50 protein-coding genes (2 of these 50 cut by a window edge) are annotated in these 57671 nt (G+C 64.5%); 39 read left to right on the forward strand and 11 right to left on the reverse strand.

The features are described from left to right. From CKO40_RS02550 to glmS, 12 genes are all read left to right on the forward strand, one after another. On the forward strand, positions 1-281 hold the end of the coding sequence (locus CKO40_RS02550) for a ParB/RepB/Spo0J family partition protein (RefSeq protein WP_200344450.1). 652 nt of this gene lie to the left of the window's left edge; the window shows 281 of its 933 coding nt (coding positions 653-933); the start codon falls outside the window, past its left edge; its stop codon occupies positions 279-281. A 392-nt stretch (positions 282-673) separates the two neighbouring features. Continuing rightward, a complete protein-coding gene (locus CKO40_RS02555; protein WP_242476745.1) occupies positions 674-1021 on the forward strand; it encodes an ATP synthase subunit I in 348 nt (115 codons plus the stop codon). A 15-nt stretch (positions 1022-1036) separates the two neighbouring features. Beyond that, positions 1037-1903 (forward strand): F0F1 ATP synthase subunit A, encoded by an 867-nt coding sequence (gene atpB, locus CKO40_RS02560; RefSeq protein WP_200344452.1) that lies wholly within the window; start codon positions 1037-1039, stop codon positions 1901-1903. A gap of 39 nt (positions 1904-1942) precedes the next feature. After that, the gene (gene atpE, locus CKO40_RS02565; RefSeq protein ID WP_200344455.1) at positions 1943-2176 is read left to right on the forward strand and encodes a F0F1 ATP synthase subunit C; all 234 of its coding nucleotides are present in this window, start codon (positions 1943-1945) and stop codon (positions 2174-2176) included. A 60-nt stretch (positions 2177-2236) separates the two neighbouring features. After that, the gene (locus CKO40_RS02570; RefSeq protein ID WP_200344457.1) at positions 2237-2707 is read left to right on the forward strand and encodes a F0F1 ATP synthase subunit B; all 471 of its coding nucleotides are present in this window, start codon (positions 2237-2239) and stop codon (positions 2705-2707) included. Between the two features lie 9 nt (positions 2708-2716). Then, positions 2717-3256 (forward strand): F0F1 ATP synthase subunit delta, encoded by a 540-nt coding sequence (locus CKO40_RS02575; protein ID WP_200344459.1) that lies wholly within the window; start codon positions 2717-2719, stop codon positions 3254-3256. 13 nt (positions 3257-3269) lie between these two features. Then, positions 3270-4811 carry a F0F1 ATP synthase subunit alpha gene (atpA, locus tag CKO40_RS02580; RefSeq protein WP_200344461.1) on the forward strand — a complete coding sequence of 514 codons (1542 nt, stop codon included), beginning with the start codon at positions 3270-3272 and terminating at the stop codon, positions 4809-4811. 86 nt (positions 4812-4897) lie between these two features. Further along, positions 4898-5770 (forward strand): F0F1 ATP synthase subunit gamma, encoded by an 873-nt coding sequence (gene atpG / locus CKO40_RS02585; protein ID WP_200344463.1) that lies wholly within the window; start codon positions 4898-4900, stop codon positions 5768-5770. An 85-nt stretch (positions 5771-5855) separates the two neighbouring features. Further along, the gene (gene atpD / locus CKO40_RS02590) at positions 5856-7232 is read left to right on the forward strand and encodes a F0F1 ATP synthase subunit beta (protein WP_200344464.1); all 1377 of its coding nucleotides are present in this window, start codon (positions 5856-5858) and stop codon (positions 7230-7232) included. A gap of 29 nt (positions 7233-7261) precedes the next feature. Then, on the forward strand, positions 7262-7687 hold the full coding sequence (locus CKO40_RS02595; RefSeq protein WP_200344466.1) for a F0F1 ATP synthase subunit epsilon: 426 nt from the start codon (positions 7262-7264) through the stop codon (positions 7685-7687). 441 nt (positions 7688-8128) lie between these two features. Continuing rightward, a complete protein-coding gene (gene glmU / locus CKO40_RS02600) occupies positions 8129-9490 on the forward strand; it encodes a bifunctional UDP-N-acetylglucosamine diphosphorylase/glucosamine-1-phosphate N-acetyltransferase GlmU (RefSeq protein ID WP_200344468.1) in 1362 nt (453 codons plus the stop codon). An 89-nt stretch (positions 9491-9579) separates the two neighbouring features. Beyond that, a complete protein-coding gene (glmS, locus tag CKO40_RS02605) occupies positions 9580-11412 on the forward strand; it encodes a glutamine--fructose-6-phosphate transaminase (isomerizing) (protein ID WP_200344470.1) in 1833 nt (610 codons plus the stop codon). Between the two features lie 431 nt (positions 11413-11843). Here glmS and CKO40_RS02610 read toward each other — a convergent pair whose 3' ends face one another. From CKO40_RS02610 to CKO40_RS02620, 3 genes are read right to left on the reverse strand one after another with little or no spacing between them, the layout of a single operon-like run. Further along, positions 11844-14405 (reverse strand): bifunctional diguanylate cyclase/phosphodiesterase, encoded by a 2562-nt coding sequence (locus CKO40_RS02610; RefSeq protein ID WP_200344472.1) that lies wholly within the window; start codon positions 14403-14405, stop codon positions 11844-11846. Then, positions 14402-14731 (reverse strand): EAL domain-containing protein, encoded by a 330-nt coding sequence (locus tag CKO40_RS02615; RefSeq protein WP_207173343.1) that lies wholly within the window; start codon positions 14729-14731, stop codon positions 14402-14404. The genes CKO40_RS02610 and CKO40_RS02615 overlap by 4 nt, the downstream gene beginning before the upstream one ends. Before the next feature lie 15 nt (positions 14732-14746). Further along, positions 14747-15472 carry a response regulator gene (locus CKO40_RS02620; RefSeq protein ID WP_200344476.1) on the reverse strand — a complete coding sequence of 242 codons (726 nt, stop codon included), beginning with the start codon at positions 15470-15472 and terminating at the stop codon, positions 14747-14749. Between the two features lie 375 nt (positions 15473-15847). Between CKO40_RS02620 and CKO40_RS02625 the strand changes: the two genes are divergently transcribed. Continuing rightward, a complete protein-coding gene (locus CKO40_RS02625; RefSeq protein ID WP_200344477.1) occupies positions 15848-18106 on the forward strand; it encodes a PAS domain S-box protein in 2259 nt (752 codons plus the stop codon). A gap of 88 nt (positions 18107-18194) precedes the next feature. On the opposite strand, the gene hemE is transcribed toward CKO40_RS02625, so the two are convergent. Next, positions 18195-19259, reverse strand: coding sequence for a uroporphyrinogen decarboxylase (gene hemE / locus CKO40_RS02630; protein ID WP_200344478.1), 1065 nt, complete (start codon positions 19257-19259; stop codon positions 18195-18197). A gap of 188 nt (positions 19260-19447) precedes the next feature. On the opposite strand from hemE, the gene uvrD reads away from it, so the two are divergent. From uvrD to hemW, 3 genes are all read left to right on the forward strand, one after another. After that, positions 19448-21643 (forward strand): DNA helicase II, encoded by a 2196-nt coding sequence (gene uvrD / locus CKO40_RS02635; protein WP_200344479.1) that lies wholly within the window; start codon positions 19448-19450, stop codon positions 21641-21643. Between the two features lie 24 nt (positions 21644-21667). Beyond that, positions 21668-22750 (forward strand): TRAP transporter substrate-binding protein, encoded by a 1083-nt coding sequence (locus CKO40_RS02640; protein WP_200344480.1) that lies wholly within the window; start codon positions 21668-21670, stop codon positions 22748-22750. Positions 22751-22892: 142 nt separating this feature from the next. Continuing rightward, positions 22893-24284, forward strand: a complete 1392-nt coding sequence (hemW, locus tag CKO40_RS02645) for a radical SAM family heme chaperone HemW (RefSeq protein WP_276570767.1) — start codon at positions 22893-22895, stop codon at positions 24282-24284. A 197-nt stretch (positions 24285-24481) separates the two neighbouring features. Here hemW and CKO40_RS02650 read toward each other — a convergent pair whose 3' ends face one another. Next, positions 24482-24964 (reverse strand): Hsp20 family protein, encoded by a 483-nt coding sequence (locus CKO40_RS02650; RefSeq protein WP_200344481.1) that lies wholly within the window; start codon positions 24962-24964, stop codon positions 24482-24484. 275 nt (positions 24965-25239) lie between these two features. On the opposite strand from CKO40_RS02650, the gene CKO40_RS02655 reads away from it, so the two are divergent. The 5 genes from CKO40_RS02655 (at position 25240) to CKO40_RS02675 (ending at position 31177) form a co-directional block, all read left to right on the forward strand. Then, positions 25240-27207 (forward strand): NADH-ubiquinone oxidoreductase-F iron-sulfur binding region domain-containing protein, encoded by a 1968-nt coding sequence (locus tag CKO40_RS02655; protein ID WP_242476746.1) that lies wholly within the window; start codon positions 25240-25242, stop codon positions 27205-27207. Positions 27208-27433: 226 nt separating this feature from the next. Continuing rightward, a complete protein-coding gene (locus CKO40_RS02660; RefSeq protein WP_200344482.1) occupies positions 27434-28465 on the forward strand; it encodes a 2Fe-2S iron-sulfur cluster-binding protein in 1032 nt (343 codons plus the stop codon). Next, on the forward strand, positions 28465-29085 hold the full coding sequence (locus tag CKO40_RS02665; protein WP_200344483.1) for an NADH-quinone oxidoreductase subunit B family protein: 621 nt from the start codon (positions 28465-28467) through the stop codon (positions 29083-29085). Before CKO40_RS02660 ends, CKO40_RS02665 begins: the two co-directional genes overlap by 1 nt. A 38-nt stretch (positions 29086-29123) precedes the next feature. Further along, entirely contained in the window at positions 29124-30623 is a 1500-nt protein-coding gene (locus CKO40_RS02670) for a Ni/Fe hydrogenase subunit alpha (protein ID WP_200344485.1), read from the forward strand. Further along, positions 30620-31177 (forward strand): hydrogenase maturation protease, encoded by a 558-nt coding sequence (locus tag CKO40_RS02675; protein WP_200344487.1) that lies wholly within the window; start codon positions 30620-30622, stop codon positions 31175-31177. The genes CKO40_RS02670 and CKO40_RS02675 overlap by 4 nt, the downstream gene beginning before the upstream one ends. Positions 31178-31286: 109 nt before the next feature. On the opposite strand, the gene CKO40_RS02680 is transcribed toward CKO40_RS02675, so the two are convergent. After that, positions 31287-31976 carry a TetR/AcrR family transcriptional regulator gene (locus CKO40_RS02680; protein ID WP_200344489.1) on the reverse strand — a complete coding sequence of 230 codons (690 nt, stop codon included), beginning with the start codon at positions 31974-31976 and terminating at the stop codon, positions 31287-31289. Between the two features lie 459 nt (positions 31977-32435). Between CKO40_RS02680 and CKO40_RS02685 the strand changes: the two genes are divergently transcribed. Further along, positions 32436-34979 (forward strand): penicillin-binding protein 1A, encoded by a 2544-nt coding sequence (locus CKO40_RS02685; RefSeq protein ID WP_242476748.1) that lies wholly within the window; start codon positions 32436-32438, stop codon positions 34977-34979. 252 nt (positions 34980-35231) lie between these two features. On the opposite strand, the gene manA is transcribed toward CKO40_RS02685, so the two are convergent. Both manA and CKO40_RS02695 read right to left on the reverse strand, forming a co-directional pair. Continuing rightward, positions 35232-36542: a mannose-6-phosphate isomerase, class I gene (manA, locus tag CKO40_RS02690; RefSeq protein WP_200344490.1), complete on the reverse strand. Its 1311-nt coding sequence runs from the start codon at positions 36540-36542 to the stop codon at positions 35232-35234. Next, positions 36542-37348: a protein-L-isoaspartate(D-aspartate) O-methyltransferase gene (locus CKO40_RS02695; RefSeq protein ID WP_338074101.1), complete on the reverse strand. Its 807-nt coding sequence runs from the start codon at positions 37346-37348 to the stop codon at positions 36542-36544. Before CKO40_RS02695 ends, manA begins: the two co-directional genes overlap by 1 nt. A 123-nt stretch (positions 37349-37471) precedes the next feature. Between CKO40_RS02695 and CKO40_RS02700 the strand changes: the two genes are divergently transcribed. Continuing rightward, a complete protein-coding gene (locus CKO40_RS02700) occupies positions 37472-38251 on the forward strand; it encodes a competence/damage-inducible protein A (RefSeq protein WP_200344491.1) in 780 nt (259 codons plus the stop codon). 20 nt (positions 38252-38271) lie between these two features. On the opposite strand, the gene CKO40_RS02705 is transcribed toward CKO40_RS02700, so the two are convergent. Both CKO40_RS02705 and CKO40_RS02710 read right to left on the reverse strand, forming a co-directional pair. After that, a complete protein-coding gene (locus CKO40_RS02705; protein WP_200344492.1) occupies positions 38272-38769 on the reverse strand; it encodes a DNA polymerase III subunit chi in 498 nt (165 codons plus the stop codon). Continuing rightward, positions 38770-40269: a leucyl aminopeptidase gene (locus CKO40_RS02710; protein ID WP_200344493.1), complete on the reverse strand. Its 1500-nt coding sequence runs from the start codon at positions 40267-40269 to the stop codon at positions 38770-38772. Between the two features lie 159 nt (positions 40270-40428). Between CKO40_RS02710 and lptG the strand changes: the two genes are divergently transcribed. The 16 genes from lptG (at position 40429) to CKO40_RS02790 (ending at position 57396) form a co-directional block, all read left to right on the forward strand. Beyond that, on the forward strand, positions 40429-41514 hold the full coding sequence (gene lptG, locus CKO40_RS02715) for an LPS export ABC transporter permease LptG (protein ID WP_242476749.1): 1086 nt from the start codon (positions 40429-40431) through the stop codon (positions 41512-41514). A 395-nt stretch (positions 41515-41909) separates the two neighbouring features. Further along, entirely contained in the window at positions 41910-42803 is an 894-nt protein-coding gene (gene cysM / locus CKO40_RS02720; protein ID WP_200344495.1) for a cysteine synthase CysM, read from the forward strand. A gap of 152 nt (positions 42804-42955) precedes the next feature. Further along, entirely contained in the window at positions 42956-43372 is a 417-nt protein-coding gene (locus CKO40_RS02725) for a CCDC90 family protein (RefSeq protein ID WP_200344497.1), read from the forward strand. Between the two features lie 34 nt (positions 43373-43406). Next, a complete protein-coding gene (gene rlmD, locus CKO40_RS02730; RefSeq protein WP_200344499.1) occupies positions 43407-44789 on the forward strand; it encodes a 23S rRNA (uracil(1939)-C(5))-methyltransferase RlmD in 1383 nt (460 codons plus the stop codon). A 20-nt stretch (positions 44790-44809) separates the two neighbouring features. Next, positions 44810-45283, forward strand: a complete 474-nt coding sequence (locus CKO40_RS02735) for a CYTH domain-containing protein (protein WP_200344501.1) — start codon at positions 44810-44812, stop codon at positions 45281-45283. A gap of 545 nt (positions 45284-45828) precedes the next feature. After that, positions 45829-47322, forward strand: coding sequence for an ABC transporter substrate-binding protein (locus CKO40_RS02740; protein WP_242476750.1), 1494 nt, complete (start codon positions 45829-45831; stop codon positions 47320-47322). 152 nt (positions 47323-47474) lie between these two features. Then, positions 47475-47942, forward strand: a complete 468-nt coding sequence (locus CKO40_RS02745) for a C40 family peptidase (RefSeq protein ID WP_242476751.1) — start codon at positions 47475-47477, stop codon at positions 47940-47942. 49 nt (positions 47943-47991) lie between these two features. Beyond that, complete coding sequence (locus tag CKO40_RS25075; protein ID WP_338074108.1) at positions 47992-48690, forward strand: high-potential iron-sulfur protein; 699 nt, start codon at positions 47992-47994, stop codon at positions 48688-48690. A 354-nt stretch (positions 48691-49044) separates the two neighbouring features. Next, entirely contained in the window at positions 49045-49821 is a 777-nt protein-coding gene (locus CKO40_RS02755; RefSeq protein ID WP_200344505.1) for a hypothetical protein, read from the forward strand. A 52-nt stretch (positions 49822-49873) separates the two neighbouring features. Then, the gene (locus tag CKO40_RS02760) at positions 49874-50509 is read left to right on the forward strand and encodes an RlmE family RNA methyltransferase (RefSeq protein ID WP_200344507.1); all 636 of its coding nucleotides are present in this window, start codon (positions 49874-49876) and stop codon (positions 50507-50509) included. A 91-nt stretch (positions 50510-50600) separates the two neighbouring features. Further along, a complete protein-coding gene (gene ftsH / locus CKO40_RS02765) occupies positions 50601-52523 on the forward strand; it encodes an ATP-dependent zinc metalloprotease FtsH (RefSeq protein WP_200344509.1) in 1923 nt (640 codons plus the stop codon). A gap of 369 nt (positions 52524-52892) precedes the next feature. After that, positions 52893-53690, forward strand: a complete 798-nt coding sequence (gene folP, locus CKO40_RS02770) for a dihydropteroate synthase (RefSeq protein ID WP_200344511.1) — start codon at positions 52893-52895, stop codon at positions 53688-53690. A 68-nt stretch (positions 53691-53758) separates the two neighbouring features. Continuing rightward, entirely contained in the window at positions 53759-55099 is a 1341-nt protein-coding gene (glmM, locus tag CKO40_RS02775; RefSeq protein ID WP_200344513.1) for a phosphoglucosamine mutase, read from the forward strand. Between the two features lie 210 nt (positions 55100-55309). Next, complete coding sequence (locus tag CKO40_RS02780) at positions 55310-56677, forward strand: sodium-dependent transporter (RefSeq protein WP_200344515.1); 1368 nt, start codon at positions 55310-55312, stop codon at positions 56675-56677. Position 56678: 1 nt separating this feature from the next. Further along, positions 56679-57113 carry an SRPBCC family protein gene (locus CKO40_RS02785; RefSeq protein ID WP_200344517.1) on the forward strand — a complete coding sequence of 145 codons (435 nt, stop codon included), beginning with the start codon at positions 56679-56681 and terminating at the stop codon, positions 57111-57113. Then, complete coding sequence (locus tag CKO40_RS02790) at positions 57106-57396, forward strand: RnfH family protein (protein WP_338074102.1); 291 nt, start codon at positions 57106-57108, stop codon at positions 57394-57396. Before CKO40_RS02785 ends, CKO40_RS02790 begins: the two co-directional genes overlap by 8 nt. A 208-nt stretch (positions 57397-57604) precedes the next feature. On the opposite strand, the gene CKO40_RS02795 is transcribed toward CKO40_RS02790, so the two are convergent. Then, a protein-coding gene (locus CKO40_RS02795) for an outer membrane protein assembly factor BamE (protein ID WP_338074103.1) crosses the window boundary here: on the reverse strand, positions 57605-57671 show its 3' portion. The gene runs 416 nt beyond the window's last position; only the last 67 of its 483 coding nucleotides appear in the window; its start codon lies beyond the right edge, outside the window; it ends in the stop codon at positions 57605-57607.

Below are 57671 nucleotides of genomic sequence, written 5' to 3' on the forward strand. Positions count from 1 at the left end.
GCCAGGATCAGATCGACGCCGCGAATGAGGTCGTGCGACAGGGCCTCTCGGTACGCGAGACCGAACGTCTGATCCGACGCGTCCAGGCCGATGAGGAAGGGTCGCAAGGGGCCAAGCCGAAGCCCGCGCCGGACCCGAACATCCGTCGTCTCCAGGATGACCTAGCCGAGCGGCTCGGGGCGCGGGTGGCGATTCAGCACGGCGCCAAGGGTACGGGGCGCCTCGTGATCAACTACAACAGTCTCGACGAGCTCGACGGCATCCTCGCCCATATCCAGTAGCGGCGGGCCGCTGCCTGGCTCATAGGCTCGGGTCGGTGTGCCCGTGCTCATAGCCGCTCCGGCCGGTCGGTGCGATGATCTGAGCGTCGGCTCGGGCCTCGGCCGGTCACATAGGTAATCTCGATGCTCAGCATCGATAGCCTGCATCGGTATCGGCTCTGCTGCAGCCAATGAACCTGGAACTAGTTGAATTTTCAATGACTTGATTGGATGTGTGGACGCGGCAAGGGTGATGCCGACGCAGGCATTCCGGGTTTCGGCGCACCTGAATCGGTCTATCGGCGTTGACCGGTATATTCAACGGAACTTATACTTCGTCAGCTTTAGGAGGGCGGCTCATTTCATTCCGATTGGACAGCTTGACCCCGCCGGATCGTGTGCAGCTGAAACGGTTGCTGATCTGGCAGGCTGCGGTGGCAGTCATGGTCAGTGCAGCTGCAGTTCCGTTTGGGATGGACGCGTTGCTCGCCGCGGCGATTGGCGCTGGCGGCTGCCTCCTCGCGAATTGGTACTTCGCATTTCGTGTGTTCCAGCGCTACGCAGCGCAGGAGCCAGGGAGGCTGCTCGCGCGCATCTACGGCGCCGAGCTCGTCAAGATTGTCATTGTCCTTGCCGTTTTCGGCCTGGCGTTCGCCACGCTGGACGAACTGAACCCGTTGGCGCTGTTTGGCGCCTATCTCGCGGTTCAGGTCGTCCCGGCGCTGTTTGCGCAACGTCCGGATGCACGCTCGAATAGCTAAGAAGAGACCTCATCGATGGCCACTGCAGAGCTTACCGCCAGCGACTACATCCAGCACCATCTCACCAACCTGACATTGGGTTGGCTCCCGGACAAGGGGCTGGTCTTCGCCCATAACGCCGAAGAGGCTGCGGCGATGGGCTTCTGGGCGCTCCATGTCGACAGCCTGCTCTGGTCGATCGGTCTCGGTGTCCTGTTCCTGATCGGTTTTCGCAAGGTTGCCGATAGCGTTACGGCAGGCGTGCCCGGGAAGGCGCAGAACTTCATCGAGTGGATCATCGATTTCGTCAACGAAAACGTTCGGGGCTCCTTCAGTGCCAAGAACGATATGGTCGCGCCGCTCGCGCTGACCATCTTCGCCTGGGTCTTCCTGATGAACCTGATGGACCTGGTGCCGGTGGACCTGATCCCTTGGGCCTTCGGTCAGTTCATGGGGCTGTTCGGTGCTGATCCGCATCACGTCTTCATGCGTGTCGTGCCGACCACCGATCCGAACATCACCTTTGGTATGGCGATCGCGGTCTTTTTCCTGGTGCTCTACTACAGCGTCAAGATCAAGGGCGTGGGGGGCTTCGTCGGCGAGCTGACGCTGCACCCGTTCGGAAAGTTCGGCCTGCCGGCCAACCTGATCCTCGAAGGAATCAGTCTGCTATCCAAGCCGCTTTCGCTCTCGCTGCGACTGTTCGGCAACATGTACGCCGGCGAGATGATCTTCATTCTGATTGCGCTGATGTACGGCCATAACATCGTGCTCAGCCTTGGCGGCGGCGCATTGCAGCTGGCCTGGGCGATCTTCCATATCCTGATCATCACGCTGCAGGCATTCATCTTCATGGTGCTGACCATCGTCTATCTCGATATGGCGCATCAGACCGATCACTAAACCATCGCTTCACTCAACGCTCTCCTGAGGGGAAAAACAATGGAAATCGCACAAGCTCTCGTCTATGTCGCAGCCGGCCTGATGCTCGGTCTCGGTGCTATCGGCGCCGGTGTCGGTATCGGTGTCCTCGGTGGCCGTTTCCTCGAAGGCGCGGCGCGTCAGCCCGAGCTGATCCCGATGCTGCGCACCCAGTTCTTCATCGTCATGGGTCTGACCGACGCACTGCCGGTCATCGCCATCGCGATGGGCTTGTACGCGATGTTCGCACTCTGATCTCGTCTCGTCCCGGACGGACAGCACCGCTCACCGCGCGTCCCCCAACGAGGCAATAGGATGAACATCAATCTGACACTGATTAGCCAGATGATCGCATTCGCGGTCTTCGTGGCGTTCTGTATGAAGTACGTCTGGCCGCCGATCATGAAGGCGCTGGACGAGCGGGCGACCAAGATCGCCGAAGGTCTGGCTGCCGCCGAGCGCGGGCAGCAGGAGCAAGAGATCGGCCGTCAAAAGGCGCTCGAAGAGATGAAGGCGGCAAAAGAGAAGGCCGCCGAGATCGTCGCGCAGGCGCAGAAGCGCTACAACGAGGTCATGGACGAGGCCAAGCGTGATGCACAAGGCGAGGCCGATCGCATCCGCAACGCGGCCCATGCCGAGATCGAGCAGGAGACCAATCGGGCGCGCGAGGAGTTGCGTGAGCGCATGGCGACGCTTGCGGTGGCCGCCGCCGAGAAGGTCCTTGAAAAAGAGGTCGACGCCAGTGCCCATAAGGCCCTGCTCGACTCGTTCGCGAAGCAGCTTTAGGACACGCTGATGGCCGGAGACAGCACAACCATCGCGCGCCCCTACGCCGAGGCCGCCTTCGAGGTGGCCCGCGCCAGCAGTGCTCTGAATACTTGGTCCGATGCGCTGAACAGGCTCGCAGCGATCGTCGCCGATCCACAGGTCGCGTCGCAGATCGGTAATCCAAATCTCAGCGACAAGGCCTTGCTCGACCTGATCTTCGGGGTTGCGGGCGAGGGATTGAGTGCTGAGGTCCAAAACCTGGTGCGTCTGCTCGCCGAGAACGAGCGTCTCGCCGTGCTGCCTGATCTCGCGCGTCTGTTCGACGCGCGCAAGACCGCGGCCCAGGGGGTTCGACACATTCAGATTCGCAGCGCCTTCGCGCTCTCGGATGCCGAGCAGGACAGCCTGAAAGGCACGCTGAAAGGGCATTTCGGCGCCGATGTGGAGCTGACGGTGGAGCAGGACCCCTCGTTGATCGGCGGTCTCGAAGTCCGCGCCGACGACGTCGTCATCGACGGCTCGGTGCGCGGCAGGCTGCAGCAGCTGGCTAACGAATTGCAATTCTGAACTGGACACCGCCATGCAACTGAATCCCTCCGAGATCAGTGATCTCATCAAACAGAAGATCGAGCAGTTCGACATCAAGACCGAGGCCCGCGCCGAGGGAACGATCGTCAGCCTGACCGACGGCATCGTGCGCATCTACGGGCTCTCCGATGCCCAGTATTACGAGATGCTGGAGTTCCCCAACAACACCTTCGGGCTGGCGCTGAACCTGGAGCGCGATTCGGTTGGCGCGGTGATCCTGGGCGACTACACGCACCTGTCCGAGGGCGATTGGGCGCGCTGCACTGGCCGCGTGCTCGAGGTGCCGGTTGGCGAAGGATTGCTCGGCCGCGTCATCGACCCGCTCGGCAACGCGCTCGATGGCAAGGGGCCGGTCGAGGCGGCGGCGACCTCATCGATCGAGAAGATCGCTCCCGGCGTCATCGCCCGGCAGTCGGTCGATCAGCCGATGCAGACCGGCCTGAAGGCGATCGATGCGATGGTGCCGGTCGGTCGCGGTCAGCGCGAGCTGATCATCGGTGACCGTCAGACCGGCAAGACCGCGGTTGCGATCGATGCGATCATCAGCCAGAAGGGCACCGGCGTGAAGTGCATCTACGTCGCCGTCGGCCAGAAGAACTCGTCGGTCGCCGCGGTCCAGCGCAAGCTCGAAGAGTTCGGCGCGATGGAGCACACGACCATCGTCCACGCCGGTGCGTCCGATTCGGCCGCGCTGCAGTTCATCGCGCCCTATGCCGGCTGCGCGATGGGCGAGTACTTCCGCGATAAGGGCGAGGACGCGCTGATCGTCTACGACGACCTCACTAAGCAGGCCTGGGCCTACCGTCAGGTCTCGCTGCTGCTCCGCCGCCCGCCGGGCCGGGAGGCCTACCCTGGCGATGTCTTCTATCTGCACTCGCGGCTGCTCGAGCGCGCGGCGCGCATCAACGCCGATGAGGTCGAGAAGCTGACCAACGGCGAGGTCAAGGGCAAGACCGGCTCGCTGACCGCGCTGCCGATCATCGAGACCCAGGCCGGGGACGTCTCCGCCTTCGTGCCGACCAACGTGATCTCGATCACCGACGGGCAGATCTTCCTCGAGAGCGACCTGTTCAATGCCGGTATCCGCCCGGCGATCAACGCCGGTCTCTCGGTCTCGCGTGTCGGCGGCTCGGCGCAGACCAAGATCATCAAGAAGCTTGGCGGTGGTATTCGGCTCGCCCTGGCGCAGTACCGCGAGCTGGCGGCCTTCTCGCAGTTCGCGTCCGATCTCGACGAGGCCACCCGCAAACAGCTCGAGCGCGGTGAACGGGTCACCGAGCTGATGAAACAGCTGCAGTACCACCCGATGAACGTGGCCGAGATGGCGGTGTCGCTGTTCGCGGCCAATGAAGGCTATCTCGACGATGTCGAGGTCAAGAAGGTCGTCGACTTCGAGCGCGCACTGCAGAGCTATATGGCGAGCAGCCACAAGGGCCTGCTCGACGAGGTCAATGCGTCGGGCAAATACGACGATGCGGTCCAGAAGGCGCTCCACGAGGCGCTCAAGGACTTCAAGGCCAATCACACCTGGTGAGCGCTCCGCCCGGGCATGACGGCCCGGGCATGCTCGCCCCGTCGTTCGGCTCAACCGAATAAAGAGGCTCACATACGGAGCACCCCATGGCAGGCGCCAAAGAGATCCGCACCAAGATTTCGAGCATCAAGAGCACCCAGAAGATCACGGGTGCAATGGAGATGGTCGCGACCTCAAAGATGCGTAAGGCGCAGGAGCGTATGCAGGCCTCGCGTCCCTACGCCGAGAAGATGCTCCAGGTCATCCGCCACCTGGCCAAGGCATCTCCTGAATACCGGCACAGCTACATGGCCGAGCAGCGCGAGCTCAAGCGCGTCGGCTACATCATCGTCTCGTCCGACCGCGGTCTCTGCGGCGGCCTGAACAGCAACCTGTTCCGCCGGCTGATCGCGACGATGAAGGAGCAGCAAGCGCAGGGCATCGAGCCGGTCTTCTGCACCATCGGCTCCAAGGCGCTCGGCTTCTTCCGTCGCTTCGGTGGCCAGGTCGAGGCGCAGGTGACCCAACTCGGTGACAAGCCGCATATCGAGGACCTGATCGGCACCGTCAAGGTGATGCTGAACCTGTTCGAGAGCGGCGAGGTCGATGCGATCTACATCGCCTACAACGAGTTCGTCAATACGATGACCCAGCAGCCCAAGATTCGGCAGCTGGTCCCGTTGCAGGCCACCGATGATGAAGACCGGCCGACCGGGCCGATCTGGGATTACATCTACGAGCCCGATGCCCGGGTCGTGCTCGACAATCTGCTGACGCGATACATCGAGTCGCTGGTCTACCAGGCGGTGGTCGAGAATGGCGCCTGCGAGCAAGCGGCGCGTCGGGTCGCGATGAAGGCCGCATCCGACAACGCCGGCGAGCTGATCGACGAATTGCAGCTGGTCTACAACAAGGCGCGCCAGGCCGCGATCACCCAAGAGCTATCCGAGATCGTCGCCGGCGCCGCCGCCGTCGGCTAGGCCGCGCGCCGGGTCCGAACGGCAACCGAATTCAGGTTAAACACGTCCTTGCGAACAACCGCAAGACAGAATAGAGGAATCCGCTATGAGCTCCGGTAAGGTGGTGGAAATCATCGGCGCCGTTGTCGACGTCCAATTCCCGCGCGACGCAATGCCCAAGGTCTACGACGCGCTGCAGATCGACGCGAACGGACTCACCCTCGAGGTGCAACAGCAGCTCGGCGACGGCATCGTGCGCACGATCGCGATGGGCTCGACCGACGGCCTCAAGCGTGGGGTCGACGCGAGCAACACCGGTTCACCGATCTCGGTGCCGGTCGGTACCAAGACCCTCGGCCGCATCATGGACGTGCTCGGCCGCCCGATCGACGAGAAGGGCGAGGTCGGCGCCGACGAGCGCTGGCCGATCCATCGCGAGGCGCCCACGTTCGAGGAGCAGGCCGGGGCGACCGAGATCCTCGAGACCGGCATCAAGGTCATCGACCTGATCATGCCGATCGCCAAGGGCGGCAAGGTCGGGCTGTTCGGCGGCGCCGGCGTCGGTAAGACCGTGACGCTGATGGAGCTGATCCGCAACATCGGTACCGAGCATGCCGGCTATTCGGTGTTCGCCGGCGTCGGCGAGCGCACCCGCGAGGGCAACGACTTCTACCACGAGATGACCGAGTCCAACGTCCTGGACAAGGTCGCGCTGGTCTACGGTCAGATGAACGAGCCGCCCGGCAACCGCCTGCGCGTCGCGCTCACCGGCCTGACCATGGCCGAGTTCTTCCGCGACGAAGGCCGTGACGTGCTGATGTTCATCGACAACATCTACCGCTACACCCTCGCCGGCACCGAGGTCTCGGCGCTGCTCGGGCGTATGCCGTCGGCGGTGGGCTACCAGCCGACCCTGGCCTCCGAGATGGGCGCGCTGCAGGAGCGCATCACCTCGACCCACACCGGCTCGATCACCTCGTTCCAGGCCGTCTACGTGCCCGCCGACGACCTCACCGACCCGTCGCCGGCGACCACCTTCGCGCACTTGGACGCGACCCTGGTGCTCTCGCGGCAGATCGCCGAGCTCGGCATCTACCCGGCCGTGGACCCGCTGGACTCGACCAGCCGTATCCTCGACCCGAACATCGTCGGCCAGGACCACTACGACACCGCCCGCGCGGTACAGGGCACCCTGCAGCGCTACAAGGAGCTCAAGGACATCATCGCCATCCTCGGCATGGACGAGCTCTCCGAGGACGACAAGCTGATCGTCGCCCGAGCGCGCAAGATCCAGCGCTTCCTGTCGCAGCCGTTCTTCGTCGCCGAGGTCTTCACCGGTTCACCGGGCAAGTACGTCAGTCTCAAGGACACCATCGCCGGCTTCAAGGCGATCGTCAACGGCGAGTACGACGGCCTGCCCGAGCAGGCGTTCTACATGGTCGGCTCCATCGATGAGGCCGTCGCCAAAGCCGAGAGCATGTGACCGCAGAGCGGTTGCGGAGGGCCTAAATCATGGCAATGACCGTTCATGTCGACATCGTCAGCGCCGAGGGTGCGATCCACTCCGGGCTTGCATCGATGCTCTACGCTCCGGGGGAGATGGGCGAGCTCGGCATCGCCGCCCGCCACGCCCCGCTGATCACGCGGCTTAAGCCCGGGGATGTCCGGGTCGAGGACGAGCACGGCAAGCAGGAGCATTTCTATGTCTCCGGCGGCATGCTCGAGGTGCAGCCCGATATCATCACCGTGCTCGCCGACACCGCGATCCGGGCCGAGAACATCGATGAGGCCAAGGCGCTGGAGGCCAAGCGCCGTGCCGAGGACGCGCTCGCGGGCCAGACCGCCGAGTTCGAGTACGCAAAGGCCCAATCGGAGCTCGCTGAGGCGATCGCCCAGCTCCGGGCGATCGAGCGGCTGCGCAAGATGCGCTCGTCCTGATCGTTTAGGCGATTGCCGGAAAAGCTCGTACCGAATTGCGCAGGATTTTCGTTTGCCTTCGAGGAGCGTCGCCGGGAGCATAGCCGGGCTATGTGACCGGCGGCGCGACGAAGAAGGCGAGCAAAAAGACCAGCAAGGCGGTATGGGCTTTGACAGAAATCGCCTTAGAAGACCGCCTGGATCAGACCGCGACACCCCCGCCGAAGTGCGGGGGTGTCGCGTTTTGGCCCGGGCGTTCTTGTACCCGCTCCACAGCCAAGTCCAGTCTGGCTTGGCTGGGGTATCATCAGGGCCATGGTGGTTTGGCCGGGTCGGTATTGCTGCGGCTAGCCGGGACGAATCAGCGAACATCAGCCCGGTTAAGGTCTTGCTGTGAACGCCTGACAGGTCCGGCTTGGATGGGTGGTAGTTGGCTTTTCTCTGACTGACGAGGACGCATCGATGAAGCTGGGTGTCGTCATTCTCGCCGCCGGTAAAGGGACACGCATGCGGTCGGCGTTGCCGAAGGTGCTCCATCCGCTGGCGGGGAGGCCCCTGTTGGGGCATGTGCTGGATGCCGCGGCCGCCTTGGGGGCGGCGCGTGTCTGTGTCGTCTATGGGCACGGCGGTGCCCAGGTTCCCGAGGCCTTTCCCCAGAGCAAGGCGCACTGGATCGAACAGGCTGAGCGGCTCGGCACGGGGCATGCGGTGATGCAGGCGATGCCGGGGCTGTCCGAGATGGACCGAGTGCTCGTGCTCTACGGTGATGTGCCGCTGATCGAGCCTGAGACGCTCAACCGGCTCGTCGATGACACGGCGGACACCCAACTCGGTCTGTTGACCATGGAGCTGGATGATCCGACGGGCTATGGCCGCATCGTCCGCGACAAGAGCGGACGGGTGCTGCGCATCGTCGAGCAGAAGGATGCGAGCACGGCCGAACGGGCGATTACCGAGGTCAACACTGGGATCATCGTTGCTGATCGGTCGAGTCTGGACACCTGGCTTGGCCGAATCGATGACAATAATGTCCAACGCGAGTATTACCTTACCGATGTGATCGGTCTTGCAGTGGGTGAGGGCGTCGAGGTCGCGACCACGGCGCCGGAGACCCTCGAAGAGGTTGCCGGCGTCAACGATCGCGCCCAGCTCGCCGCGCTCGAACGCCACTATCAACACGGCCTTGCGACGAAGCTGATGCACGGCGGCACCACCCTGGCCGACCCCGGCCGGCTCGATGTGCGCGGTTCCCTGAGCTGCGACCAGGATGTCTTCCTCGACGTCAACCTCGTCTGCGAAGGGCGGGTGCGCATCGGGGCCAACTGCCGGATCGGACCGAACTGCATCCTCAAGGACTGTACGCTCGGCGCCGGCGTTGAGGTGCTGGCGAATTCGGTCATTGAGGGTGCGTCGGTCGGACCCGGCGCGCGGATCGGCCCGTTCGCGCGGCTGCGGCCGGAGGCGGAGATCGCCGAGGAGTGCCATATCGGCAACTTCGTCGAGGTCAAGAAGGCCCGTATCGCGGCCGGTAGCAAGGTCAATCACCTGAGCTATGTCGGCGATGCCGAGATCGGGGCTGGCGTCAACGTCGGCGCTGGCACCATCACCTGCAACTATGATGGCGCCAACAAGCACCGCACGGTGATCGGCGACGGCGCCTTCATCGGCTCGAACACCGCCTTGGTGGCCCCGGTCGAGGTGGGGGCGGGTGCGACGATCGGCGCCGGCTCGGTCATCAATCGCGATGCGCCAGCCGAGCGCCTGACCCTGACGCGCGCTCGGCAAACGACGATCGACGATTGGCAGCGGCCGAAGAAACGATGACGGGCGCGCCCGGCGTCAGCGCCGCTGGGCTTGACTGCACGTGCCCGGCGTACGTGCGGATCTCAGATTAGACGCAAGGGGGTCACGAGATGTGCGGCATCGTTGGTGCTATTGCCCATCGGCCGGTTGCGCCGATCCTGCTCGAGGGGCTCAAGCGCCTCGAATACCGCGGCTATGATTCGGCCGGACTCGCGGTCATCGGCCCGGAGGGGCCGATCGGTCGGCTGCGTACGCTTGGGAAGGTCTCGAAGCTCAGCGAGGCGGTGGACAGTCACCCGCTTCCCGGCACGCTCGGAATCGCCCATACGCGCTGGGCGACCCACGGCGAGCCATCGACTGCCAACGCGCACCCGCACATGGCGCGTGAACGCTGCGCCATCGTCCACAACGGTATCATCGAGAATCACGAGCCACTGCGGCGCGAGCAGCTCGAGCAGGGCCATCGCTTCACCTCGCAGACCGATACCGAGGTCATCGTCCATGCCATCTACGACGAGCTCGATGCAGGGCATGACCTGACCGAGGCGGTGCGCCGCACTGTCGGTCGGCTCGAGGGCGCCTATGCCCTCGGTGTGATCGACCGCCAGACCCCGGATCGGATGCTCGCGGCGCGCCAAGGCAGCCCGCTGGTGATCGGTGTTGGCTTCCAGGAGCACTTCATCGCCTCCGACGTCTTCGCCCTGCTCCCGGTCACCAACCGTTTCATCTTCCTCGAGGAAGGCGACATCGCCGAGCTGGGGCGCGAACAGCTGACGATCTGGGACGCCCAAGGCGAGATCGTCGAGCGGCCGGTGCGGACCTCGACGGTCGCGGCCGACTCGACCGAGCGCGGTCGTTTCCGGCATTTCATGCAGAAGGAGATCTTTGAGCAGCCGCGGGCGATCACCGACACCCTCGAAGGCCGCCTCAGCGCCGACGGCGTGCTGCCCGAGGCATTCGGTGTCGATGCCGAGGCGGTCTTTGCCGAGACTCGGGCGGTCACCATCGTCGCCTGCGGCACGAGCTTCCACGCCGGTCTGGTCGCCCGCTACTGGATCGAAGCACTCGTGGGCATCCCGTGCAATGTCGAGGTCGCAAGCGAGTACCGCTACCGTCAGCAGGTGGTGCCACCGAGTTCGCTGTTCGTCACCATCTCCCAGTCCGGCGAGACGGCCGATACCTTGGCCGCATTGCGCATCGCCAAGGAGAGCGGCTATGCGACGACACTGGCGATTTGCAACGTCCCCGAGAGCAGCCTGGTGCGGGAATCCGACCTGGTGCTCCTGACCCGCGCCGGTCCGGAGATCGGCGTCGCCTCGACCAAGGCCTTCACGACCCAGCTCGTCGCGCTCCTACTGCTGACGCTGACGCTCGCCCGCCTGCATCGCACGGCGCCGGGCGACGACAGTGCCAGCGTCGCATTGCTGCGCTCGCTGCCTGCGCAGCTCGAGCGCGTGCTCGCGCTCGATGAGACCGTCGCTGTGCTGGCTGAGCGCTTCGTCGAGAAACACCATTGCCTGTTCCTCGGCCGCGGCGAGGCCTATCCGATCGCAATGGAGGGGGCGCTCAAGCTCAAGGAGATCTCCTACATCCACGCCGAGGCCTATCCAGCCGGTGAGCTCAAGCATGGCCCACTGGCGTTGATCGACGAGGACATGCCGGTCGTCGTGGTCGCGCCCAACAACGCGCTGCTCGAGAAGCTCAAGTCCAACCTCGAGGAGGTGCGCGCCCGCGGCGGCGAGCTTTACGTCTTCGCCGACGACCAGGTCCCGTTCCAGGAGGACCCGGACGTCACCATCATCCGCGTCCCCGAGACCGACGACCTGATCGATCCGCTGGTGTTCACGATTCCATTGCAGCTACTGGCCTACCATGTCGCCGTGCTCAAGGGGACCGACGTCGATCAGCCACGCAATCTGGCGAAATCGGTCACGGTCGAGTAGGGTCCGTGATCGCCCCTGCGCGACCGGCTAGCTGACGGCCGAGCCCTGTTCCGCTGAGCGAAAAGGCTCGATCGAAACCGCCGTTTGACGCGCGTTGTGCGGGCTCGTACAAGCCAGCGGAGATCCCGAGACCGATTGTCGCTGTCCCCAATGGTCGTGGGGTAGGAGCCCGCTTGCGGGCGATCTTCGCCGCCGTGAGCGCGGCCTGCTCGCCCGCAGGCGGGCTCCTACAGCGCTGAGAGCCAGATGGCAGGAAAAGGGTCTCGGCCTTTCTGACGCGATGCACTTGCCGGGCATGTTGATAGGGTCTCTAAACCGCGTCCAGAGACAGAAACGTCATTCTTCCGCGGCAGGCGCGGTCAAAATTGCACATCTCAAACTGGACGCAGTGTAGAGGCCAAAGGTCCGGATTCCTGCGCACCGCGATCGTTTCAGTCGGCCCATCCCGCGGTTCCTTTGCGTTGCTGCAGATACCGCTCGAGCGCATCGGCGTCCAGCGGCCTTGAAAAGAGGTAGCCCTGTCCGGTATGGCAGCCTTCGCGGATCAGGAAATCGAGCTGCTCGTCGGTTTCGATGCCTTCCGCGAGCACCTCGAGCGAGAGGCTGCGCGCGAGTCCGATAACGGCCTTGGCGATGGCGACGTCGTTGGGGTCATGGGGGAGGTCCGAGACGAACGATTGGTCGACCTTGAGCTTGGTCAGCGGCAGCGAGCGCAGATAGCTCAGCGATGAATAGCCGGTGCCGAAGTCGTCGACGGCGATCCTGGCCCCGAGCTTGCGCAGTTGCGCCAAGCGCCGGGCGGCCAGCTCGGGCGCCTGCAACATGATGGACTCGGTGATCTCGAGCTCGAGCGATCCAGGGCGCAAGCTGCTGTCTTCGAGCGCGGCATGCACCATCTCGATCATGTCGTCTTGATCGAACTGCTTGACCGAGAGGTTGACGCTGACAATCGCGCTTTCGGTCATCAGGCCGGCCGTCTGCCATCGTTGCATCTGGCGGGTTGCCTCATACAGCACCCACTCCCCGATCCCGAGGATGCTCCCGGATTCCTCGGCGAGCGGGATGAAACGGGCAGGCGAAACCAGGCCCATTTCGGGGTGCTGCCAGCGCACGAGCGCCTCGACCCCGCAAACCCCACCGCTCGCAAGGTCGAACTGCGGCTGATAGTGCAGGATCAGCTCGCCGTGGACGACGGCCTGATGCAGGCTTGCCTCGAGCAGGATGCGCTCGAAGGCCTTGGCCGTGAGATCCTGAGAATAGTATTGATAGGTATTCCGGCCTTCCTCCTTGGCGCGGTGCAGGGCAGCGTCGGCATTGCGGACCAGCTCGTCCACGCTGTCGCCGTGCTCTGGGTAGAGGCTCAGACCGATGCAGGCACCGAGGAAGAGTCTATGGCCCTGCACCTTGAACGACTCCGCGAACAGGCCGAGGATCTTACGCGCGACCAGCGCGGCATCGGAATCCTGCTTCAGCTCGGTGAGGATGATCGCGAACTCGTCGCTGCCCATCCGGGCTAGGGTGTCGTCCTCACGGAAGATCGTTCGAAGTCGCTTGGCAACGGAGCGCAGGACCTCGTCGCCGTAGTTGTGATCGAAGCTGTCGTTGATGTGCTTGAAGCGATCCAGGTCGATGAAGAGCACGGCCAGCTTGGTGCCACGTCTGTGCGCACGACGGATCCCCTGGCTGAGACGGTCCGCGAACAGAAGCCGGTTCGGTAGCCCGGTCAGGGTGTCGTGCTGGACCAGGTGCGCATAACTGAGATCCTTCTCCCGTAGCTGCTCCACGAGTGCGAGCTGCTCGGTGATGTCACGCGAGGACTCGATGATTCCAATGAGCGCACGCCGCTCGTCGCGCAGTGGGGTCGCAACCATCTTGAGCGTCCTTTGCTCACCGTTGCGGCCGTTATGGGTATGGATGACCCGGCAGGTGCGGCCCGTGCTCAGGACCTCCTGCAACGGACAGGGGTGCTCCGTGCCCGAGCAGGGCTGCTCGCTGTGGTGCGAGACCTGGTGGCACTTGAGGCAACTGGTATCGAGCTGAACGACGGCGCTGGCTTGGCGCGCGACGCGATTCATCCGTAAGACCGTGTAGTCTCTCGCGATGACCAGAATCGGGTCATCGATGCCATCCATGACGTTCTGCAGAAACGCCCGCTCGGCCTCCAATGCCTGCCGGGCACGCTTTCGCTCGCTGATGTCGCGCGCGACACCGAGCCCCATCCAGCGCTCGCCTTGGCGCATCGCCGACAGCGACAACTCGATCGGTAGCAGCGTGCCGTTCTTGTGTCTGGCCTCCACCTCCAAGGTCTTGCCGATGGCTGATCCCTCGCCGGTCTGCGCGAATTGGGCGAGCCCGTACCGTGCTGCTCTCTCGTGATGCTCGGGCGCTAGGAGGGCATGGAGCGGCTGTCCGAGTGCCTCCGCGGCGCTGTAGCCGAAGAGCTGCTCGGCAGCGGGGTTCCAGATCCGGATCTCGTCGGTTGCGGCGTCGGTGACGACAAAGGCGTCACGGATGCTGTCGAGCGCAATCCGGAATTGCTGGTCACGGAGTGCGATCGCGCTCGCCATGCGATTGAATGACTGCGCCACCTCCGCCAACTCGTCCTGCCCGGTCGTTGGGAGCCGCGCTGAGTAGTCGCCCCGCTCGAGGGCGGCAATACCGGACTGGATTCGCCGAAGCCGGCCGATGACGAGGTATTGCAGCAGGGCGCCGCCGACGATGAAGAGGATCAGAAAGATCAGGGCGTGATCGCGCAGTCTGGTAGGAAAGCCAGCGTCTGTCTGCTCCTCGGCCTGGACGGCTCCGGGCACATCTTGTTGCGACGAACGGTAATGATCCAGCTGCACGGCCAGGAAGCCCGCCAGCACTGCCACTCCGGTCGCGAGCCAGATCTTGAGCTGAAGGCGCGATAGCCGCGGACGCTTGCGCTGATTCCCGTCAGGCGGCTTAGCCGCGGGCGGCGAGGTCCTGCGATGAAAGCTCGGGGTGCTCATGCCCAGGCGGTCGCGAGCGACTCGGACGGCACGGGTCTACCGAACAGAAAGCCCTGTACCTCGGAGCAGCCGACCTGACGCAGGCAATCGGCTTGCTCCTGGGTCTCGACACCTCCAGCCAACATCTCCAGCCCGAGACGGTCGCCCAATGCGAAGATGGCACGCACGATGACGTCGTCATCGCTGTCATGGGTGAGGTTTTCGACACAGGAGGCGTTGATCTTGAGCCGGTTCAGCGGCAGCCGTTTGAGGTAGGCCAATGACGAGTAACCTGTGCCGAGATCGTCGACCGCCAGGGGGATGCCCAGTGCCCTGAGTTCCTGCAAGGTGCCCATCGAGTGCTAGGGGCGGTGCATGATCGCCGATTCAGTGATCTTGAGGGCCTGTCGGTCGAGGGTCTCTCGGGGCGCTTGACCGGCAGGCTCCTGGATCGATTCCGCAGGGATTGCCGCGGAATCAGCTCTGTTGGCAGCCCGGGCAGTTCGAGGCATCGTTTGCTCCTCTCTCGCGCTGGCTTGGATTGCGGTGAGTAGTTCCGATACCCGGAACGGCTTCGCAAGGCAGGTTTCGGCCCCAGCCTCTAGGATGCGTGTCCGGTTCTCGGGGCTGTCATAGCCGGTCATTGCGATGATGCGTATATGCCTGGTCTCCGGGTCTTGGCGTAAGCGCTTGCAGATCGCGAAGCCGTCGACACCCGGCAGCATCAGGTCCAATAGGACCAGGTGGGGCCGAAAGCGCTGGAGCCGGCGACCCGCCTCGAAGCCTTCATAGGCATGCTCGATCTCGGGTGCAGGCTCGAGTGTCTCCAGGGCTTCGTTCAGGAAGGAGGCGAACTGTGGATCGTCTTCGACCACCAGGATGCGCATCGTCTTGCACGATACGTCCGATTGCTTCATTCCGTGACGTTCAGCGAAATCCTCGAGCTCGATGGAATCGAATCGGCGATGCCCGCCGGGCGTGGTATGGGCCAGTAGCTTGCCTTGGCGTGCCCAGAGACGGAGCGTAACAGGCGATACGCCCAATCGCTGCGCGGCCTGGCTAGGCGTTAGGAGGTCATTCTTGGTCATGTCCCTGATCTCCGGGGGTGACCGGCGCAAGGCCCTTGATGATCTTAGTATATCGCTTTTATCGATTTTCGCTAGAATCGGTGGGCCCGGGGTGGGCGTGTTCTGAATTGAGCGACCAGAGGTGCGGTTTGCCGTCGTCGGGGTGCGCTCAGGTCCGGGTAGACCGCGGGAACCCTGTCAGATCGCTTGTGCTCGTTCGGGTTGTTAAGGGCCCTATCAGAATGGCCGCCTGACTCGCACAAGCGCCTGATGCAATCAGCCGCAGGGACCATTTTGTTACCGGGAAACAACGGCTGGGATCGTCTCATTCTTCGGGTGGCTGGCTGCCATGATCGTGAGGGCTTCGGACTAGCGGGGTAGACGATGGGGCATCCAGTGACAGACGCCTTACTCGAGCTGGTGCTCACCGAATGGGGGCCAGGAGCGGTGCTCTGCTGGGATGCCGATGGGACCTTGATCGGGTCTGCTTCAGGCTTTCAACGGATGCTCGGCTTGGACGAAGGCAAAGACGCCGATGTCGAGGCGATCTGGTCAATGATCCGCGAGCGCTGCACCCCGGACCCGGGGGACCTGGCCTCAGCGTTTGTCGACATCAGCGATCGTGAGGTGGCGCTCATTGATCGGGAACCGTTGGGGCCGCGGCAGTTGCGTTTGAGCCTGCGTCACCTGGCTTCACCGGGGGACCTGACGGTGCTCCTGGCGCGGGACCTGACCGAGCGACAGGGCTCCCGTGACGGGCGCGTCGAGAATGAGCTGCTCAGCGCCGAGCGTGAGCGCCAGGAGCGGGCACTCCGGGACAGCGAGCAGCGTGCCCGCGCCTTACTCGAGGCGATGCCGGACCTCATGTTCCGGCTCGATCGGCAAGGGGTCTATCTGGACTACAAGGCTGCCCGCGAAGACCTTGCGGTTCAGCATCTCGACAGTCTGATCGGTCTTCGCGTGCGGGCGCTGACCCCCGCGCCTTTCGCTGATCTGATCGAGGCGAAGATTGCCGAGACGCTTCAGACCGGCAGGCTCCAGAGATTCGAGTTCAGATTGGAGATCCCAGAACGCGGGATGCGTGACTGGGAGGCTCGGATGGTGCCCTCTGGTCTCAATGAGGTGACTGCGACGGTCCGGGATGTCACTGAACAGAAGGCCGACGCAGCCCGTCTGCATCGGCTTTCGCAGGTGGTCGAGCAGTCTTCGGATGCGATCCTGCTGACCGATGCCCGGTTTCGAATCGACTATCTCAACCCGGCCTTCGAGACCCTGTTCGGCTGGACGCTTGATGAGCTGCGCGGCAGTTTGCCCGATGTCCTGAATGCGGAGCCCGACGCCGAGACGCACCAGCAATCGATCTATTCCCGACTGAGAGCGGGGGAGCCGGTTTGTGCCGAGGTGCTCAATCGGCGCAAGGACGGCTCGCTCTTTCATTGCCGCTATTGGGCGTCGCCCTTGCATGATGATCAGGGAGCCGTCGTCGGCTACATGGGCTCGCAGCAGGATATCTCAGCGCGTGTTCAAGCACAGCAGGCGCTGTCGGCCAGCGAGACCCGCTATCGGCTGCTCGCGGAGCATTCCTCGGACCTGATCTCCAAGCACAGTTCAGACGGGACCTTTCTCTATGTCTCGCCGTCTTGTCGGACCCTGCTCGGCTATGCGCCCGAAGAGCTGGTTGGCCGATCGCCCTACGATCTCTTTCACGAGGACGATCTCGACGCGATCCGCGCCTCCCACGAGACCGTCCTGAGCAGCAAGTCCGTCGACCGGGTCGAATACCGCATGCGTCGTCACAATGGCGACTGGGTCTGGCTCGAGACCAACAGTCACCTGGTCGATGATCCAGAGGATGCGCAGGGGTACGTGATCCTGGCGCAGTCCAGAGACGTGACCGAGGCCCACCAGCTGCGCCGGGCCATGGTCCAGAGCCAGAAGATGGAGGCCATTGGCCGGCTGACTGGCGGTATCGCCCACGACTTCAACAACATTCTGGGCAGTGTCCTTGGGTTCGCGGAGCTTGCCCGGCTGCGCAATGCGGGCATCGACACCAAATTGGACGGTTATCTGGAGCAGATCGATATCGCCGGTAAGCGGGCCCGTAACCTGGTGCGCCAGCTCTTGGTCTTCAGTCGCGGTGAGAGCACTGTCGCGGCGCACCCGGTCGCCTTGGCCCCTGTTGTCAAGGAGATCTTGAAGATGCTGCGCCCGATGCTTCCGGCCAATCTGGGCGTCCGGTTCGAGGGTGATTCTGAGGCCCTGATCGTCAAGATCGCCCCTTTGCATCTGCAGCAGATGCTATTGAACCTTGTGCTGAATGCCCGGGATGCGATGCCGGGTGGCGGCGATATAGCTGTCCTATTACGAGAGACCCTGGCCGGAGGCGAGTGTGCGGTCAGTCGCGAATGCTTCAACGGCCGCTGGATCGAGCTGAGTGTGACGGATCAGGGCAAAGGGATTCCCGATGAGCACCGCGAGCTGCTGTTTCAGCCGTTCTTCACGACCAAGGGGGTTGGCGAAGGCTCGGGTATGGGGCTCGCAGTGATCGCGGGCCTGATGCGAAGCTATCGAGGACACATCCTGCTCAGCTCGAGGGTCGGCGAGGGCAGTCATTTTCGCTTGTTATTGCCCCCGGCTGAAGCGACGGCTCAATGACGTCGGGTGTTGCATCTGTCGGGCGAGCGCGGACCGGATCGGTCCGCTCGGCGTGACCGGGTTTGCTCCCTAGGCTTATCTGGTCCGCTTAGGCATGATACGGCCGGCTCTGCTCATGCACGGCCGCGACCATTGCGGCGGCATGATCCGGATTGACGTCCGGGTGGATGCCGTGGCCGAGGTTGAAGACATGGCCGGTGCCGCGCCCGTAGCTGGCCAGGACGCGGCCCACCTCGCGCTGGATGCGCTCCGGCGAGGCATAGAGGGTACAGGGGTCGAGGTTGCCCTGGAGGGCGACCTTGCCGTTGACGAGCTTGCGGGCGTCGGCGAGGTCGATGGTCCAGTCGACGCCGAGGCCGTCGCAGCCGGTCTCGGCCATCCGGTCGAGCCATTGCCCGGCGCCCTTGGCGAAGAGCACCACCGGGATGCGCTGGCCGTCGACCTCGCGGGTGAGACCCTCGACGATGCGCTCCATGTAACGCAACGAGAACTCGCGGAAGTCCGATGGGCTCAGGACGCCGGCCCAGGTATCGAACACCATCACCGCCTGCGCGCCGCGTGCGATCTGGGCGTTCAGGTAGGCGGTGACCGAATCGGCGACCTTGCCGAGGAGCTGGTGCATCAGGTTGGGCTGGTCGAACATCAGCGCCTTGCAGTAGGCGAAGTTCTTGGCGCTGCCGCCCTCGATCATGTAGGTCGCCAGGGTCCAGGGGGCGCCGGAGAACCCGATCAACGGCACGCGCCCGTCGAGCTCCTTGCGGATCAGCGCGACCGCGTCCATCACATAGCGCAACTCGTCCTCGGGGTCCGGCACCGCGATCGCCTCGATGTCCGCCGCGGTGCGGACCGGGCGGGCGAACTGCGGCCCTTCACCCTCGGCGAAGGAGAGGCCGAGGCCCATCGCGTCCGGGATGGTCAGGATGTCCGAGAACAGGATCGCAGCATCGAGTGGGAAACGGTCGAGCGGCTGGATCGTGACCTCGCAGGCGAGCTCGGGATTGCGGCAGAGATCCATGAAGCTGCCGGCCTTGGCGCGCGTTTCACGATATTCGGGCAGATAGCGGCCGGCCTGGCGCATCATCCAAACAGGGGTGTAGTCGACGGGCTCGCGCATCAGCGCGCGCAGGAAGGTGTCGTTCTTGAGCTCGGTCACAGGCAGGGTCCCGCAGCGGTGGTGGAGGGTGGATGTTTTGGCGGCGAGGATACTACGGCGGTTCGGACGCTGTCAGGGGCGCTGTACTGGCGAAGGCATGGATTGCCGACCAGGGGGCCTTGCAAGCGGGGTTGAAGCTGGCCGAGACGATTGCGTGCAGAAAACGCTGCTGCGGTTACAATCGCGCGATGCAAGATGATGTCTCGACGATTCTCGATCCCCTGAACCCGGCCCAGCGTGAGGCCGTGACCGCCGATCAGGGCAACCGCCTGGTGCTGGCCGGCGCCGGCTCGGGCAAGACCCGGGTGCTGGTGCACCGGATCGCCTGGCTGCTGCAGGTGCAGGATATCCGGCCCTGGCGCATCCTGGCGGTGACCTTCACCAACAAGGCCGCGCGCGAGATGAAGGGCCGCATCGAGGAGATGCTCGGCGAGCCGGTTGGCGGCATGTGGGTCGGCACCTTCCACGGTCTCGCGCACCGGTTCCTGCGCGCGCACTGGCAGGACGCCGGCCTGCCGCAGCAGTTCCAGATCCTCGACTCCGACGACCAGTTCCGATTGGTCAAGCGCATCCTGAAGGCGATGGAGCTCGATGAGGCGCGCTGGCCGCCGCGCCAGGCGCAAGGGTTCATCAATAGTCAGAAGGATGAAGGGCGCCGCCCCGAGCACATCGATGCCGCGGGCGATTTCTTCCAGGAGCAGATGCTGCGCGTCTATCGCGCCTATCAGGAGGCCTGCGAGAAGGCCGGCAGCGTCGATTTCGCCGAGCTGCTGCTACGCGCCCATGAGCTGCTGCGCGAGCGACCCGATATCCTGCACCACTATCGGGAGCGCTTCGCGCACATCCTGGTTGACGAGTTCCAGGACACCAATGCGATCCAGTACGCCTGGCTGCGGCTGCTGGCCGGCGAGCGCGACAATCTGTTCCTGGTCGGCGACGACGACCAGTCGATCTACGGCTGGCGCGGTGCCCGGGTCGAGAACATTCAGAGCTTCCAGCGCGACTATCCGAACACCGAGATCGTGCGCCTGGAGCAGAACTATCGCTCGACCGGCACCATCCTCGGCGCCGCGAATGCGCTGATCGCGAACAACCCGAGCCGGCTCGGAAAGAATCTTTGGACCGACGGCAGTGCCGGCGAGCCAATCCGCCGCTATGCTGCGTTCAACGAGATCGACGAGGCGCGTTTCGTGGTTGAGCGCATCCGCCGGGCGAGCCAGGACGAGGGCCGGGCGCGCAGCGAGTGCGCGATCCTCTATCGCACGACGGCCCAGTCGCGGCTGTTCGAGGAGGCGTTGATCCAGGCCAGTATCCCGTATCGGGTCTATGGCGGCCAGCGCTTCTTCGAGCGCGCCGAGATCAAGGACGCGCTCGCCTATCTGCGGCTGATCGGCAACCGCAACGATGACACCGCCTTCGAGCGCATCGTCAATCTGCCGCCGCGCGGGATCGGCCCGCGCACGGTCGATCTGCTGCGCACCCAGGCGCGCGCCGATGGGGTCTCGCTTTGGGACGCGGCCAAGACGGCGGTGAGTCGGGCGCTGCTGCCGGCGCGCGCGACCGGCGCCTTGCGCGGCTTCGTCGAGCTGATCGAAGGGCTTGCAGCGCGTGCCGACGCCGAGCAGGAGCTGCCCGACCTGGTGGCCGAGGTGCTCGAGGCGAGCGGGCTGCCGGCCCATTACGAGAAGAACAAGGACGGACGCGGGATCGAGCGGCTCGAGAACCTGGAGCAGCTGGTCGAGGCGACGCGGCGCTTCGCCGGCGAGGTGCCCGATGACGACGGCGACATCCTCGGCAGCTTCCTCGCCCATGCCGCGCTCGAGGCCGGCGAGGCGCAGGCCGACGGCTTCGAGGACAGCGTCCAACTGATGACCTTGCACAGCGCCAAGGGGCTCGAGTTCCCGCTGGTCTTCATCACCGGCGTCGAGGAGGGACTGTTCCCGCACAGCATGTCGGCGAGCGATCCGACCCGGCTCGAGGAGGAGCGGCGCCTCTGCTATGTCGGGATGACCCGTGCCAAGCAGCAGCTCTATCTGACCCATGCCGAGAGTCGGCGCCTGCACGGCCGTGAGGAATACGCGCTGCCGTCGCGCTTCCTGCGCGAGGTGCCAGCGGAGCTGATCGAAGAGGTGCGCGGCGGCGGGGTCTCACGTCCGCAGGGCGGCACCGCCGGTATGGGCTTCGGTGCCGGGGGCGGCATGGGCACTGAGGATGCCGGCGAAGGCTTCCGGCTCGGCCAGCGGGTGCGTCATCCGAAGTTCGGTGACGGCGTCGTACTGAATAGCGAGGGCGGCGGCGCCGGCGCGCGCATCCAGGTCAACTTCGAGACCGCCGGCGCCAAGTGGCTGGTCCTGACCTATGCCCGGCTCGAGCCGGTCGATTGAACGTCAACAACAAGGGGTCCGATCATGCAACGCAGAGCCTTTCTCCAGGGTGCCGGCGCCGCGACCGTGGCGTTCGGTGCCGGCGTCGGTACCGCGCAGGCGAAGCCCGATCACAAATGGAAGATGGTGACCACCTGGCCGAAGAACTTCCCGGGGCTCGGAACCGGCGCCAACAAGCTCGCGGAGCTGATCGGGCAGATGAGCGGCGGCCGGATCGAGGTCAAGGTCTATGGCGCGCGCGAGCTGGTGCCGGCGTTTGAGGTCTTCGATGCGGTCTCGCGCGGCACCGCCGAGATGGGGCATGGCTCGGCCTACTACTGGAAGGGCAAGAGCGAGGCGGCGCAGTTCTTCTCCAGCGTGCCGTTCGGGCTGACCGGTCAGGAGATGAACGGCTGGCTCTACTACGGCGGCGGCATGGAGCTGTGGCAGGAGCTCTATGCCGGATTCGGCCTGGTGCCGGCGGCGGCCGGCAATACCGGTGTGCAGATGGGCGGCTGGTTCAACAAGGAGATCAACTCGGTCGACGACCTGAAGGGCCTGAAGATGCGCATCCCGGGCCTCGGCGGCGAGGTGCTGCGGCGCGCCGGCGGCACCCCGGTGAACTTGCCCGGCGGAGAGCTGTTCACCTCGCTGCAATCCGGTGCGATCGACGCGACCGAATGGGTCGGGCCTTACAATGATCTCGCCTTCGGCCTCTACAAGGCGGCCAAGTACTATTACTACCCGGGCTGGCACGAACCGGGCACGACCCTGGAGGCGATGGTCAACAAGGAGGTCTTCGACGCCTTGCCGGACGATCTGCAGGCGATCGTGCTCAATGCCTGCAAGGTCGTGAACCAGGACATGCTGGCCGAGTACACCGCCCGAAACCCGACGGCGTTGCAGACATTGCTCGACGAGCACGAGGTCGAGCTGCGCAAGTACCCGGACGATGTGCTGGTGAAGCTGCGCGAGATCGCGAACGAGGTCGTCGCCGAGATCGCTGAGAAGGATGCGTTCTCGCGCAAGACCTATGCGTCCTATCAGAAATTCCTGACCAACTCGAAGGAGTGGAGCGCGATCTCTGACCTCGCCTACCTGAAGGCGCGCGATCAGCTTTCGGGCTGAGTCGGCTTTTGGCTGCCTGCGCCTTGTTCGTTGAATGGGCGACTCCGAGTAACCGCGTCTCCAGGACACCGCGCACGTTTGCCGCTGCGCTTTCGCTGGAGCGCAACGAGTCGATCCGTCGGTTGACCGCGGTGACGAAAGAATGCACGGGCATCGCATGGGCGGCGATGCGGATCGCCTGTCGGTGCGGCCGTTGAGCGCCGAACCTCGGCGCCGCTTCGCGTCGCCCCCGCCGCTGGCGCTCTATATCCACATGCCGTGGTGTGTGCGCAAATGTCCCTATTGCGACTTCAACTCGCATGCATTGCGCGGCGGGGATCGCCGCGTGCGCGCGGAACCAGTCCCGGAACAGGTCTATGTCGATGCGCTGCTGGTGGACCTCGACGCCGAGCTGGCACGCGCCGCTGCCCGGAGGCCGCTGGTCTCGGTCTTTATCGGTGGCGGCACGCCAAGCCTGTTCTCAGGGGCTGCGATTGCGCGCCTGCTCGACGGCGTGCGCGCTCGCGCGGAGCTGGCCGATGATGCCGAGATCACGCTCGAGGCCAATCCTGGCACCGTCGATGCCGGGCATTTTGCTGGCTATGCCGAGGCCGGCGTCAATCGCTTATCGATCGGCGTGCAGTCGTTGAACGACGATGCACTAACGCGGCTTGGACGTATCCATTCGGCCGCCGATGTGCGGCGCACGGTGATGACAGCCCGCGCGGCCGGAATCGAGAATCTCAATCTCGACCTGATGTTCGCGCTGCCAGCGCAGGATCTGCCGGCCGCGCGAGCAGACCTCGAGCAGTTGATCGCGCTCGAGCCGACGCATCTCTCCTACTACGAGCTGACCTTGGAGCCAAACACGGCCTTCTACCAGCGCCCGCCCGAGTTGCCCGATCCCGACCTCGCCGATGCGATCCAGCAGCAGGGGTTGGCGCTGCTGGAAGCGTCCGGCTTCGAGCGCTACGAGGTCTCAGCATTCGCCAAGCCCGGTCGGCGATGTCGACACAATCTGAACTACTGGCGTTTCGGCGACTATCTCGGGATCGGTGCTGGCGCCCACGGCAAGTTGACGGACCCGAGCAGCAAAATGGTCGAGCGGCGGGCGAAGATGCGCCATCCCGATGCCTATCTCGCTGCCTGCGAGTTGGCCGGGTCGTCCGCACGCGATTCATCGATCGGGCTTGCGCCTGATCCGAGCCGCAGCAAGCACCCTGTTCGAGCCTGTCGCGCGCCGGGGCGATCACCCGTCCCCGAGGAGCGCTGCAGCCTGGCGTCAGCCGATCCGACGTCCTCGTTGCGCCGGCTCTCGGATCAGGATCTGACCGAAGAGTTCGCCCTGAACGCCTTTCGGTTACTGGACGGCTTTAGCCTGGGGGAATTCGAGGGCGCGACCGGGCTGAGGGCGGACTGGCTCGAACCGGGTCTCGAAGCGGCGGCGCAGCTCGGCTTGGTGATCGGTTCTGGCATCGGCGACGACGCTGTAATCCGCCCGAGCGCGCGCGGCTTCGCGTTCCTCAATGAGCTGATCGGGTGCTTCTCGTCCTGAAGCAGGTGAAAGCCTGCGCGCTCCAGAGTCCACTGCTCGAAGTACACCGCATCTGGGGTGCATCGGTCCAGGGCGCTGTGAGTGCAGGGCGTTGGGTAGGCAAGAAGGGTGGCCCAACCGAAAAAGGCCGGGTGATTGCCCGGCCTTCTCTCAGCTGACCGCTATCGAACCGCTGCGGTCATGACACGCGGCCCCGTTTAGGCAGCGGCGCGCGTCGCCTCTTCCTGATGGCTCTCTCCCTCGATGTAGCGGCCACTGTCGCCGCGGATCTCGATCTTACGCGGCTTCATGGCCTCTGGGACCTCACGCACGAGGTCGATGTGCAGGAGCCCGTTCTCGAGCCGGGCGTCGACCACCTTCACATAGTCGGCGAGCTGGAAGCGACGCTCGAAGCTACGCGTCGCAATCCCCCGATAGAGGTAGCGGCGCGAGTCCTCTTCGTCGTCTTGCTTGCGCGAGCCCGTCACCGTGAGCAGGTTCTCCTTGGTCTCGATACCGAGATCCTGCTCTGCGAAGCCGGCGACCGCCATCGTGATGCGGTACTTGTTCTCATCCTCGACCTCGACGTTGTAGGGCGGATAGCCGCCCGCCTCGGTGCGATATGCATTCTCGAGCGAGGGCGCCATCCGATCGAAGCCGATCATCGAGCGGAACAGTGGCGAGAAGTCTAGCGTTGTCATCTGCATATCCTCCAAATGAGCAATATGGGTTGAATTGGCGTTCCGAAGAACCGCCGGTTTGGTGCAGGCGCCGTGTCCGGCCGCCTGCGTTATGTAAAGTAGTGCAGGTTGAGAGCGTTTGCAAGCCACCATGGACAATCTGTAATGTTTCCCGTTGCGCGCACCGTAGGCCACTGTTTTATAGAGATTATCTTGCCCTGCTGCTAAGGACGGGCGAAGTCGCACACAGCCACTATACTGAGGGTAGTGTGGGCGATTTTCGACCCGGAGGAGGCATGCATCACGCAATCCCCGATGCAGGCGCAAGTGCCTCACAGGCCGAGGGTTTCGGTGTTGTGTCCGGGCGCGAGGCGGCCCCCGGTCGCGACGACGATCAGGAAATGGCGCGGGCTTGCCAGGTGGTGGCGCGCTCGTTGGCTCGCTATGGGCGGCGTCCCGAGCATCTGCTCCAGCATCTGATCGCGCTCCAACAGAGCTTCTCGTTTGTGCCGGCGGCCGGGATCGACGCGCTCACCGCGGCCCTCGATGTCACCCGCGCCCAGTGCGATGCTGCAATCGACTTCTATGCGTTCCTGCACCGCTCACCGCGCGGTCAGTACGAGATCTTGCTCAGCGACAACATCACTGACCGGATGCTGGGCAATCAGCGCTTGATGCAACTGCTCTGCGATCGGCTCGGGGTCGATCTTGGCGTGCCGCGCGCCGATGGCCGCGTCAGCGTCGATTTCACCTCCTGCACGGGCATGGGCGATCAGGCGCCGGCACTGTTGGTGAACGGGTTTGCCGTGACCCGACTGGACGAAGACCGTATTCGGCAGATCGCGGCCTTGGTCGAGACGCGGGTGCCGCTACAGCATTGGCCGCAGGCGTTCTTCGCGGTCTCGAACAATGTGCACCGACCGGGGCTGCTGCTGCGCGATCTCGAGTGCCGCGATGCCGGGCTGGCGGCCTTGTTCGCCCGTGGCCCCGACGCGGTGCTGAGCGAGCTCGAGCGCTCCGGGCTGCGCGGGCGCGGCGGCGCCGGCTTCACGACCGCGCTCAAGTGGCGCTTCTGCCGCGAGACCGGCGACCCGCAGAAGGTGGTCGTCTGCAATGCCGACGAGGGCGAGCCGGGCACCTTCAAGGATCGGGTGCTGCTGACGGCCTACGCCGACCTGGTGATCGAAGGCATGACGCTCTGCGCCGCGATCGTCGGTGCGCGCGAGGGCTTCCTCTACCTGCGCGGCGAGTATCGCTATCTGGTCGAGCACCTCGAGGCGGTGCTGCAGCGCCGGCGGGAGCTCGGGCTGCTCGGAGCCGGTATCGGCGCTGGCATTGGAGCTGGCAGCGGGGCTGGCAGCGGGGCTGGCAGGGGCCTCGGCACCGACGGGGCTAGGCCGTTCGATTTCGACATCCAGATCCATCTCGGCGCCGGTGCCTACATCTGTGGTGAAGAGTCAGCCCTGATCGAGTCGCTCGAGGGCAAGCGTGGGGTGACCCGCAAGCGCCCGCCGTATCCGGTCACCGCCGGCTACCTGGAGCGGCCGACGGTCGTCAACAACGTCGAGACCTTCCTGGCGGCGGCGCGCATCGCCGAGCACGGCGGTTACTGGTTCCGCAGCGAAGGAACGGATCAATCGGCCGGCACCAAGATCCTCAGCGTCAGCGGCGATTGCGCCCGGCCGGGCGTCTACGAGTTCCCGTTCGGGACCGCGGTGCGCGACGTGCTCGCGGCCTGCGGCGCCGAGGCGGTGCAGGCGGTGCAGGTCTCCGGGGCGGCCGGCACGACCCTGAAGGCGGATGAATTCGACCGCCTGCTCGCGTTCGAGGACCTGCCGACCGCGGGCTCGTTCATGGTGTTCGGCGAGGGGCGCGATCTGCTCGAGATGGTGCGCAATTTCGCCGCCTTCTTCGCGCATGAGAGCTGCGGCTTCTGCACCCCGTGCCGCGTCGGCGGCGTGCTGCTGCGCGAGCTGGTCGAGAAGGTCGCGACCGGCCAGGCCTCGGCGCACGAGCTCGACGAGCTGCGTCATATTGGCGCGGTGATGCGCCGGGCGAGCCATTGCGGCCTGGGGCATACCGCACCGAACCCTGTCCTGCAGACGCTCGACAAATTTCCGCACATCTACCGGCAAAGGCTCAAAAGCGCTGACTACACGCCAGCCTTCGATCTGGATGCGGCGCTGGCCGAGGCCCGGCGGCTGACCGGGCGCGATGACCGGGCCGCGCATTTGAGCGCGGATGAGGCGGAGGCGCTAGGATGAAACGAGGCGCTGGGATGAAACGCGGCGCCGGGGTGACACCGATGATGCTGATTCGACAGGCTGCCCTTGCGGGGTGGTGCCTCGCGCTGAACGTGACCGTGAAGCAACGGCTGGGCGCGTTTCATGCGGGCGCGTTTCATGCGCCGGGGTGGCGCGCTGCCATGACCGTTAGGCGCGGTTTCAGATGCTGCCAGAGGCGTCCCGGTAGGCAAAGAGGGAGGCGCCAATGACCGAGCCCAACCACTTCATGCTCGATGGCGAGCCGATCCCGTTCCAACCCGGTCAGACGATCATGGACGCGGCGCTGGCGGCCGGGGTCTACATCCCGCATCTGTGTCACAACCCGGAGCTGGCGCCGCACGGTAGCTGCCGTGTCTGCGTGGTGCGGGCCAACGGCCGCGAGGTCTCGGCCTGCACCATGCCGGCGGCGGCCAACCTCGAGGTCGAGAGCGAGACCGAGGCGGTGCGTGCGCTGCGGGTCGCGATCCTGCAGATGCTGTTCGTCGAGGGCAATCATGTCTGCCCGGCCTGCGAGCGCAGCGGCGCCTGTCAGCTGCAGGCAGTTGCCTACTACTGCGGGATGTTGGAGCCGCGCTTCACCCAGTTCTTCCCGCGCCGCGCGCTCGATGCCTCGCATCCGGATGTGGTGCTGGACCGCAACCGCTGCATCCTCTGCGAGCTCTGCGTGCGCGCGAGCCGCGATCTCGATGGCAAGCGGGTGTTCGCGGTCAGCGGGCGCGGGATCGACTCGCGGCTGATCGTCGATGCGCCGACCGGGCGGTTGGGCGACAGCCGCCTCGCGGTGACCGATCGCGCCGCCCATGTCTGTCCGGTTGGCGCCCTCATGCCGCGCCAGCGGGCAGGGGACCCGGACGATCGGCGCGGGTATCGGGTGCCGATCGGCGAGCGCCTCTACGACCGCGAGCCGATCAGCCGGGTCGGTGATGTCGCGTTGCACGACCGCAGCCCTGGCGCCGGAGCGGGCAGCCACGCCGAGTCCGCGCGACAGGGTGCCGGCCGTCCCGCAGCCGGATTCCCGCCGCGGTATGGATCGGAGCCGGAGCCGGAGCCGAAGTCAAAACCGGCGCCAGTGTCGCGGCTGGAGCCGGAGCCGAAGTCAGAACCGGAGCCAGTGTCGCGGCTGGAGCCGAAGCCCAAGTCAGAACCGGAGCCAGTGCCGGGGCTGGAGCCGCAGTCGAAACCGGAGCCGAGTCCGGACGCGGCCGCGCCGAGTGCCTCGGTGCGGGAGGACCTCTGATGCCTGTGCCCGACGCCGTGCCCGCGACCGAAACCGCGCCCGAGACCGGGACCTGCCGGTCGGTCGATCCCGCAACCCGGGCGCCGAGCAAGCTGCGCGTGGCGACCACGTCGCTGGCCGGCTGCTTCGGCTGCCATATGTCGCTGCTCGATATCGACGAGCGGCTGATCGACCTGCTCGAGCTCATCGAGCTCGACCGCACGCCGCTCACCGATCTCAAGCAGCTCGGCCGCTGCGATCTGGGCCTGATCGAGGGCGGGGCCGCGAACGCCGAGAACATCGAGGTGTTGCGGGCCTTTCGTCGTCAGTGCCGGCGCTTGGTCGCCATCGGCGCCTGTGCGATCGACGGCGGCATCCCGGCGATGCGCAACGCCTTCACGCTGCGCGAATGCCTCGAGGAGGCCTTCATCGATGGCGTCGGGCTGGCCAATCGCGGTATCCCGAACGATCCGGAGCTGCCGCTGCTGTTGAGTCAGGTCCACCCGCTGCACGAGATCGTCAAGATCGACTACTTCCTGCCGGGCTGTCCACCGTCGGCCGAGGCGATCTGGACCCTGTTGACGGCCGTGCTGGAGGGGCAGCCGGTACGGCTGCCCTATCGCCAGCTCCATTATGATTGAGCGAGCCGCCGCGCGCGCGGCTCAGTGAGGTAAGCCCGATGTCCAATCCGCTCGAACGCGCCGCCCATCCGGAGCGGCTGCGGCGCGTGGTCATCGATCCGGTCACTCGCGTCGAAGGGCACGGCAAGGTCACGCTGCTGCTCGATGAGCGAGATCGGGTGCAACAGGCGCGGCTACACATCGTCGAGTTCCGCGGCTTCGAGAAGTTCATCCAGGGCCGGCCCTACTGGGAGCTGCCGGTGCTGGTGCAGCGCCTGTGCGGGATCTGCCCGGTGAGCCATCATCTAGCCGCGGCCAAGGCCTGCGATCAATTGGTCGGTGCCGATCAGCTGACCCCGACCGCCGAGAAGGTCAGGCGGCTGATGCATTACGGGCAGGTGCTGCAGTCGCACGCGCTGCACTTCTTCCACCTGTCGTCACCCGATCTGCTGTTCGGCTTCGATGATCCGGTTGCGCACCGCAACATCGTCGGGGTGATCCAGGATCACCCGGAGATCGCGCGCCAGGGTGTGCTGCTACGCAAGTACGGCCAGGAGGTGATCCGGATCACCACCGGCAAGCGCATCCATGGCTGCGGCGCCGTCCCGGGCGGGATCAACAAGTCGGTCAATGCGGCCGAGCGCGACGCGCTGCGGATCGATATCGGTCAAGTCATCGGGTGGGCGGTCGATGCGGTCGCACTGATCCAGCGCCTCTACGAGACCGACCGAGCAACCTTCGAGCAGTTCGCCGCGGTCGACGCCAATACCCTGAGCCTGGTCGCCGAGGATGGTGGCCTCGAGCTCTACGACGGCGGCTTGCGGGCCTGCGATCCGATGGGCAACAGGCTGTTCGATCATGCTGCTTGCACCGACTATAGGCGCCTGATCGAAGAGCAGATCAAGCCCTGGAGCTACATGAAATTCCCGTTTCTCAGCGCGCTCGGTCCCGAGCGCGGCTGGTACCGCGTCGGCCCGCTCGCGCGGATCAATAACTGCGACCAGATCGAGACACCCTTGGCCGAACGCGCGCGTCAGCAGTTCGTCCCGTTGGGGCAGGGCCGGCCCGTGCAGGCGGCGCTGGCAACGCATTGGGCGCGGCTGATCGAGCTGCTCTACTGCGCCGAGGCGATCGCTGCGCTGCTCGATGATCCGGATCTCAGCGGCGATGAGCGGATGACGCATGGCGAGCCGCGCTCGCTCGGGATCGGGGTCCTCGAGGCGCCCCGCGGCGCCCTGTTCCACCACTACGAGATCGACCAGGACGGTCTGGTCCGCAGGGCCAATCTGATCGTCTCGACGACCAATAACAACCAGGCGATGAACGAGTCGATTCGGGCGGTCGCGCAGCGCGAGCTCGATGGCCACACCCTGACCGAGCCGTTGCTGAACCGGATCGAGGTCGCGATCCGCGCCTATGACCCCTGCCTGTCCTGTGCGACGCATACGATCGGACAGATGCCGTTGCAGATCGAGCTGATCGGGACGGACGGCGAATACTATGATCGGCTTGCGCGTGATTCGGACGGAGGACTATGCAGGGGGATGCCAGGGACGTGACCCGTCCCAACCCGGCACCAACGCGCGCTCGCTGCCGCGCGAGCGGTGATCGGGCAGCGCCTGTGCTGGTCGTCGGGATCGGCAACCCTTCGCGCGGTGATGATGCACTCGGTCCAGTGCTCATCAGCCGCTTGCAGCAGTGGCAGGATGCAGGGCGGCTCGAAGGCGTCGAGTTGCTGAGCGACTTTCAGCTTCAGATCGAGCATGTGCTGGACCTGGTCGATCGCGAGCGTGTGATCATTGTCGATGCCGCGGCCTCGCTGGATGCACCTTATCGGCTGCTGCCGATCAAGACAGAGACGGTGGACAGCGGTTCGGCGCCTGCAGCGGTGTTGGGCTGGAGCACGCATCGACTCGCCCCGAACGCACTCCTCAGGCTGTATCGCTCTCTCCATGGCGAGCCGCCGCCGCTGGATCTGTTGGCCATCGGCGGTTGCTCATTCGAGCTCGGCGCGGCCCTCTCGGCCAAGGCGGCTGCCAATCTGGAGGTTGCGACCGAGTGGTTGCTGCTCGAGTTGCAGTGCCTGCCAACCGGCACGGCTCACCGGCCCTGAAACGGTTGTCGTTGTCTCTAGTCACTCGCCCTGGTTTCCGGACAAGCTGAACCCATCGGTGCTGACTGTTCCGACGCTTGCTGTCCGGCGATCAGGCGGAATGGCTATATCAGCACCCTTGATCCGCTGCGTCGTCTAGAGGTTGGCTCAGCGCGGCCCGGGCGCGCTTTGCGCGTTCGATGCCGCCGAGTGAGAACAGCCAGACCTGCTCGATCAGCGCGTCCAGCCGCTCGCGAACGGGCGGTCGATCCGGATGCAATCGAGAGATGATTGGCATGGCGTGGTAGTAATACAGGATCTGCCCAATCACGCTGGCCGCGCAGTCGATCGTAAGCGGGTCGTCAGCGCTTGTATTGAGCAGATTCGCGACGATCTGATAGAGCTCGCGTGCGTCGGGCTCGAGGTGCTCAGAGACGATCAGATCCAGGACCTCGGTGGGGTGTGCCATCTCGTTTAGATAGATCGTGCTCAGCTGGACCTGTCTTTCACTGTCGTTGCTGCAGCAGAAGATCTCCTCGAAGAGGGCCTGGATGTGGACGCGCAGACGCTGCTCGGCGGGCGCATCGGAAGGAAGAAAGGCGGTGCGTCGCTGGCGCAGGGTCTCGAAGAGGCGCCCATAGATGGCCTCGTAGAGTTTGCGTTTGTCGCCAAAATGGTAGTGCACAGCGGCGACGTTGGCATCGGCGCGACGGCATATCTCGCGGATCGTGGCCGCGTCGTAGCCGCGCTCGGCGAAGACCTCGAGCGCTGCCTGGAGCAGGCGCTCACGCGTGTTGGTCGAAGGTTCGTTATCCGGCAAGGCAAGGCTCCGTTACAACGTGACCGTAGTCTAAGTCTAGAACAGCGGCAGCCGACTAGGCTTCTGCTATCGAGCCCTTCGAGACCATGAAACGGCCGTGCGATGAGGGGCCTCGTACCGCCAGTTTCTGTATCCGGGAATGGGCCCTGCGTTGGTTTCGAGCCATCGCTGGAACTTAGAAGCCCTAACAGAATGCCCTCTACGGCCTAGCCAATCAGCAGCTTGTACAGGCTAGCCGGGCACTTTGATAGGGTCTCCCAGAAGGCTTGATGGAATGCGCTCTTGGGATATCGAAATCAGCGGCTTGTCCTGGCTAGGCGGGCGTCTTGGTAGGGTCTCGTGCGTTAGACTCAGGCCGGTTGCCCATCCAGCTGGGTGTATTGGGAAGGCGGCCGGCAAGGCAAGCCTGTGTTGCTACGCGTCCAGCGTTGCGATGGTGAACCAACGAGGTTGAGCCAGTTGGGGTATCAAGATTACGGAGACGCTCGCCAAACTCCGAATGACGGCGACTTCCATTCCGCATCACTGGAACCCGGGGCATCCGGCTCCAGTCAAGATCGGGCCGCAGCGGGTGCAACCCTGGGGATCTTCGGGTGGCTTGGGCAGCTGGTCTCCGGCGTTCTCGCGATCCCGTTTGATCTTGCGCTGATCGGTGCCTTCGCTGCCGCGCTGGTTCTGAATTCGCTCGCGACAGACCTGCCATCGGTCGAGGCGTTGGCCGAGGTCAAGTTCGAGGAGCCGCTGCGGATCTACACGGCCAATGGCTCGCTGATGGCGGAATTCGGGGTGCAGCGGCGCAGGGCAGTCGAATACGAGCAGGTCCCACCGTTGTTGATCGACGCCTTCGTCTCCGCTGAGGACAGCCGTTTCTTCGAGCACCGGGGCATTGACGTGATCGGGCTCGCACGAGCCGCCGTCAGCGTGGCGAGGAGCGGCGAGGCGACCCAGGGCGGAAGCACGATTACGATGCAGGTGGTGCGCAACTTCCTGTTGACCCGCGAGAAGACGATCAGGCGAAAGCTCACTGAGATCCTGTTGGCCTGGAAGCTCGAGGCAACACTGACCAAGGAGCAGATCCTCAGCCTCTACCTGAACAAGATCTTCTTCGGGCACCGCGCCTATGGCGTCGCTGCAGCGGCCGAATTCTACTATCAAAGGTCATTGGATGAACTGACCATCGCCGAGATGGCGATGCTCGCTGGCTTGCCGAAGGCGCCCTCGGCGAATAACCCGCTCGCGAATCCCGAGCGGGCGATCGAGCGGCGGGACTACATCCTTGAGCGGATGCACGCGTTCGGCTATATCGACGATACCGATTTCCTACTTGCCAGCACGGCGCCGCTGAGCGCCGAGCGTTACGCCCCGGCCATCGAGTTTCGCGCCGATTATCTGGCCGAGATGGCGCGCCGCGAGGTTATCGAGCGCTATGGCAAAGAGGATGCCTACAGCCTCGGTCTGAAGGTCTATACGACCGTCGACGAGTCATTGCAGCAGGCCGCTGACGCGGCGCTGCGCCAGGGTCTTAGGGACTACAACCGACGGCACGGCTACCACGGCCCCGAGGCGCGCATCGCCGACATAGGGGCCAAGCGCCCGGCCGAGCTCGATGAGCTGCTTGCGGCTTATCCTGATGTGCCCGGGCTGCCGGCTGGGGTCGTGATCAGCGCCGATGCCGACGAGGCCGAGGTCTACGTCGGTGGAGGCGAGACCCGCCGCCTGCGCTTGGGGCAGGTGAAGTGGGCGCGGCCATTCAAGACCGAGAACTGGCGCGGCGCGGCGCCTAAGCGGGTGACCGATGCGGTGGCGGTCGGCGATCTGATTCGGCTCCGGCAGGATGACGAGCAATGGGTGCTGGCGCAGGTGCCGAAGGTTGGCGGGGCGCTGGTCGCGCTGGCGCCCGCGGATGGTGCGATCCGCGCGCTCTCCGGCGGCTATGCCTTCAGGTGGAGCAAGTTCAATCGGGCCACCGATACCAAGCGTCAGCCAGGCTCGACCTTCAAGCCTTTCGTTTATGCGGCGGCGCTCGGCAAGGGCTATACCCCAGCGAGCCTGGTCAAGGATGAGCGTTTCGAGATGCCATCGCGCAACGGCGTCTGGCGACCGAAGAACGCCGATGGCAAGTTCATGGGGCCGATCCGCATTCGGGTGGCATTGAGCAAGTCACGTAACCTGGCGGCGGTGAATCTGATGGACCGCATGAGTGTCGATCATGCCCGTGCGTTCATCCAGAGCTTCGGTTTCGCGCCCGAGAGCATGCCGCCGGATATGTCGATGGCGCTCGGCTCCGGTGCCGTCTCGCCGCTCGAGCTGGCGCGCGGCTTCGCGAGCTTCGCCAACGGCGGCTACCGGATCGAGCCCTATCTGATCGCGCGCATCGAGGATGTCCATGGTAATCCCCTGTTCGAGGCGCAGCCGCTGCGGGCTTGCATGGACTGTTGGATCGAATCCGACACAGACGATGCCGTGGTGTTGCCCGACGGCGCCTCGGATGATCCGCGCGCGCCGCTCGCGATCGATCCCCGCATTGCCTACAACATGGACTCGATGCTCAAGGATGTGATTCGAGAGGGGACTGCGACGCGCGCACGGCGACTCGAGCGCCCTGATATTGCCGGTAAGACGGGGACGACGAACGAGTCCCGCGATTCCTGGTTTGCCGGCTACCAGCCCGAGCTCGTCGCCGTCGCCTGGGTGGGGCGTGATGATAATACGCCGCTCGGGCGCGGCGAGTGGGGCGGCACGGCAGCGCTCGGCATCTGGATCGATTTCATGGAGGAGGCTCTCCAGGGGGTTCCGGTTGCGCAGATCAAGCGGCCGGAAGGGATGGTGCCGGTCAGGATCAGCCTGCGCAGCGGACAGAAGACGAGCTCGGAGCGCAATAGCCGAATCGAATACATCCGCGACGAGTATCAGTTGATGACGCTGGGGCCGGACCCGGTGGAGTACTCAGCGCCTGTTGCCCGCAGGAGGACCGCACCGCGGATGCTCGATGAGCTGTTCTGACGCAAGCGATGCCTGTTGAATTGATTCGCGGACAGCCCTTGAACCTAGAAACCGCGGTTAGACGGCCGCCAGGGTGCGCTTCATGAAGCGCCAGAAGTAGCGCCACTGCAAAGGGTTGCATGCTGGGCTAAGCGGTCAACTGCGGTTTCGAGGTTTGTTGATGGGGCAGCGCAGACGATGACCCGCCCGCGCTCAAAGCACTCGCTCGTGATTGAGAAGGGCTAGCTCGCGCAATGCGATGACCGCCCGCGCTCAAGGCACTCGCGCTGTGAAGACCACCGAGCGCTGGGTGCTGCGCAAGGTGCCGCGGCAGGCGGCCGGGATCACGAATGTGGCGCCGTGCTCGAGCCCAAGCGGCACCCCTGAACCCGTATCCAACGTGACCTGGCCGTCGATGACCAGGCCCAGCCGCAGACGCGGTGGTCCCTGGCCTATGGTTCGCTCCTCACCGGCGCTCAGGGTATGGCGTTCGAGCAAGAATTCAGGTGCTGGTGTGAGATAGCTGTCGGCGCCGTTCCCCGGTTGTGGCTGCGGCTGCAGCACTGCGCCTGGCCCAGGTCTTATCTGCAGGGTTTCGAGCAGCGAGGGGACGTCGATGTGCTTGCGTGTGAGTCCGCCTCTGAGCACGTTGTTGGAGTTCGCCATCAGCTCGATGCCGGCGCCTCGCAGATAGGCATGAAGCTCGCCGGCCGGCAAGAAGATGGCCTCGCCTGGATGGAGACTGACCAGGTTCAGCAATAGGATCGAGAACAGACCGCGATCGCAGTGTCGGCCGTTGGAAAAGAGACGGTCCGCCTCGAGCAGCCAATCGCGACGGTCTCCAGGATCGAATGCTTGTCCTTCCCGCTCGCGCCGATAGCGTTCAATGAGCGGTCTGAGCTGTGTATCGACGGCGGCCTGGTCGAGCTCCATCATCCGATGGTAGAGCTCGAACAGCCCGGCTCGGGTCGGTCTGAACGGCGCGGCAAGCGCGCTCAGCTCGGGGGCGGCGCTGAGCTCGGCCTGGATTGTCTCGAGGGGGCGGAAGCCGCGCAGTGCGTAGAAATCGGTGAGCGCGACGAGCAGCTCTGGCTTATGGTTGCGGTCGCGATAGCTGCGGCGGGCGTCGGTGAGGGCGAGCCCGATCGCATCCTCGCGCTGATAGCCGTCGCGGGCCTGCTCGCGGGTCGGATGGGCCTGGATCGAAAGCGGATGTCGGGCTGCAAGCACCTTGAGCAAGAATGGCAGCTCTGTGCCGAAGCGTCGCCGGGTCTCTTCGCCGAGCATTGTCTCCGGGGCTGCGCTGATCAGCTCCGCGAGCGAGAGGCGCCAGCCGCCGAGCTGCAAGGTGGCCAAGAGGTCCGGATGGGCGCCGATCCAGAGCTCGGCAAAGGGCAGCCCGCGTGGGTTTGGCGCATCGATCAGCGCCGGGATGAATCCCGGGTCGCCCCAGCCATAGTGCTGCACGCCGCATTGCAGCGGCAGTGCCGTCGGTGTCTTCTGGAATGCAGCGACCGCCGTGGCGAGATCATCACCGGTTGGCGTGGCGAGTGCAAACGCCAACGGTCCGGCCGGGCTGTCCATCAGTCATCGACCGAGTCGCCGGTGATCGGAACGAACCGCACGGGGAGCACTTTGCGGCGTTTGAGCGTTCCGTCCTGCTGCTTGGTCAGCACAACCAGTTCTTGACTTTGTCCGGTCGGCCCGAGCGGCATGACCAGCCGGCCGCCGACCTTGAGCTGCTCGGCGAGCGGCGCCGGGATCTCGGGGCCTGCAGCGGTGACGATGACCGCATCGAACGGGGCGGCCTCGGGCCAGCCTCGATAGCCGTCGCCGGCACGGATGTGGACATTGTCGTAACCAAGGCTCTTGAGGAGCTCCGCCGAGCGTTCGGCGAGCTCGGGGACGATCTCGACCGAGTAGACCTCGGCGCCCATCTCGCCGAGCACAGCGGCCTGATAGCCGGAGCCGGTGCCGAGCTCATAGACCCGACCGCCGTCTGACGGTAGATTGAGCAGGTGGCTCATCACTGCAACGATGTAGGGCTGCGAGATGGTCTGCCCGCCCCCGATCGGTAATGGGGCGTTACGATAGGCGACTGAGCGCATCGCGGGGGGCACGAAACGCTCGCGCGGCACGCTTCCGATGGCGGAGAGCACGCGCGGATCGAGTTGGTCGAAGCCGAGGTAGGCACTCGTTGCGCGGACCTCACGCTCGACCTCGGCAACGAGGCGCTGGCGAGCGAGCGCGCTCTGGCTGTCGCCGGGTGGCCGATTCGGGTTCATTGCCATGGCATCGCCGGCACCTAGGCTCAGGATGACGAGAACCGTCATCAGGATCGGCTGAATCGCTGAAAGAAGCTGGAACGCGACTCGATTGTAATCTCGCATAGCGACAGACCTCCAGGGCCGAGCTTGCCTGCGCACCGCTTTCTTTCAGGGCGCCTCTCTTTCGCGAAGATAGTGAATCATCACCGTTGTTTCCACTGAGCCGATCATCATGAGGTTCGTACAATGACCCCATCGCCAGGCGATGCGTCCGGTCGGCCACTACCGGTTGCGTTCGGGTTGATCGTGATCGGGGACGAGATCCTGACTGGGACGCGACAGGACCGCCATCTTGCGGCGTTCAAGGAGCGGCTCTCAGCACGCGGGCATCAGCTCGCCTGGTGCTGGATTCTGCCGGATGATCCCGAGCTGCTCACCCGTCATCTTGCGGCGTCGATGTCTGCCGATGCCCCGGTGTTCTGCTGCGGCGGTATCGGCGCGACGCCGGATGACTCCACGCGGGCCTGTGCCGCGGCCGCCGCAGAGGTCGAGCTGGTGCGCCATCAGGAAGCCGCAAGGCTGATCGAGGGCCGTTTCGGCGCGGATGCCTATCCGCAGCGCATTCGGATGGCCGATCTCCCGGACGGTTCCTCGCTGATACCAAACCCGGTCAATCAGGTCCCAGGGTTTTGCCTGCAAGGCCATTGGTTTTTGCCCGGATTTCCGCAAATGGCCTGGCCGATGGCCGAGTGGGTACTCGACACCCACTACGGTTGCGCTACGGAGCCGCTGCATGAGGAGGCACTGGTCGTGCGCGGGGTCCCAGAGAGCCGCCTGATCCCGTTGATGGAGCGGCTCGGAGCCGAATTCCCTGACCTGAAGCTGTTCAGTCTCCCGCACTTGGGGGATACCGAGCCTGAGCACCATATCCTGCTGGGGTTCCGAGGGCGCGGTGATCTCGGCCCCGCAATGGCAACTCTGCGCGCGGGTCTCGAGGCCGAGGGTGTCGAACATCGCGAGCGCTGAGATGCGCGTCGGCCGGGGCCTCAGCCGACCGAGTGGTGATACAGCGGGTGGCCGCCCTCACGATAACGGAGATAACGCTTCCGGCCCGCTGCCCGAATCGCAGGGTCGTGGTCGAGCGGCTCACAGAGCCGCTCGAAGCGGCTGAAGAACGCAGGAGGCTCGGTCTCTGGGCTCAGATTGATCAGCACCTGAGCTTCTCGGTCCGGCTGGCCGTCGCTGCTGATCAGGATCGGGGTCAGCTCGATATCCGCCTCGCCGACGAGGCCGTGTGGCAGGAAGCTGTCTTCGCGAAAGCTCCAGAGGAGACGATCGAGGTGGCGGGCCTGCTGTGGGTCCGGGCAGTGGATCAGCACCCGGGGTGATCCTGGCACGGCTGGACGCTCCTGATGCGTTGAACCCGCCTGCTGTTCGTCCTGCAGCGCCCCGCTGTGGTAGATCCGCTCGACCAGGCGACAGGTCAGGCCGAATCGGTCGTTGCGGCTGCCGTCCTTGAGCACATAGAAGTCGACGCGGGTCATTCAATCGGATGTGCCGGCGCGCTCGATCAGGAACTGGCTGAGGAGCGGCACCGGGCGCCCGGTTGCCCCCTTCTCCTTGCCGGTCAACCAGGCGGTGCCGGCGATATCGAGATGCGCCCATGAATACGCCTTGGTATAGCGTGATAGGAAGCAGGCGGCGGTGATGGCGCCGCCGTCGCGTCCGCCGATGTTCGCCATGTCGGCGAAGTTGCTGTCGAGCTGCTGCTGATAGTCATCCCAGAGCGGCATGCGCCAGACCCGGTCCGCGCTCACCTCGCCGGCCTTGGTCAGCGCCTCGGCGAGGCGGTCGTCGTTGGCAAACAGGCCCGACGGATGGCGGCCCAGCCCGACGATACAGGCCCCGGTCAGCGTTGCCATATCGACGACAGCGGCGGGCTCGAAGCGCTCCACGTAGGTCAGCGCGTCGCAGAGGATCAGCCGGCCTTCGGCGTCGGTGTTCAGGATCTCGATGGTCTGGCCGGAGAGGCTGGTGACGATATCGCCCGGCTTATTGGCGGCACCGTCCGGGAGATTCTCCGAGGCCGGCACGACCCCGATCACGTTCAGTGGCAGATCGAGCTCGGCGAGCGCGCGCAGGGTGCCGATCACACTGGCGCCGCCGCACATGTCGTACTTCATCTCATCCATCGCCTCGGATGGCTTGATCGAGATGCCGCCGGCGTCGAAGGTCAGTCCCTTGCCGACCAGCACGATGGGCTGATCGGAATCCTCGCCGCCGCGATAGTGCATCAGGATCAGCTTGGCTGGCTCCCGGCTGCCACGGCTGACCGAGAGTAATGCACCCATCCCGAGCTCGGCCATGGCTGCCTCGTCAAGGATCTCTGCCTCGAGCTTGGCAGAGGTCTCGGCGAGGCGATTGGCTTGATCGGCGAGGTAGGTCGGCGTACAGATATTGCCAGGGAGGTTACTGAGATCGCGTGCGAGCGCGACGCCAGCGGCGATCGCCAGAGCTTGAGCGCAGGCCCGCTCGGCGGTCTCGGCTTCGTGATCATCGCCGATCCAGCAGTCCAATACCGCTAACGGCTCGGCGGCCTCAGCCGCCGGCTTCTTGGTCTCGGTGTAGCGGTAGGCGCTCTGAGCGGCCGTGAGGACGCTGTATCGGACGCGCTGTTCGAGGTCCATGCCCTGCGGCTCGAGCACGCACAGGGTGCTGACCGCGCTGCCGAGCCGGGCCGCGTCGAGCCTCGCCAAGGCGCCTTTCAGGACCTTGTCGTAGGCGCTGCGATCCAGCTCCTCAGGCTTGCCGCATTGCACCAGCAGCACGCGCTGGGCCTTGAGGCCGCTGAGCCCATAGAGCATCAAGGCGTTGCCGGCCTTGCCGTCCAGGTCGCCCTGCTCGACAACCTTGGTCAGCGCGCCGCCGGCCGCGGCGTCGACCGTCTTGGCGGGCTCGGATAACTGGCGATCGCTGAACACGCCAAGGATCAGGCAGGGCGTGTCGAGCTCCGTCAGTGCGCTGCGGGTGATCTTGGATTGCATCGCGGCTCCTGGGGCAGGGGATCAAACGGACGACTGTCCTCATGGGACGGACTGATGACAGCCTCGGTTATTATCTGGGGTCCAGAGTCTACAGGAACACCTGCAACAAGCGCATCGCGGTCAGGTGTCCGTGATCTGCTTGCCCGCTAAGCTCGCTGTTTGATCCGACGCCAGGTCACGCCATTGCGCATCCTTGATCGATATCTGGCCGGTGCCGTGCTCGGAGGCACCGCCCTGACCCTTGCCGTGCTGCTGCCCTTACTTGCGGTCTTCATTCTTGCCGACGAGATCGACAAGGTGGGCGATGACGGGTATGGGTTTTCGGATGCGCTGCTCTTCGTGACACTCTCGCTGCCGCGGTACCTCTACCAGGTGTTCCCGATCGCAACCCTGATCGGCGCCTTGGCTGGCTTGGGGCAACTCGCGGCGCGCTCAGAGCTGGTTGCGATGCGAGCCGCGGGTCTGTCGATCGGCCGAATCGTGCGTGGCGCGATGCTTGGGGGGCTGGTGCTGGCAGCGCTGGCCATCGCGACCGGTGAGCTGGTCGCGCCGGTTGCGGAACAGCGCGCGCTTGCTGTGCGCGCAATGGCTGAGACCGGGGAGGCGATGCACATCAGCGGCCAGGGTCTGTGGGCGCGTGACGGCAACGCATTCATCAATGTCCGGGATTTCGAGCCGGGAGCGGTGCTTTCGGATATCCATATCTTCGAGATCGAGGATAATCGATTGCGGTTTGCGACGCGCGCCGACGAGGCGCGTTACCGTGACGGACATTGGGTGCTGACAGGGATCGAGCGCAGCCGTATCGGCGCCGATCGCGTCACGGTGGAACGGTTCGAGCGGGCGCGCTGGGATTCGTTGCTGAATCCGCGGCTGCTCGAGGTGATCGTCGTCGAGCCCCATGCGCTCCCGGTTTGGGGGCTCTATCGATATCTGCGCTATATGCGACAGACCGAGCAGGATGCCGGCGCCCATGAGGTCGCGTTCTGGGGTAAGTTGGTGCAGCCGCTGTTGATCTTGGCGATGATCTTCGTCTCGATCCCGATCCTGCTCGGTTCGGCCAGGACGACCGGGACCGGGATCAAGCTCTTTATCGGGGTGGCGATCGGTATTCTGTTCTATCTTGTCAGCCGCACTTTCACCTACCTCGCGCTGCTCTATGGGTTGAGTCCGGCGCTTGCGGCCTTTGCGCCCTTGGCGCTGTTTACGCTCGCTGCGATCGTGCTGTTGCGGCGCGTCGGCTGAGGCCCGCTTCCGCTCACTCGTCCAGTGAATACTCGCGCTCGGGGTGGCGCAGGACGCGCCCTCTTCGGGATGGGAGTGCTCGGCGCGAGGTTCTGGGCACTGTGCTTCGGTTAGCCGCTCTCGAGCGGAATGGTCTGGGCGTGATGGCCGGAGCACAACTGGAGGCCCTATCAAGGTGCTCGCCTGGCCTGTACAAGCGGCGGACGTTTCTCGCCTGGTCTGGATAAGCGGCGGACTCTTAAGGGCGTAGAGTGCATTCTGTTAGGGTTTCTTCGGGTAAACCTGATCAGAGTGAAAAGGTCAGTTTCCTGGGGCCGCCGTCCGCTTGAAATACGCACCCCGAGCTGGACGCGGTTTAAACAGTTGCAGAAGGTGCTCGCATCGGAGGGGCTTCAATGCCATTCCCCACCATCGAAGGTCAGGTCGGCAACACACCGCTCGTGCGGCTACAGAGGCTGCCGGGCACGACCAGCAATCTCATCCTCGCGAAGCTTGAGGGTAACAACCCGGCCGGGTCGGTCAAGGATCGCGCCGCGCTGAGCATGATCCAACAGGCCGAGGCGCGCGGCGCGATCCATCCGGGTGATACGCTGATCGAGGCGACTAGCGGCAATACCGGGATCGCACTGGCGATGGCCGCCGCGATCAAAGGGTATCGGATGCTCTTGATCATGCCCGAGAACATGAGCATCGAGCGGCGCCAGGCGATGGCGGCGTTCGGTGCCGAGATCCGGCTGACCCCGAAGGAACAGAGCATGGAAGGGGCGATCGACCTCGCCGGCGCGCTCGAGGCGCAAGGGGCTGGCGTGCGTCTGGATCAGTTCTCGAATCAGGACAACCCATTGGCCCACTACGAAGGAACCGGCCCCGAGATCTGGCGCGATACCGCGGGCCGGGTGACCCATTTCGTGAGCGCGATGGGCACGACCGGCACCATCATGGGCACCAGCCGCTTCCTGAAAGAGCAAGACCCGGCGGTTCAGATCATCGGCGTGCAGCCCGAGGAAGGGTCGAGCATCCCTGGTATCCGACGCTGGCCTGAGGCCTACCTACCAAAGATCTACGATGCCTCGCGGGTCGATCGCGTAATCGATGTCTCCCAGAGCGAGGCTGAGACGACGATGCGGGCGCTGGCCGCGCGGGAGGGCATCTTCGCTGGTGTCTCCTCCGGGGGGGCGGTCGCAGCGGCGCTCAAGCTCTCCGCCGAGGTTCAAGACGCAGTGATCGCCGTGATCATCTGCGACCGGGGTGATCGGTATCTCTCGACCGGGGTCTATCCGAGCGGATAGGGATCAGGGGCGTGCTTTGTAACGGCATCGGCGAGCGTGGCGCTCCCGGGCAGCGCGAGCTTATGTGCTCGCCGAGGCGATAGGCGTGCCAACAACGGCAGGCTCGCTGTGTGCGGCTTGCTGTCGATCCTGTCAGATGGCACATTGCAGCGATGACATCGAGTGTCGCCCTCTACGAAGCCCTCACCTCGACCACCGACGAGCGTGTGCGCGCCCGCTTGATCGCGGAGGCGTTCGAGCGTTTGGAAGAACGGTATCCGCAGTTGCCGGATCTGGCCACCCAGGCGCATGTCCGCGAGAGCGAGCTGCGCCTGCAGCGCGAGATCGAGCAGGTGCGGGCCAATCTCACGCACGAGATCGAGCAGGTGCGATCCGACCTGACCCGCGAAATCGAGCAGGTCCGGTTCGACCTGACCCGCGAGATCGAGCAATTGCGTGGCGAGGTGGCGCGCGACATCGAGCAGCTTCGCGGCGAGATCGCGCGGACCAAGGTAGAGCTGCTGCGCTGGTTGCTGCCGTTGATGGTCGGCCAGGTGGTCGCGATTGCGGCGTTGGTGAAACTCCTATGAAACGCAGTGGGCTGCGGGCGACGTCGCGCTGGCGATGAGCAAGAAGCGCAACCGATCCCTGCCAAGGGAGCCGATCGCCGTCGCGATCGAGTCGCTCGCGCATGACGGTCGCGGGGTCGCGCGGGTCGAGGGCAAGACGGTGTTCGTCCACGGCGCGCTGGCTGGCGAGCGCGTGCGCTGCCGGGTGACGCGGCGCCTGCGTCGCCATGATGAGGCCGTGGTCACCGAGGTGCTCGAGGCCTCGCCGCAGCGGGTCGAGCCGCGCTGCGCGCACTTCGGCGTCTGCGGCGGCTGCGCATTGCAGCATATGGACCCGGCAGCGCAGATCGATAACAAGCAGGCGATCCTGGCCGACGTGCTGCAGCGCTTGGGCGGACTGACACCGGCGCGCTGGCTGGCGCCGCTCACCGGCGCGCATTGGGGCTACCGCCGCAAGGCGCGGCTCGGGGTGCGCTGGGTTGCGAAGAAGGGTCGGGTGCTGGTTGGCTTTCGCGAGCGCGGCTCGAGCTTTATCGCCGATCTCGACCGCTGCGAGGTGCTCGCTCCGGCTGTTGGCGAGCAGCTCGAGCCGCTGGCGCGGTTGATCGAGGGGCTGAGCATCCGCGAGCGGATACCCCAGATCGAGGTCGCGCAGGGGGACGGGCCGGTCGTGCTCGTATTTCGGGTGCTCGATCCGCCAACAGCCGGCGATTGCGATCAGTTGCTGAGCTTCGCCGCTGCGACCGGCTTCCAGGTCTATCTTCAGGAGGGCGGTGTCGAGACCGTCCGACCGCTTCTGGGGCAGGCGACCGATCTCGCCTACAGCCTGCCACAGCAGGAGGTGACGATCGGCTTCGAGCCGACCGATTTCACCCAGGTCAATCTGCAACTGAACCGCAAGATGGTCACGCAGGTCCTGGACCTGCTCGATCCGCAATCGGATGACTCGGTGCTCGATCTCTTCTGCGGGGTCGGCAATTTCACGCTGCCGTTGGCTCGGCGTGCGCGCGAGGTCGTCGGTATCGAGGGCGATGCCGGGCTGGTCGCGCGTGCCGCCGCCAATGCCGCACGCAACGGCATCGAGAATGCGACCTTCTATACCGCCGATCTGTATGCCGCTGCACAGGCTGAGCAGAAGGCAGGGGCGGGGGATCGTCCTGGTGCCGCTGGGGAGAGCCAGCAGGCGGATTGGCGCGCGCGCGCGTTCGACAAGGCCTTGCTCGACCCGCCACGCAGCGGCGCTTGGGAGGTCCTGGATTGGCTGGCTGCCTCTGGAGTGCGGCGGGTGCTGTACGTCTCCTGCTATCCAGCGACCCTGGCCCGGGATGCGGCCAAGCTGGTCGGTGAGCTTGGGTTTCGTCTCGAGGCGGCGGGAGCGATGGATATGTTCCCGCACACCGCGCATCTGGAGGCGATGGCATTGTTCGAGCGTGCTTGAGGCAACGAAGGAGGTCAGCGATGGCGACCGAGATCGAGCGCAAGTTCCTCGTCAGCAGCGAGAGCTGGCGGGAGGCGGTGGAGCTTGAGGTTCCGGTGATGCAGGGCTACCTGGCCGGGACCAGCCGGCTGACCTTGCGTGCGCGGCTGCAAGGCGATCAGGGGGTGTTGACGATCAAAGGCGCGTCGCGCGGCATTAGCCGGAGCGAGTTCGAGTACCCGATCCCGGCCGAGGACGCCAAGGCGATGCTCGCCGAGCTGGCCGAGTACTCGATCGTCGAGAAGACGCGCTATCTAGTCCGGTTCGGCGCGCATCTCTGGGAGATCGATGTCTTCGCCGGCGACAACGCCGGTCTGGTGCTCGCCGAGATCGAGCTCAGCGCCGAGGATGAGGACTTCGAGCGGCCGGCCTGGCTGGGCCCTGAGGTCAGCGATGATCCGCGCTACTACAACGCCAATCTGGCGCGCCATCCCTATAAGGAATGGGGTCGCTGAACATCAAGGTCCTGAGATCGCGGCCACTGGGCTGCCCGATTTCGGTCTTGAGGGTGAGAGCACCCTCATCGCCCGGGGATGCCTCAATCCGGACGTTGGCCCAGGCAGTCTCGGCGCCTACTGCCGCTATCCGCCAAGAAACGGCAGTTGAGAGGCCGTCAGGGGATGTTCCGCGTGCCTGATCGCAAACAGGCCAATTGAGAAGCCCTAACAGAATGCCCTCTCCGGCCTGAAAACTCGGCCTCTTGTGCAGACTACACTGCGTCCAGTTTGGGATGTGCCATTTTGACCGCGCCTGCTGCGGAACAATGACGCTTCTGTCTCTGGACGCGGTTGAGGCGAGCACTTTGATAAGGTCGATAAGGCATAGCGAGGCGGAACAGCCGCTCCATTCCAACACGTTGCAACGCCGTGCGGCGTCGCGCGGGGCGTGCCCTGGGGGTGTGGCGGCCTGCACCAGAAGGGGGCTTGGGGTTCGCTCAGCAGTCAAATTCACCCAAACGGTTGTGCCGAGGGAGAAGCCGTCAACCAACGCCTCGAGGATCATGCTCGCTGCGCTGGCGTTGCTGGCGGGGTTGGGCCTGATCGCGTGCGATGCTGGCCGCGATGATCGTGCCATCGTGCTCGCAGTGGTCCAAGCGCCGGCGAACCTCGACCCTCGATTGGCGACCGATGCGACCTCGGAGCGGGTCAATCGTCTGCTCTATGCGCGCCTCGTCGAGCTGGACGAGGCCGGGCGGCCGGCGCCGGGCATTGCGCGTTGGCAGCGCCTGTCGCCGCGTCATTACCGCTTCGAGCTCAGCGCCGAGCGGAAACGGTTCACTGATGATCAGCCGCTGACGGCGCAGGACGTCGCGGCCACCTATCGCTCCATCCTCGACGACGGGATCGCCTCGCCGCATCGCGCGACGCTGGCGCTGATCGAGCGCATCGAGGTGCTCGACGCGCGGCGCATCGCATTCCACCTGAGCCGGGCAGACCCGCTGTTCCCCGCCTATCTCAGTGTCGGGATCGTTCCAGCCCGCTTGATCGCCGCGGGCCATCCGTTGCAGCGATCGCCTGTCGGCAGTGGTCCGTTCCGCGTCCGCGATTGGCCGCGGCCCGGGCGGCTTGTGCTCGAGCGTCGCAGTGACCAGCAACGGGTGACCCTGGTACGCGTCAAGGACCCGAATGTGCGGGTGATGAAGCTGTTGCGGGGCGAGGTCGACCTGCTGCAGAACGATCTGCCGCCGGAGTTGGTTGGGCTGCTGCGCCAACGCGACGCGGTGCGGGTGATCGAGGCGCCAGGGGTCAACTTCTCCTATCTCGGCTTCAATCTGGCCGATCCGGTCACGGGCGACCTGCGCGTGCGCCGCGCCATTGCGCATGCGATCGACCGCCGCGCGATCCTGCGTTGGCTGTTCAACGATCAAGGCCGGCTTGCCGAAGCCCTGCTGCCGCCGGAGCACTGGGCTGGTGCAATCGACCTACAACCCTATGCGCATGACCCGCGGCAGGCGCGCCAACTGTTGAGGGAGGCAGGCTTCGCGGCCGAGCAACCGCTGCGGCTCTCATACAAGACCTCGAGCGATCCGTTCCGGCTGCGCCTGGCCAGCGTGCTGCAAGCGCAGTTGGCCGAGGTGGGTATCGATCTCGCGATCCAAAGCTACGACTGGGGCACCTTCTTCGGCGACATCAAGGCCGGCCGGTTCCAACTCTATGGGCTGACCTGGGTCGGGGTGCGGCTGCCGGATATCTTCCGCTACGCCTTCCATAGCGCATCACTGCCGCCAAACGGAGCCAATCGCGGCCGCTACCTGAATCCGTTGGCGGATCGGCTCATCGAGGCGGCGCGCCGGGAGGGCGAGCTCGCCGACCAGGTACAGCACTACCGCCAGCTGCAGGCGCTGTTGCATGTCGAGCTGCCCTATGTGCCGCTCTGGTACGAAGACCAGATCGCTGTGATGCGGGCTGATCTGGCAGGGTATCGGTTGGCGTCTGATGGCAACTATGACGGGCTGCTCAGCGTTGAACGTCTCGCGGAGCGCCGAGCGCCATGATGGGTTCGAGAACCGCTTGACGGGTTGCTCTCCTGGTCTAAAATCATGTCGAACAAAAGGTTAGAAAAAACTTATCGGGTAAAGTATCAATGTCTTATTTCGGTGCGTGGGGGCAATGTTGGCATCAGGTGCGGGGGCCCTGGGTTGGCTTGATGGCGACGATACTGATGGCCGGGCTCATGGCCGGTTGTTCGAGCCAGCCAGAACGCAGCCTCGAGGTTGCGGGTGACAGATTTGATCTCAGCGGGCTCGAGCCGCAGCGAGCCGATGTCGTCGAGGCGGCGCTCAAGCAGATGGGGACGCCATATGTGTACGGGGGAACGACACCCTATCGCGCGCTCGACTGCAGCGGCTTGATGCAGGTCGCGCACCAGGCTGCCGGGATGGCGATCCCTCGCGTCTCAATCGATCAGCGGAACGCAGCCCGCCCTCTGCGTGGGCATCCCGAGCCCGGTGACCTCGTCTTCTTCAAGACCGGTCCCAGTCAGTATCACGTCGGCTTGATGGTGGACGGAAAACGCTTCGTGCACGCCTCGACCTCGAAGCGCCGCGTGCGGCTCGCGCGGCTTTCGAACCCCTACTGGCGTCAGCGCTTCCTGGGTGCTGGTAGTTATCTGTAAGGCTGGACCCGATTGAAGTGGTGCCCGATTGGAGTGGTACTTGAGTGCTGTGCAGATCGAACACCCCATGGATCAGCTGAGATCTCGTCGCGGCCTGACTGTCACCCGAGGGTGCATCGCTGAGGCGGCACCTGCGACGACGCCCGAGGATTCGTCATGGCCTGTTGCCGTAAAGGGGTTGGAACGGCGGTGGGGCCGGGCTGTCTATGGGCTGCAGAGAGGGCAAGCGCTTGATCTGTTCAAAGGCCGGCACGAGGGCGTGGACGCTGCCGGCCATGGCGCTCGCCTTTTCAAGGCCGATCGTGCAAAATGCCCGACGGTCCGGGCCTGTGTGGTGACACCGGGCCATACGAGCAATCTCAGTCCACGCTCTGAAGGAGACGTCAGAATGTCCGATAAGCCAATGAATAAGAGCCGTCGTGACGCCGTCAAGATGATGCTTGGCGGTCTTGCCTCGGTGCCGCTGGTCAACCTGGTCGGTATTGCCGCTGCGCAGGCTCAGGACCTGCCGCACGTCGATCCGGAGACCGATCCGACCGCGCAGGCGCTGAAGTATCATCACGAGGCGACCGAAGCCGATCGTGCTGCTGCCAATCGTCCCGGCAAGCCCCCGGAAGAGCAGTTCTGCAACAACTGCCAGTTCGTGCTGGCCGACTCCGGTGAGTGGCGTCCCTGCAGCCTGTTCCCCGGCAAGGCCGTGCACGAGACAGGTTGGTGCGCGTCCTGGACCTTGAAGGCCGCCGGCTGATCCGGCACCGTGCCGCGCAGCGCCTAGGCTGCGCAGCGGGGCGCTGACGCGCCCCGCCCACGATCCCTCCTCATCCGATTGCCATTCACATCTCTGCCTCGCGATCCTGCTGCGATGCAGCAGCCCGACCGGAGCGCCCGGATGACCAGGGCACGCAGCTGCCCGCCGAGCCCAAGTACGCTCCCAACCCAACTGATACGAAACGGTTTGACGCGAAGGCGCGACCGTCGTCGATCGCGTGCGCTTGAGAGTGCGCGTCCGAAAGTCTAACCTGTTTCCGACTGCGTTCCCGTTGTACTAGCGAGGGCCGGGACGTATCTGCCATCCATCGCCCTCTGTCGGTTCTGGTCTTCCATGAGTATCGCGCTTCTCCCGGTGACCCGCCAGCTGTTGATGCGGGCAATCCTCTGGGCATTGATCGGGGCAATCTATGCGCCAGTGTTCGTGGTGCTGGAAGGGCTTCTGGCGCCGTTTCTCGTCGATTTCGCGTTGGCCGCCGCGGCGGCCGGTGCCGGCGTTATCGGCGCAGCCTACTACAGCGCCCGACAAGCCGCGCTTGCAGCGAGTGTGGTCGGCGTCATGGCGACCTTGTTCGTGCTGATGACCTTCTATGATGAAGCGACCTTCATCCATGTTGCGCTGCTCTGCGGCGCGCTGGGCATGTTGACGGGCCTGGCCTTCAAATTTCCGAGCCGCTGTACTGAGAATGTCGTCGGTAAGTCACTGGTCGGCGGTCTTAGCGGCTTGGTTTCTGGCGGCATCCTGACCGCACTCGTGCTGGGTGGGCTCGAGCTGTCCCCATTGATTGCGGTCGCCTTCCTGGTCTCGGTCAACGGTGTCATCTATGTCGCGTCGGTCCGTCACGTCGTCGGCATGACCGGGCTGTTACCAAGGCGTTGGTGTCCGCTCGCCGAAGGCGTGGTGATCGGCGCCGTGGCGATCTTCTTTGGCGGCTGTGTCTGGGCGTTCACCAGCACGCTTTCCGGGTATGACCGACAGGATCTCTTTCTTCACGTCATCGAAAGCACCGCCACGGTGATGCCGCTGGCCGTCGCGTGCGGTGTGAGCTCGGGCGTTGTCACGGGCGTGCTGTTGGAGCTCTTCGATTTCGATTGGGTCGATGATCTCTAAGACGATGAGCGCGTTGAACGCGAGTCCCTTCGGGGAGCGGGCCTGATCACGGATGGCAGCGCGTAAGCGTGATCGCCGCTGGATGGATCGGCACCTCAATGATCCCTATGTGCAGCGCGCTCAGCGTGATGGCTATCGATCAAGGGCGGCGTACAAGCTGATCGAGCTGGATCAGCGCGATCGGTTCTTGAGGCCTGGTCAGGCCGTCGTCGATCTCGGCGCAGCGCCCGGGGGTTGGGCCCAGGTGGCCGCTCAACGGGTTGGTCCTGGTGGCCTGGTCGTGGCGATCGACCTGCTCGAGATGGAGCCGATCGATCGAGTCGAGATCCTGCGTGGCGATTTCCGTGAGGACGCCGACCTTGATCGGCTATCGGCGCTGCTGCTTGAGAGGACGGGTGGCGCGAACGCGGATCTTGTGCTTTCCGATATGGCCCCAAACGTTTCAGGCATGGCAGCGGTAGATCAGCCAAGGATGATGTATCTGGTTGAGCTGACCGTGGATTTTGCCGTTCGGTTTGCGAAACCCGGTAGCGCTTTGGTAGTCAAAGCGTTTCAGGGCGAAGGGTTCGATGCGGTACTGACTGACCTGCGTGGTCAATACAAGCAGGTCAGCATACGCAAGCCAGCGGCCTCCCGGGCAGCAAGCCGCGAGGTTTACCTGGTAGCGAAAGGACGCCAAGTCCGGTAACGTCCCGACTTATCATCAATGTTGGCGTTGAATCGAGCCTGCAGTCGGCTCGGTCAACGCGGTTTTGCAAGAGGCCGATGCCGTGAGCGACATGGCGAAAAATCTGATCCTGTGGGTGGTCATCGCGATCGTACTGATGTCCGTGTTCAATAACTTCACGGCGACACAGTCAAGCCCGCAAACCCTGACCTACTCGGACTTCATCGAACAGGTCCAACAGGGGCAGGTGAAAGAGGTGACGGTGCAGGGTCGCACCATCGATGGCGTGACCCAAGCCGGGCAGCGATTCACCACCTACAGCCCGGGTGACGAAGGGATGGTGGGTGACCTACTCAACAATAATGTCGAGATCAAGGCCGCACCGCCCGAGAAGCCCTCGGTGCTGATGCAGATCCTGATCAACTGGTTCCCGTTGTTCATCCTGATTGGCCTCTGGATCTTCTTCATGCGCCAGATGCAGGGTGGCGCCGGCGGCCGTGGTGCGATGTCGTTTGGCAAGAGCAAGGCGCGGATGCTGAGCGAAGATCAGGTCAAGGTGACCTTTGCCGATATGGCGGGCGCCGAGGAGGCGAAGGACGAGGTCGTCGAGGTGGTCGACTTCCTCAAGGACCCGTCTAAGTTCCAGAAGCTCGGCGGGAAGATCCCGAAGGGCGTGCTCATGGTCGGTCCACCCGGAACCGGTAAGACCCTGCTCGCCCGCGGTATCGCCGGTGAGGCCAAGGTGCCCTTCTTCACGATCTCCGGCTCGGACTTCGTCGAGATGTTCGTCGGCGTGGGCGCCTCGCGTGTCCGTGACATGTTCGAACAGGCGAAGAAGCATGCGCCCTGCATTATCTTCATCGATGAGATCGATGCCGTCGGTCGTCATCGCGGCGCCGGCCTCGGCGGTGGACATGATGAGCGTGAGCAGACCCTGAACCAGCTTCTGGTCGAGATGGACGGCTTCGAGGGCAACGAGGGCGTGATCGTGATCGCCGCGACCAACCGCCCCGACGTGCTCGATCCTGCCTTGCTGCGGCCGGGGCGCTTCGACCGTCAGGTCGTCGTGCCGCTGCCTGACGTGCGCGGCCGCGAGCAGGTGCTGAAGGTGCATATGCGTAAGGTGCCGACCGCCGAAGACGTGGTGCCATCGGTGATCGCCCGCGGCACACCCGGATTCTCCGGTGCCGATCTGGCCAACCTGGTCAACGAGGCGGCCCTGTTCGCGGCGCGCGCCAACAAGCGCCTGGTCGATATGGAGGACCTCGAGAAGGCCAAGGACAAGATCATGATGGGCACTGAGCGGCGCTCGATGGTGATGTCCGAGGACGAAAAGAAGCTGACGGCCTATCACGAATCCGGCCATGCGATCGTCGGTCGGTTGGTGCCGCAGCACGATCCGGTGCACAAGGTCAGTATCATTCCGCGCGGTCGCGCGCTCGGCGTGACCCTGTTTCTGCCCGAGGATGATCGATTCAGCTACAGTAAGCAGCGTCTGGAGAGCCAGATCTCGAGTCTGTTCGGCGGTCGGATCGCCGAGGAGTTGATCTTCGGCGCCGACATGGTGACCACTGGAGCATCCAATGATATCCAGCGCGCAACCGATATTGCGCACAACATGGTTACCAAGTGGGGGCTCTCCGACAAGCTGGGTCCGCTCACCTACAGCGAGGACGAGCAGGAGGTCTTCCTCGGCCACTCGGTGACGCAGCACAAGTCGGTCTCGGACGAGACGACCCATCTGATCGATAAGGAGGTGCGCAGCGTCATCGACCGCAACTATGAGCGTGCGAAGACGATCCTGACCGAGTACATGGATCAGCTGCACGCGATGGCAGCGGCCCTGATGAAGTACGAGACCATCGACCTCGAGCAGATCAACGACATCATGGAGGGTCGTGATCCCCGTCCGCCGAAGGATTGGAGCAACGATGAGCCGAAGCGGCCGGGCGGTAGCGCCGATGCGCCGGTGACGCCCTCGAGCGATGGGCGGCCGGCGTCCGGTCCGATCGGCGGTCCAGCCGGCGAGCACTAAAGCGGCTCGCCTGCTGCCCCCGGCAGGCCGAGAGGCAGGGGCCTCTCGGCCTGCTTTCGAGCGGTGGCCGTCGGGTATCCGAGTATCAACGGATTGGTTATCGTCACTCGCCCTGGTTTCCGGACAAGCTGAGCCCATCGGTGCTGACTCATCCGGTGCTTTCTGTCCGGCGATCAGGCGGAATGGCTATGACGCTCATGGGTTGCGTATCGGCGCGGAGTGTGGCTCACGCCGCTCATTCGCTCGGTTCGGATGGGGTAAGGCGAGTGGGATAATCTCGCAGACCGCCAGCACGGAGATCCGGTTCTGACTTCTGGGATACAGCTCCAATGCGGTACGAGGTCGCTTGACCTCTCCCAACCGCAGATCATGGGCATTCTCAATATCACCCCCGATTCGTTCTCGGACGGGGGTGATTTTTTGGGTCTTGATGCCGCACTCGAGCAGGCCGAGCGGATGGTCGCTGCGGGCGCATCGATCATCGATGTCGGGGGCGAGTCGACGCGCCCCGGCGCTGCCCCTGTCGCGGAGGCGGTCGAGATCGATCGGGTCGTGCCTGTGATCGAGGCCCTCGCGGCGGGTATCGATGCCGCGATCTCGGTTGATACCTCCAAGGCTGGGGTCATGCAAGCGGCAGCAGCGGCCGGCGCTGGGATGATCAATGACGTCTTTGCGCTGCAGGCGCCGCAGGCGCTCGAGGCCGCTCGGCAGACCGGCCTGCCGGTCTGTCTGATGCACATGCAGGGCCAGCCCCGCACGATGCAGCAGGCGCCGCGCTATGCCGATGTTCTCACCGAGGTCGAGGCATTCCTTCGTGGGCGTCTCGAGGCCTGCGAACAGGCCGGTCTCCCCGAAGAGAGGCTACTCATCGATCCGGGCTTTGGCTTCGGCAAGACACTCGAGCATAATCTGCAGCTGCTGGCGCGCCTTGACGCATTCAGCGTGCTGAAGCGTCCGCTGCTCGTTGGGCTGTCGCGCAAATCGATGCTCGGGGCCTTGACGGGCCGAGCGGTGCGCGAGCGGGTCACCGCCGGGGTTGCTGCGGCAGTGCTCGCAATCGAGCGCGGTGCGGCGATCATCCGCACGCATGATGTCGCTGAGACACGCGATGCGATCCGCGTCATGACGGCGCTGAGAGCGGTGCAGGATGGGGGTGCGCTTGCGTAGCGGGCAGATGCTTGATCTGGAGCACGGGCTGCCCGGATGGCATGACGGGATAGGACCAGGGTGAGCTTGTGAAACGCAAATACTTCGGTACCGATGGGATTCGGGGGCGAGTCGGTGACCCCAGCGTGAGCCCGGATTTCGTTGTCAAGCTGGGGTGGGCCGCTGGACGCGTCCTCGGTCAGGGTGACGGCAGCATGGTCCTGATCGGAAAGGACACACGGATCTCGGGTTATATGTTCGAGTCCGCCCTGGAGGCCGGCTTGGTCGCTGCCGGTGCCGATATCCGCTTACTCGGGCCGATGCCGACACCAGGTGTTGCCTATTTGACACGAACCTTTCGGGCGGCGGCCGGGATCGTGATCACCGCCTCGCACAACCCTTACGATGACAACGGCATCAAGTTTTTCTCGCGCGACGGTGATAAGCTGCCGGATGAGCTGGAGCAGACGATCGAAGAGGCGATCGATCAACCGTTGGTGACGGTGCCGTCGGCCGATCTTGGTAAGGTCAGGCGGGTCGAGGATGCGGCCGGCCGGTATATCGAGTTCTGTAAGAGCAGCATACCGGCCTCGACCTCGCTCAAAGGGCTCAAGATCGTGCTCGATTGCGCGAACGGTGCGACCTACAACATCGCCCCTTATGTGTTCGAAGAGCTCGGCGCCTCTGTCGTCACGATCGGGACGCGGCCGGATGGGTTCAACATCAATCGCGAGGTCGGTTCGACCAAGCCGGGCGCTTTGGCTGAAACGGTGATTGCCGAAGGCGCTGAGCTTGGGATCGCATTCGACGGCGATGGGGATCGACTGATGATGGTCGATGCCGAAGGGTCGATCGTCGATGGCGATGCGCTGATCTACGTGATCGCCAAATCACGCCTTGAGCGCGAGGCGCTCCAGGGCAACGTCGTCGGCACCCTGATGAGCAATCTTGGGCTGGAGATGGCGTTGCGCCGGCTCGATGTCGGCTTCGTTCGGACTCAGGTCGGTGACCGCTACATCATGGAACGGCTCAAGCAGGACGGCGGGGTCCTCGGCGGGGAGCCGTCCGGACACATCATTTGCCGTGATCGCACCAGCACCGGCGATGGGATCATCGCTGCATTGCAGGTATTACAGGCATTGAGCGACGCTGGCCTGACTCTGGCAGATGCGACACGGCCGGTCGAGCGTTATCCTCAGGTGTTGATCAATGTCCGGCTGGAGCGTCGGGTTGACGTGATGTCCCGGCCCCGTATCCAAGCAGCGGTGCGCGACGCCGAGACGGCGCTCGGCGACCGAGGGCGGATACTCCTCCGCCATTCGGGCACTGAGCCTTTGGTTCGGGTCATGGTTGAAGGCCAAGACGCAACCGATGTCCAGGCGTTCGCCGAGCAGCTTGCGGGCCTGGTGCGCGATGAGCTCGGAGCTTGAGTGCCGGCTCGGGTGCCGCTTCTACGAAATGGCGCCCGGGTTTGATGGCAGAATCAAGCATCGAGCGTCGCGCAGGTCTCCTGATCACCGCGCCGAGCGCTCGTCTCCTATGACAGTCGCTTGAGCGCAAACGCTGTATCACCGACAATCGGGGCCGTTCTGGCTGCGCCGAGTCCGCCGCCTGTGGTACTGCATTCCGGGGAGAAGTGAATGTCGACGACCTCGATGCATGGCATGTGGTCCTCGCGCCTGGCCTTTATCTTCGCGGCGACCGGTTCTGCGGTCGGCCTCGGGAACATCTGGCGCTTTCCCTACACCGCTGGTGAGTATGGCGGCGGCGCGTTCGTGCTCATCTACCTGGCCTGTGTCGCGGCGATCGGTGTGCCGATCATGATCGCCGAGGTCATGCTGGGCCGGCGCGGGCGACAAAGTCCGATCAACACCATGCGGGCACTGGCTGAGCAGCAGGGCGTGAGCCCGCTCTGGCAGCTGCTCGGCTGGATGGGCATCCTGTCGGGCTTCCTGATCCTGTCGTTCTACAGCGTGATCGCTGGCTGGACGATGGGCTACGTCTTCCGTGCCGGAAGCGGGCAGTTCGCTGGAATCGATGGTGCTGGGTCCGAGGCCATCTTTGGCGCGCTCACGGCCGACCCGGAGCGGCTCCTGGCCTGGCACACCATCTTCATGGTGCTCGTTGTGATGGTCGTCGCGCGCGGTGTCGCCAGCGGGCTGGAGCGGGCGGTGCGGCTGTTGATGCCGGCCCTCTTCCTGCTGCTGGTCGTGATGGTGCTCTATGCGTCACAGGCCGGCGATTTCGCTGCCGGGGTCAGCTACCTCTTCACCCCGGATTTCAGTGAGCTCCAAGCCAATGCCGGTGAGGCGATCCTCAGCGCGATGGGGCAGGCCTTCTTCAGCCTGAGCCTGGGCATGGGGGCGATCATGATCTACGGCTCTTATCTGAGCAGTCATGCCTCGATCGGAGCCAATGCCGCGATCATCGCCGGGATGGATACCTTGGTCGCCGTGCTCGCCGGTCTCGCGATCTTTCCGATCGTCTTTGCCAATGGTCTCGAGCCCGGTGCAGGCCCGGGCCTAATCTTCCAGACCCTCCCTGTCGCGTTCGGCCAGATGCCGTTCGGCGCGTTCTTCGGTGCGCTATTCTTCATGCTGCTGGTCTTCGCGGCCTGGACCTCTGCGATCTCGCTGCTCGAGCCGATGGTCGCCTACTTGGTCGAGAACCGTGGCTTCAGCCGGGTGCGCGCCTCGCTGTTGGCCGGTGTGACGGTCTGGGCACTCGGGATCGCATGCCTGTTGTCGTTGAACGAATGGTCCGGCTTCACGATCTTCGGCAAGGGGATTCTCGATCTCTTCGATTACCTGACCGCGAACATCTTGCTGCCGCTTGGCGGTATCTTTATCGCGATCTTTGCGGGCTGGGTGCTCGATCAGCAGGTGACGCGTGACGAACTGGGCGCCAGCAATGGCGCGCGCCTCTATAGGGTCTGGCGGGGGCTGATACGCTGGTTCGCGCCGCTCTGTGTGATCCTTGTCTTCTTCAATGCAGTTGGACTGATTTGACGTGCCCCTTGTAAAGAAAAGCGCGCTGGTTCGTCACTCGGCGCAGGAGATGTTCGATCTGGTCGCCGATGTGGAGGGCTATCCCAAGTTCCTGCCCTGGTGCGATGCCGCCACGCTGTTGTCCCGCAGTGAAGACGAGCTCTGCGGCCGAATCGAGGTCGCGCGTCTGGGGGTGCGCCAGGTCTTCGCGACCTGCAACAAGCTCGAGCCGCCGGAACGGATGTACCTTGATCTGAAGGAAGGCCCATTCCGAAAACTCACTGGCGTCTGGAGCTTTACCCCTCTACGCCAGGATGCCTGCAAGGTCGAGCTGGAGCTCGAGTTCGAGTTCTCAGGTCGGTTGATCGACAAGGCGTTTGGTGGTGTCTTCGGTCAGATCGCAAACTCAATGGTTGACGCCTTCTGCAAACGGGCGGATGAGGTCTATGGTGACTGAGCAGACGATTCAGGTAGAGGTCGCCTATGCGCGTGAGCATGCGCAGGCACTGCTGCCGGTACAGGGTGAGACCGGGATGACCGTTGCCGATGCGATTGAGCGCTCCGGCATCCAAGCGCGCTTCCCGGAGATCGACCTCGCTGTCAACAAGGTCGGAATCTTTGGGAAGGTGACGAAGCTTGACCAGGTGCTCGCCAGCGGCGATCGGGTCGAGATCTATCCGCCGCTGATTGCTGATCCAAAGCAGGCGCGCAAGCAGCGCGCTGGCGGCGAAAAGGGTTAGCGTGACCCGCCCGGGGTGCCGCCGGTCTGGCGGGCTGGTGGTCTGGCGCTGGGCACTGGCGCTGGGCGGCATGAACCGCCCTCAAACATTGCGTTCGGTCTCCTGAGCGCCTGTCCGCGGATGAACTGAGCACCCCAGATTCCGGGCGACCGGTCGCAGCCGCCTCGAACAGCAATGGATGGGCAATCCCTAAGGGTGGCTAGGCCGGCTAATCATCGGCTGTCTCGAGGCCGACCGCGTTCAGCGTTCGCCTGATGATCCCGCGATTGTCCTGC

This window comes from Halochromatium glycolicum, from assembly GCF_016584085.1.
In the GTDB taxonomy this organism is placed as follows: Bacteria; Pseudomonadota; Gammaproteobacteria; order Chromatiales; family Chromatiaceae; genus Lamprobacter; species Lamprobacter glycolicus.

Excerpts from the sequence above, each read along its gene's own strand:
- cysM (WP_200344495.1), top strand. The coding sequence starts at position 41,910 with ATGCCATTCCCCACCATCGAAGGTCAGGTCGGCAACACACCGCTCGTG.
- atpB (WP_200344452.1), top strand. The coding sequence starts at position 1,037 with ATGGCCACTGCAGAGCTTACCGCCAGCGACTACATCCAGCACCATCTC.
- CKO40_RS02670 (WP_200344485.1), top strand. The coding sequence starts at position 29,124 with ATGTCCAATCCGCTCGAACGCGCCGCCCATCCGGAGCGGCTGCGGCGC.
- folP (WP_200344511.1), top strand. The coding sequence starts at position 52,893 with ATGGGCATTCTCAATATCACCCCCGATTCGTTCTCGGACGGGGGTGAT.
- CKO40_RS02710 (WP_200344493.1), bottom strand. The coding sequence starts at position 40,269 with ATGCAATCCAAGATCACCCGCAGCGCACTGACGGAGCTCGACACGCCC.
- CKO40_RS02595 (WP_200344466.1), top strand. The coding sequence starts at position 7,262 with ATGGCAATGACCGTTCATGTCGACATCGTCAGCGCCGAGGGTGCGATC.
- CKO40_RS02640 (WP_200344480.1), top strand. The coding sequence starts at position 21,668 with ATGCAACGCAGAGCCTTTCTCCAGGGTGCCGGCGCCGCGACCGTGGCG.
- glmS (WP_200344470.1), top strand. The coding sequence starts at position 9,580 with ATGTGCGGCATCGTTGGTGCTATTGCCCATCGGCCGGTTGCGCCGATC.
- atpG (WP_200344463.1), top strand. The coding sequence starts at position 4,898 with ATGGCAGGCGCCAAAGAGATCCGCACCAAGATTTCGAGCATCAAGAGC.
- CKO40_RS02705 (WP_200344492.1), bottom strand. The coding sequence starts at position 38,769 with ATGACCCGCGTCGACTTCTATGTGCTCAAGGACGGCAGCCGCAACGAC.
- CKO40_RS02660 (WP_200344482.1), top strand. The coding sequence starts at position 27,434 with ATGACCGAGCCCAACCACTTCATGCTCGATGGCGAGCCGATCCCGTTC.
- CKO40_RS02755 (WP_200344505.1), top strand. The coding sequence starts at position 49,045 with ATGAGTATCGCGCTTCTCCCGGTGACCCGCCAGCTGTTGATGCGGGCA.
- ftsH (WP_200344509.1), top strand. The coding sequence starts at position 50,601 with ATGGCGAAAAATCTGATCCTGTGGGTGGTCATCGCGATCGTACTGATG.
- glmU (WP_200344468.1), top strand. The coding sequence starts at position 8,129 with ATGAAGCTGGGTGTCGTCATTCTCGCCGCCGGTAAAGGGACACGCATG.
- uvrD (WP_200344479.1), top strand. The coding sequence starts at position 19,448 with ATGCAAGATGATGTCTCGACGATTCTCGATCCCCTGAACCCGGCCCAG.
- manA (WP_200344490.1), bottom strand. The coding sequence starts at position 36,542 with ATGGACAGCCCGGCCGGACCGTTGGCGTTTGCACTCGCCACGCCAACC.
- CKO40_RS02610 (WP_200344472.1), bottom strand. The coding sequence starts at position 14,405 with ATGAGCACCCCGAGCTTTCATCGCAGGACCTCGCCGCCCGCGGCTAAG.
- atpA (WP_200344461.1), top strand. The coding sequence starts at position 3,270 with ATGCAACTGAATCCCTCCGAGATCAGTGATCTCATCAAACAGAAGATC.
- CKO40_RS02665 (WP_200344483.1), top strand. The coding sequence starts at position 28,465 with ATGCCTGTGCCCGACGCCGTGCCCGCGACCGAAACCGCGCCCGAGACC.
- CKO40_RS02655 (WP_242476746.1), top strand. The coding sequence starts at position 25,240 with ATGCATCACGCAATCCCCGATGCAGGCGCAAGTGCCTCACAGGCCGAG.
- CKO40_RS02570 (WP_200344457.1), top strand. The coding sequence starts at position 2,237 with ATGAACATCAATCTGACACTGATTAGCCAGATGATCGCATTCGCGGTC.
- atpE (WP_200344455.1), top strand. The coding sequence starts at position 1,943 with ATGGAAATCGCACAAGCTCTCGTCTATGTCGCAGCCGGCCTGATGCTC.
- CKO40_RS02725 (WP_200344497.1), top strand. The coding sequence starts at position 42,956 with ATGACATCGAGTGTCGCCCTCTACGAAGCCCTCACCTCGACCACCGAC.
- CKO40_RS02760 (WP_200344507.1), top strand. The coding sequence starts at position 49,874 with ATGGCAGCGCGTAAGCGTGATCGCCGCTGGATGGATCGGCACCTCAAT.
- CKO40_RS02700 (WP_200344491.1), top strand. The coding sequence starts at position 37,472 with ATGACCCCATCGCCAGGCGATGCGTCCGGTCGGCCACTACCGGTTGCG.
- atpD (WP_200344464.1), top strand. The coding sequence starts at position 5,856 with ATGAGCTCCGGTAAGGTGGTGGAAATCATCGGCGCCGTTGTCGACGTC.
- hemW (WP_276570767.1), top strand. The coding sequence starts at position 22,893 with ATGCACGGGCATCGCATGGGCGGCGATGCGGATCGCCTGTCGGTGCGG.
- CKO40_RS02575 (WP_200344459.1), top strand. The coding sequence starts at position 2,717 with ATGGCCGGAGACAGCACAACCATCGCGCGCCCCTACGCCGAGGCCGCC.
- CKO40_RS02745 (WP_242476751.1), top strand. The coding sequence starts at position 47,475 with ATGGCGACGATACTGATGGCCGGGCTCATGGCCGGTTGTTCGAGCCAG.
- CKO40_RS02740 (WP_242476750.1), top strand. The coding sequence starts at position 45,829 with ATGCTCGCTGCGCTGGCGTTGCTGGCGGGGTTGGGCCTGATCGCGTGC.
- CKO40_RS02735 (WP_200344501.1), top strand. The coding sequence starts at position 44,810 with ATGGCGACCGAGATCGAGCGCAAGTTCCTCGTCAGCAGCGAGAGCTGG.
- CKO40_RS02620 (WP_200344476.1), bottom strand. The coding sequence starts at position 15,472 with ATGACCAAGAATGACCTCCTAACGCCTAGCCAGGCCGCGCAGCGATTG.
- CKO40_RS02650 (WP_200344481.1), bottom strand. The coding sequence starts at position 24,964 with ATGACAACGCTAGACTTCTCGCCACTGTTCCGCTCGATGATCGGCTTC.
- rlmD (WP_200344499.1), top strand. The coding sequence starts at position 43,407 with ATGAGCAAGAAGCGCAACCGATCCCTGCCAAGGGAGCCGATCGCCGTC.
- CKO40_RS02780 (WP_200344515.1), top strand. The coding sequence starts at position 55,310 with ATGTCGACGACCTCGATGCATGGCATGTGGTCCTCGCGCCTGGCCTTT.
- CKO40_RS02695 (WP_338074101.1), bottom strand. The coding sequence starts at position 37,348 with ATGCGAGATTACAATCGAGTCGCGTTCCAGCTTCTTTCAGCGATTCAG.